The organism is Blastococcus sp. SYSU D00669 (assembly GCF_054050715.1).
The window spans coordinates 53,406-96,703 of record NZ_JBJGZV010000021.1 but is presented as its reverse complement, the minus strand read 5'-3'; the positions used below and the strand labels follow the sequence as shown (position 1 = coordinate 96,703).

Here is a 43,298-nt window from a genome sequence, read left to right as displayed (position 1 = left end):
CCCCCCCCCCCCCCCCCCCCCCCCCCCCCCCCCCCGCCCCCCCCCCCCCCCCCCCCCCCCCCCCCCCCCCCCCCCCCGCCCCCCCCCCCCCCCCCGCGGAGGTGGTGCGTCTAGCGGCCGTCGACGGCGACGTAGTCGCGCTCGGTCGCGCCGGTGTAGACCTGCCGCGGCCGGCCGATCTTCGTCGCCGGGTCGTTGATCATCTCCCGCCACTGGGCGATCCAGCCGGGCAGCCGGCCGAGCGCGAACAGGACGGTGAACATCCGGGTGGGGAAGCCCATCGCCCGGTAGATCAGCCCGGTGTAGAAGTCGACGTTCGGGTAGAGCTTGCGCTGGACGAAGTAGTCGTCGTTGAGGGCGACCTCCTCCAGCTGCCGGGCCAGGTCGAGCAGCTCGTTGTTGCCGCCCAGCTTGTCCAGCACCGAGTCGGCGGTCTTCTTCACGATCGCCGCGCGCGGGTCGTAGTTCTTGTAGACCCGGTGGCCGAAGCCCATGAGCTTGACGCCGGGCTCCTTGTTCTTCACCCGCTCGACGAAGCGCGGGATGTTGCCGCCGTCCTTCTGGATCGCCTCGAGCATCTCCAGCACCGACTGGTTGGCCCCGCCGTGCAGCGGGCCGAACAGCGCGTTGATGCCGGCGGAGATGGAGGCGAACAGGTTGGCCTGCGAGGAGCCCACCAGCCGCACCGTCGAGGTGGAGCAGTTCTGCTCGTGGTCGGCGTGCAGGACGAAGAGCATGTCCAGCGCCTTGACCAGCTCCGGGTCCTGCTCGTACGGCTCGGCGGGGAAACCGAACGTCATGCGCAGGAAGTTCTCGACGAGCCCGCAGGAGTTGTCGGGGTACAGGAACGGCTGCCCCACCGACTTCTTGTACGCGTAGGCGGCGATCGTGGGCAGCTTCGCCAGCAGCCGGATCGTCGACAGCTCGACCTGCTCGGCGTTGAACGGGTCGTGCGAGTCCTGGTAGAAGGTCGACAGCGCGCTGACCGCCGAGGAGAGGACCGGCATCGGGTGCGCGTCGCGCGGGAACCCGTTGAAGAACATCTTCAGGTCCTCGTGCAGCAGCGTGTGCCGCCGGATCCGCTGGTCGAACGCCGCGAGCTGGTCGGCCGTGGGCAGCTCGCCGTAGATCAGCAGGTAGCTGACCTCGAGGAAGTTCGACTTCTCCGCGAGCTGGTCGATCGGGTAGCCGCGGTAGCGCAGGATGCCGGCGTCACCGTCGATGTAGGTGATCGCCGACGTGCACGACGCCGTGTTGACGAAGCCGATGTCGAGCGCGACCTGGCCGGTCGTCGACAGCAGCTTGCTCGTGTCGATGCCGTCCGAGCCCTCGGTGGAGGGCACGACGGGCAGGGGCAGTTCTCCACCGGGGTAGCGCAGGGCTACATCTGTCTCGCTCATCAGGGCGCACGCTACTGCGCGCAGGGCCGTCGCGCGGCCCCGCCCTCCCGCTCGCCGGAAGCGGCGAGGTCGGGCGCCCCTGCTCCGGTCGGCGCGGCCCGGGTGGCCCTGGCGTCAGGCGGGGACGGCGTCGAAGAGGTGGACAGCGGTCGCGCGGCCGTCGTGCCACGTGGCGCCGCGCGGCGCGACGGCCAGCCACGAGCCCGGGACGAGCCCGGCCGGGTCGTCGGTCGGGAACAGCTCCACGTCGATGTCCGGTCCCTCGGCGAGGGCTGCCTCGATCAGCGGGACCGCCCGCTCGACGAGCGCCGGAGGGACCGCGAGGAGGAGCTTCTCCGCACCGTCGCGCGCCAGCACGTCCCGGAGGGCCCGCACCGTCGCGCCGATCTCGGCCGCGTCCACGGCGGGTGCGGCGAGGGCGAACGGCAGCGGCGCGGTCCGGGGGGCCGGACGCGGGGCGGGGATCGCCGCCAGCAGCCCGGCGGCGCTGCCACCGGCCGCGCGCGCCGGCAGCGGGCTCGCGCCGTCGGCCGGACCCCCCGCCGCGAGCTCGGCCAGCGCCGTCACCGACAGGTTCAGGGATTCGACGACGCGGCCGGCCGCCGCCGTGGGCTCCACCTGGTTGGCCAGCGCGGCCGTGTTCAGCAAGGCCTTGCCGTGCGCGCGCCAGCGCTGCGCCGGGTCGGCCAGGTAGCCCGAGCGGGCACCCCAGTCCACCAGCCGGGGCCAGTCGCAGGCGCTGCGGACCGCGATGTCGCCCTCCCACGTGCTCTGCCCCGGATGGACGCGGAACTGGCTGAGCACGCTCGGGGTGTAGAACGCCGGCCCCCGGCGGAGCAGCCCGAGCCACAGCGCCAGGTCCCCGAGCGCCTCGAGGCGGGTGCCGTCCACCTGCCACAGCTGGTCGACGTCGACGTCCGCCCGGCGGAACAGCACCGTCGTGAGTTCCCCGATGGCGTTGGTGCAGGTCGCCAGCATCGCGTCGCCGAGCTCCCGGCCGTCGACCGTGCCCGGCCGGTCGAGCAGAGGCGCGAACTCGTGGCCCGGGAGCGGCCGGCCGTCGGCGTCGATCAGGGCACGGCGGGAGAAGGCGAGGGAGACCTCCGGGAAGGTCTGCATGCCCCAGAGCAGCTCCTCGACGCAGTCCTCGGCCAGCACGTCGTCGTGCAGCAGGAACTTGACGTACTCGCCGCGTGCCTCGCCGAGGAGCGCGGCGGGGTTGCCGAAGCCACCCAGGTTCGTCTCGTGCCGGATCACCCGCACGCGGGCGTCCGAGGCGGCGACCTCGGCGAGGATCGCGGGTGTGCTGTCGGTCGAGGCGTCGTCCCCGACCACCAGTTCGATGTCCTCGTACGACTGCGCCAGCGCGGAGTGCAGCGCGGCGCGCAGGAAGCGCTCGCCGTTGTAGGTCGGGAGCAGGATGCTGACGAGGGGTGCGCTCATGGCCGGAAGGACCTCACTGCGTCGATCACGTGGTCTTGGTCGGAGTCCCGCAGCGACGGGCCCATCGGCAGGCTGAGCACCTCGCGGGCGAGCAGGTCGGCGCCGGGCAGGTGCGCCGCGGCCAACGGGGTCCCGGCGAACGCCGGCTGGCGGTGCGGCGGGATCGGGTAGTGGATGAGGGTCTGCACGCCGTGCGCGCTCAGGTGGTCGCGCAGCGCGTCGCGGTGGGGTGAGCGCACGACGTAGAGGTGCCAGACCGGCTCCGTCCGGTCGGCGGTGCGGGGCAGCACCAGCCCGGTGCCGGCGAGGCCCTCGGCGTAGCGCCGCGCGATGCGCCGCCGCCGCTCGTTGTGCTCCTCCAGGTGGGGCAGCTTGGCCGACAGCAGGGCGGCCTGCAGCTCGTCGAGACGGCTGTTGACCCCGATCTCCTCGTGCAGGTACTTGACGGTCGACCCGTAGTTGCGCAGCGACCGCAGCCGGCGGGCCACCTCCGGGTCCGACGTGGTCACGGCCCCGCCGTCACCGAGGGCACCGAGGTTCTTGCCCGGGTAGAAGCTCCAGGCCGTGGCGTCGGCCAGCGCGCCGACGGGCCGTCCGCGGTAGCGGGCGCCGTGCGCCTGGGCGGCGTCGTCGAGCACCCTGAGCCCGTGCCGCCCGGCCAGCTCCACCAGCGGGACGAGGTCGACCGGGTGCCCGTAGAGGTGCACGGGCAGCAGCGCGCGGGTGCGACCGGTGAGCGCCGCCTCGACGGCGTCGACGTCCCACTCGCCCGTGTCGACCGAGACGTCGACGGGCACGGGGACGGCACCGACGGCGAGCACGCCGAGCCAGGTGGCGACGAACGTGTGCGAGGGGACGACGACCTCGTCGCCCGGACCGACGCCGAGGGCGCGCAGCCCCAGGGACAGGGCGTCCAGACCGTTGCCCACGCCGACGGCGAACCCGGCGCCGACCGTGCTCGCCCAGTTCTCCTCGAAGGCCGCCAGCTCCGGGCCCATCAGGACCTGGCTGCTGTGCAGGACGCGCAGCGCAGCGGCATCGAGCTCGTCCTGCAGTTCCTCGTGCAGGGCGCGCAGGTCGAGGAAGGGCACGCGCACCGGCGCCGCCACCCCGCTCACCGGGCGTCCCGGTCGGCCCGGGCCCGGGCGGCGAGGAACTCGTCGTAGTCCCGGAAGTAGTCCGCCTCCTCGTACCGGCGCGAGGCGAGCACGAGGCAGACGCTGCCCGACGAGAAGTTGCCGAGCTCGCGCCAGGTCAGGCGGGGGAGGTGGAGCCCGTAGTACGAGCGGTTGAGGTGGAAGCGCGCGGTCTCGGTCCCGTTGTCGACGATGACGTCGAAGCTGCCGGCCGCGGCGATGATGAGCTGCTCCAGCTGCCGGTGCGCGTGCCCACCACGGGACTCGCCGCCGGGGACGTCGTAGAGGTAGTACACCCGCGCCACGTCGAACGGGATCTGCTGGCCACCCTCGATGAACGTCAGGTTGCCCCGGGGGTCGGTCACCCGGGGGAGGTCGACGATCCGGCAGCCGGCTCCACGTCCCTCGGGCAGCGGGTTCCAGTCCGTCGCCCGCCGCCCCGGGAGGTTCGACCGCCGATCACGCACGGGCAGGTCCGGTGGGTCCAGCTGGGTGGTCACCCGCTCTCCATCGGCAGGGGAGAGGATCGGATTGACCGGAGTCGGGACGCGGGAGGGGTCGATGGCGGAGCAGCTGCTGGGCGGGGGTCTGCTCTTCTGCGACGCCCGCTTCCACGATCTCAACGGGGTGCCCGCGCAGGCGCGGTGGCGCCACGAGCACCGGCGCGACGGCCGGCTGATCGGCGCCCTCGACGGTGTGGTCACCGACGGCGTCCTGCTCAGCGGGCACAGCGCTCCGTACGGTGGTCCTGACCTGGTCCGGGCCGACCCCACCGTGGACGAGCTGTTCGACCTCGTCGCCGGCGCGGTGTCGGCGCTGCGGGCGGACGGCATCCGCAGCGTGCGGATCCGGGCCCGCCCGCCGGTCTACTCCGCCGCCGAGCCGCTGCTGGAGTACGTGCTGCTCAACAGCGGGTTCGCGGTGGACCACTGCGACCTCAACCAGCACGTCGACCTCGATCCCCTGCACGCGGGGGCCGACCCGCTGGCACTGGTGCGCAAGAACAAGCGGTCGCTCGTGCGCGCCGCGCTCGCCGAGGCGCACGAGCTGGTCGACGTGGACGGCGGCGAGGACCTGACGACGCTGCACCGCATCCTCGCCGCCAACCGGGCCGCGCACGGCCGACCGGCCGGCCTGCCGAGGGACTACCTGCTGCAGGCGCGGGAGAGCTTCGGCGAGCGGGTCCGGCTCCACCTGCTGCGCGTGGACGGGCAGGCGGTGGCCGCCGCCGTGGTCTACCGGGTGCTGGACGACGTCGACCTGCTGGTGGCGTGGGGGGACGCCGAGCACGACCTGCGGCGCTCGCCGATGGACCTGCTGGCGCACCTGCTGGTCACCGGCTCGGTGGCGCGGGGTGCGCGGCTGCTCGACCTCGGGCCGTCCAGCGAGAAGGACGGCACACCCAACGTCGGGCTGGTCAACTTCAAGCGCAGCGTGGGCGGGGTTCCCGGGACCCGCAAGGTGTTCTCCCGGGAGGTGGGCTGACGTGCTCAGCGGAACTCGGCGGGCACCTTGAACGAGTCGAAGGGGTCGCCACCGGTGGCCTTGGCGGGGCTGCCCACGTAGACCCCGCGCGGCGGGAGCTCCTTGACCACGACGGCGCCGGCGCCGACGACGCTGTCCGCGCCGATGCTGATGCCGTCACCGACGGAGGCGTTGACGCCCATGAAGGTCGAGCTGCCGATCCGGCAGAAGCCGGAGATGACGACGTGCGAGGCGATGAAGACGTGGTCCTCGATGACCGTCTGGTGCCCGACGTGGTTGCCGCTCCAGAGGACCGTGTTGTCCCCGACCTGCACGCCGTGCTGCAGCACGTTGTTCTCGAAGACGAAGGCGTTCTCGCCGATCGTGGCCGTCCGCCAGACGAAGGCGTGCGGGCTGACGAAGGAGGCGCAGGTGTAGCCCTGCTGCTTGACCGCGTGGAACAGCCGGGTCCGGGCCCGGTTCAGCCAGGTGGAGGACAGTGCCACGAAGGTGTCGACCTGCGTCGGCGGATGGGTCTCCTGGAGGTCCTCGAACGCCACGAAGGGCAGCCCGGACGGGTGGTCGCCGTCCTCGGGCAGGTACGACCGCTCCACGGACAGGGCGACGACCTCCCGATCGGAGTCGGCGGTGAAGTACTCCAGAGCGATGTCGGCGGTCTCGCCGGCTCCGACGACGACGATCGGCTTCTTCTCGGCCATGCGGGCTCCCGGGTCAGGGCAGTAGGGGCAGCGGTCGGCGCAGTGCGGCGATCCCGAAGCCGTCCCGTCCGTAGCCGTTGCCGTTGTAGAGCAGGAACGTACCGGCGGGAGTCGTGACCACGGCCGGGTACGCGACCATCTCGGAGTCCCACCCCGAGGCGCTGACGTCGAGTCCGAGCAGGCCGTCGCGCCGCCGCCAGGTCCGGCCGTCGGCCGAGTCGGCGAAGGTGAGGCGGTAGGTCGTCGCCTCGGTGCCGGCGCCGAAGTACATGCGGTAGCCGGCGTCCTGCCGCACGACGTAGGGACGGCCGACGCGGTGCTCCTCCGGCGACCCCAGCGGCACGGCGACCTCGCCCGCGTCCGGGAAGTCGAGTCCGTCGACGGAGTCCATCTGCCGGATGTCGTAGACGGGGAGCAGCTTGGTGCGGCCCTGTCGGAACTCGTGCCCCGCGCCGTACCAGCACCGCCAGCCGCCCGAGGCCACCGGCACGATCGAGTGGACGACCCGGAAGAGCCGCTCGTCGGCACTCGTGCGCAGCAGCGGGGTGTCCCGCAGCCGGCTGAACCCGTCGAGCGCCGCGAGCGGTGCCGTGGCGACGCCCGAGAACACCCGGAAGCGCTCACCGGGTCCCCCCGGTGGCTGGTAGCCGGCGTAGTAGAGGCGGACCGCGTCCCCGACGACCGCGACCGCGCACGGCACGACGCCCGCGGCGTCGAACGTGCCGGCCGGACCGGCGGACAGCGCGGGCGTCCTCGCCTCGGCGAGGACCCGGGTGGGATCGGCGAGGTCGAGATCGACCCACCACACGGCGCTGGCGCCGTCGGCGTCCCGGCACCCGGTGAACACCCGGATGCGGTCGTCGAGCACCAAGGGGGTCGGCTGCAGCGCGCCGGTGCGCCCGCTGTGGGCGGGAGCGGTCCAGACCAGCCCGAGCTTCTCCCACTCCATCGGGCCCGGCGCGCCCGGCTCGCTCACGCGGTCAGGGGTGGGTCATCGAGAGGACGTCGAGGGCCTCGTCGAGCTGCTGCTCGCTGAGCTTGCCCTGCTCGACGTAGCCGCGCTCGAGCACGACCTGGCGGATCGTCTTGCGCTCGGCCAGCGACTGCTTGGCGACCTTGGCCGCCTCCTCGTAGCCGATGTACTTGTTCAGCGGCGTGACGATCGACGGGGAGGACTCGGCCAGCTCGCGGCAGCGCTCCACGTTGGCCGTGATGCCGTCGACGCAGCGGTCGGCCAGCAGCCGGCTGACGTTGGCCAGCAGCCGGATCGACTCCAGCACGTTGCGGGCCATCAGCGGCAGCGTCACGTTGAGCTCGAAGTTGCCGGTCGTGCCGGCGAAGGCGACGGCGGCGTCGTTGCCGATCACCTGGGCGGCGACCTGGATCGTCGCCTCGGGGATCACCGGGTTCACCTTGCCCGGCATGATCGAGCTGCCCGGCTGCAGGTCGGGCAGGAAGATCTCGCCCAGGCCGGTGCGCGGGCCCGAGCCCATCCACCGCAGGTCGTTGGCGATCTTGGTCAGCCCGACGGCGATGGTCCGCAGCTGGCCGGAGGCCTCCACCAGCCCGTCGCGCGAGCTCTGCGCCTCGAAGTGGTCGCGCGCCTCGGTCAGCGGCAGGTCGAGGTCGGCGGCCAGCGAGTCGATGATCGCCGCGGCGAACCCGGGCGGGGTGTTGATCCCGGTGCCGACGGCGGTCCCGCCCAGCGGCAGCTCGCCGATGCGGGGCAGCGAGGCCTCCAGCCGCTCGACGCCGTAGCGGACCGCCGCCGCGTAGCCGCCGAACTCCTGGCCCAGCGTCACCGGGGTGGCGTCCATGAGGTGGGTGCGGCCGCTCTTGACCACCTCGGCGAAGTCGGTGGCCTTGCGCGACAGCGAGGCCTCCAGGTGCCGCAGCGCCGGCACCAGGTCGCGCACGATGGCGCGCGTGGTGGCGACGTGTATCGCCGAAGGGAAGACGTCGTTGGACGACTGCGAGGCGTTGACGTGGTCGTTCGGGTGCACCGACCGGCCCAGCGCCTCGGTCGCCAGCGTGGCGATGACCTCGTTGGTGTTCATGTTGCTCGACGTCCCCGAGCCGGTCTGGAAGACGTCGATGGGGAAGTGGTCGTCCCAGCTCCCGCTCGCCACCTCGGCCGCCGCGTCGCGGATGGCCCCGGCGACGTCCTTGTCGAGGACCCCGAGCTCGGCGTTGACGGTGGCCGCGGCGCCCTTGATGGCGGCCAGCGCACCGATCAGCTCGCGCTCGATACGGGTGCCCGAGATCGGGAAGTTCTCGACGGCCCGCTGGGTCTGCGCCCGCCACTTGGCCCAGACCGGGACCCGGACCTCGCCCATGGAGTCGTGCTCGATGCGGTACTCCGTGCCGTCCTGCTCTGCGGACACGCTCGCTCCCGGATGGTGTCGGTGGGGACTGTGCTCCGGAGCGACCCTAGATCCCCGTTCGGTCTCGCTCCGGCCCGGCTCCGCCCGGCCGCAGCGGGCGAGCGCCTACCCTCCGCCGGACCGCCCGCCCCCGGAGGAGCCATGTCCCAGCCGCCGTACCCGCCGCAGCCGGGACCCTGGCCGCCGCCGTCGTCCTCCTACGGCTACGGGCCGCCCCCGTGGGACCCCTGGTCCGGCGGGGTGCCGGGCCCGCCGCCGCGGCGCAGCCGCGGGACCGTCGTGTGGGTGGTCGTCGGCTCGGTGCTCGCGGTCGCCGTCCTCGTCGCCGTGGTGGTGGGCGCCCGCCGGCTCGGTGCCGCGCAGGGCGACGAGCTCTTCTCCCCGGGCGCGGTGGCGACCGGGGAGCCGGCGGCACCGACCGGCCTGGGCGACGACCCGTACCTCGACGAGCGGGCGCAGGCCTGCCACGACGGGACCATGGACGCCTGCGACGAGCTCTACGCGCTCTCGCCGTCGGGATCGGCCTACGAGCAGTACGGGCTCACCTGCGGTGGCCGGGTGAAGGCCTACGAGGTGTACGCGTGCTCCGACCTGGGCGGGACGGCGGTGCCGACGTCCCCGCCGTCCTCCCCGGCGGGGCTGGGCGACGACCCCGGGCTCGACGGGTACGCGCAGCGCTGCCACGACGGCCTGCTCGACGCGTGCGACGACCTGTACCAGCTGTCCGACCCGATGTCGGACTACGAGCGGTACGGGATCACCTGCGGCGGGCGGGTGGCGCCCTACGCCGTGCCGTACTGCACGCAGCTCGAGGACGACTGACGCCTGGGGCCGGTGGGGTGCGAGCGGCCCCGCGGTCGGCGGTGACGTCCGGGTCCGGCCGGGTCGTGCGGCGCTGCCGGGTTCCGGCGCCCCGCGGACCTACGCTCCGCCGGACCCAGCCCGCACGAGAGGCCCCGATGTCCGACCCGCAGCACCCGCAGCCCGCCTGGGACGTCGTCGACCCGGGCCTGGGGACGACGCCGGCGTGGGCCCCGCCGGGCACGCCGTACTGGACGGCGCAGCCGTCCTGGACCCCGCCGGCCGGAGCGCCGGTGCTCCCGCCGGCCACGCCGCACCGCTGGAAGCCCACCCCGGTGCTGCTCGGCGTCGGGTACGCCGTCGCCGGGGCGGTGGGCGCCGCGGTCCTCGTCAGCTCCGTCTTCCTCTCCGCCGCCGAGGAGATCGGCCGCGAGATGGCCCAGGGCCTCGGCGAGGAGATCGGGGAGTCCGTCGGCGAGGGCATGACGCGCTCGCTGGACGAGTGGGCGTTCGGCGGGTTGCCGATGGAGGACGACGACGCCGTCGGCCCGGTCGAGCAGTCCCCCCCGGTCGCGCCGGAGCCGGGCCCCGACCCGGTGCTGAACGCCTACGCGGCGGACTGCTTCGCCGGGGAGCTGCAGGCCTGCGACGACCTGTACTACGAATCGCCGCCCCTGTCGGACTACGAGTCGTACGCCACCACCTGCGGGGGACGGGTGAAGGAGTACACCGTCGTCTCCTGCACGGAACTGGACTGAGGCGCGGCTACGCTCAGCCCCGCCACCACCGCAACTCGAGGAGCGAAAGACCATGTCACAGCCGCCGTACCCGCCGCCGGGCGGCAACGACCCCTCGGGTCAGCAGCCGGGGCAGCAGGGCTGGGGCGGGTCGTCGCCCCAGGACGAGCCGACCCAGCAGTTCGGGTCCACCGGCGCCGGCCAGACGCCCGGTGGTCAGCGCGACGAGACCACGCAGTTCCCGCCGGCCGGGCAGTACCCGCCGCCGGGCCAGCCCGGCCAGCAGGGCTACGGGCAGCAGCCGCAGTACGGGCAGCCGGGCCAGCAGTACGGCCAGCAGCCGCAGTACGGGCAGCAGCCCGAGTACGGCCAGCAGCAGCCCTACGGCCAGCAGGGCTACGGCCAGCAGCAGCCGTACGGCCAGCAGGGCTACGGGCAGCAGCCCCAGTACGGGCAGCAGCCGTACGGCCAGCCCGGCTACGGCCAGCAGCCGCAGAAGGGCAAGGGCGGCCTCATCGCCCTCATCGTGGCCGGCGTCCTCGTGGTCGCCGGCATCGTGGTGGCGCTGGTCCTCTTCCTCGGTGGGGACGACGACGACCCGAGCACGACGGCGAGCTCCAGCACCGCCACGACCACGAGCTCGTCGAGCGAGGACGCCACCCCGACGACGTCCTCCAGCGAGGAGAGCAGCGAGGAGTCCTCGACGAGCGAGGAGAGCACGAGCTCGCAGCCGCCGGGCGGCGGCATCCCGCCGGCCACGCAGGAGCCGACCGGGCTGGGCACCGACCCGGCGTGGAACGCGCTGGCCGAGGAGTGCTACGGCGGCAGCATGGAGTCCTGCGACCTCCTCTACGTCAGCACGGTGAGCGACCCCGCCCTGGAGGCCTACACGGTCTACGCCGACACGTGCGCCGGCCGTCAGCCGGAGGGCACCGGAGCCCTCTGCACCGACACGTTCCCCGGCTGACCGCCCCCGCGCCCGTCCGACGGCCCGGTTCCTCACCCGAGGGGCCGGGCCGTCGGTCGTCCGGACGGTCCGTCGTCACGCGCAGCAGGCGGCGGGTCGCTCCGCGTCGGAACGGGCGGGGTGCGGTGCGCGAGCCGCTGGTCCGCCCGTCGCGGCGTGCCTAGACTCCGCGCCGACCGCACCGGGTGACGGCTCCGCGGAGCGCCCGCCGGCGGCACGTTGGGGGTCGCCCGTGGACAGCGAACAGTTCGGCGTCTACCGCCTCGAAGCCCTGCTGGGCCGGGGCGGCATGGGCGAGGTCTACCGCGCCTACGACACCGAGCACGACCGCGTCGTCGCCCTCAAGGTCCTCTCCCGCGCGCTGGCCGCCGACCGCGGCTACCGGGAGCGGTTCCGCCGCGAGGCCCACCTCGCCGCGCGCCTCAACGAGCCGCACATCGTGCCCATCCACCGCTACGGCGAGATCGACGGCCGGCTGTTCCTCGACATGCGCCTGGTGCCGGGGCGCGACGTGCAGGAGGTGCTCACGCGGGAGGGCCCGATGCCGGCCCACCGGGCCGTGCGGATCATCAGCCAGGTCGCGCACGCCCTCGACGCCGCGCACGCCGACGGCCTGGTGCACCGCGACGTGAAGCCGTCGAACATCCTCCTGACCGAGGAGGGCGAGGACGACTTCGTCTACCTGGTCGACTTCGGCATCGCCCGCGCCCTCGACGACAGCGCCGGGCCCCGGCTGACCACGGCGGGCGCCGCCCTGGGCTCGCTGGAGTACATGGCGCCGGAGCGGTTCCTCGAGCAGCCGATCGACGCCCGCATCGACGTCTACTCGCTGGCCTGCGTGCTCTTCGAGTGCCTCACCGGCCGGGTCCCCATGGTCGGCGACGGCCTGGCCACCCTCATGTACGCCCACCTCTACACCGAGCCGCCGGCGCCGTCGTCGCTGCGCCCGGGGGTGCCGCGCGCCCTGGACGACGTCGTGCGGCGGGGGCTGGCGAAGGACCCGGAGCAGCGCTGGGAGTCCGCCGGCCAGCTCGCGAGCGCGGCGCGCAAGGCGCTCGGGTCGCGGCCGCAGCCGGTCGTGCCGCAGGCGCCGCCGACGTCGATCCAGCCCCGCCCCGTCGTGGGCCGGACGCTCGGCTTCTCCGACCCCGGCCCGCCGGACGAGCCGCCGACGTCGGCGCTGCCGCAGCAGCGCCCCCCGGCCGCCCGGACACCGGCGCCCCCGGCCGCGCGGACGCCCGCGCCGCCGGCCGCGCGCGACGCTCCCCGGGGGTCGAGGATCGACTTCTCCGCGCCGCCGCCCCGGTCCCCGTCGGCACCGCCGCTGGGCCCGGTCAGCAGGCCCGACGCCCGGGCGGTGTCCGCGCCGGGCCCGGTCGGGACGCGGGCCGCCGAGCCGCACCCGAGCGGGCCCCTGCCGGTCGGGCTCCCGCCGCCGCCCCCGGCCCGCGGGCAGGCGTCCGCCCCGGCGCCGCGCACGCGCAGCCGGGCGCCGGTGCTGCTGCTCGTGCTGGTGCTCGTGCTCCTCGCCGCGGCCGCGGTGGTCGTGTTCGCGGTGCTGTGAGGGGTCAGTCCTCCGACGGCGTCGCGTCGAACTGCACCGCCGAGTAGGCGCGCAGCTTCGCCAGCGAGTGCAGGCTGTCGATCTGCCGGATGGTGCCCGACCGCGAGCGCATGACCAGCGACTGCGTGGTGCACCCGCCGGCCCGGTACTGCACGCCGCGCAGCAGCTCGCCGTCGGTGATGCCGGTGGCCACGAAGAAGACGTCGCCGCGGACCAGGTCGTCGATGTGCAGCACGCGGTCGAGGTCGTGGCCGGCGTCGAGGGCCTTCTGCCGCTCGTCGTCGTCCTTGGGCCAGAGCTTGCCCTGCAGCGAGCCGCCCATGCACTTGAGCGCGCAGGCGGCGATGATCCCCTCCGGGGTGCCGCCGATGCCCATGAGCAGGTCGACGCCGGTGCCCTCGCGGGCGGCGGCGATCGCCCCGGCGACGTCGCCGTCGGTGATGAACTTGATGCGGGCGCCGGCCTCGCGGACCTCCTGCACGAGCTTCTCGTGGCGGGGGCGATCGAGGATGCAGACGGTGACGTCGCCGGTGGAGCAGTGCTTGGCCTTGGCGACGCGGCGGATGTTCTCGGCGACCGGCACGGTGATGTCGACGACGTCGGCGGCCTGGGGACCGGTGGCGATCTTCTCCATGTAGAAGACCGCCGACGGGTCGTACATCGCGCCCCGCTCGGCCACGGCCATGACGGCGATGGCGTTGGGCATGCCCTTGGCCATGAGCGTGGTGCCGTCGATCGGGTCGACCGCGACGTCGCACTCCGGGCCCTGGCCGTCGCCGACCTGCTCGCCGTTGTAGAGCATGGGCGCCTGGTCCTTCTCGCCCTCGCCGATCACCACGGTGCCGTTCATGCTCACCGTGCCGATCAGCGCCCGCATCGCGTCGACCGCGGCGCCGTCCCCGCCGTTCTTGTCGCCCCGGCCGACCCACCGGCCGGCGGCCATCGCGGCCGCCTCGGTGACGCGGACCAGCTCGAGGGCCAGGTTGCGGTCGGGCGCGGGGCGGTCGGTGCGGAAGCCCGCTCCGGCGCGCGGCGTCAGTGAGTCGGGCAGCGACACGGGACCTCCAGGGATCGACCACCGGGTGCTGCGATCCTAGGTGCATGCCTGCAGGCCCGACCGACCAGCGATCCGCCGACGAGCTGCCCGCGGCGCCCGACCCGCGGCTGGAGCGCGCGCGGCGGCAGTCGTTCGCCAACATGCTCCGCTCGCTGGCGCCGCTGGTGGTGATCGTGCTGGCGCTCGTCGCCTGGCAGTCGTTCCGGCAGGGCCCCGACGAGAACCCGGTCAAGCCGATCGACCCGTCGAGCACGATCGCCCTGGCGGCCGACCGGGCCGGCTACCCGCTGGTCGTGCCCACCGGGCTGCCCGAGGAGTACCGGCCCACCAGCGCGCGCACCGACGCCGGGGAGGCGGGGGAGGGCGACGCGGTCACCCTGGAGCTCGGCTACGTGACCCCGTCCGACGAGTTCGCCGGGTTCGTGGTGAGCGACGACCCGCGCGCCGACGCGCTGACCGCCGTGCTCGCCGACGCCGAGGAGCAGGGCAGCGTGCAGATCGGCGGCGAGACCTGGACCCGGTCGACGCGGCCGCAGAACCGCGACGTCGAGACCGTGCTCAGCCGCCAGGCCGACGGGGTGACCGTGGTGGTCACCGGCTCGGCGTCGGAGGAGGAGCTGGAGACGGTGGCCGCGGCGGTGGCGCCCTACTCCGATTGAGCCTCTTCCGGCTGCGCCGCGGCCAGCCGCTCGCGGGCGCGGTCCAGCCAGTGCCGGCACAGCTCGGCCAGCGCCTCGCCGCGCTCCCAGAGCGCGAGCGACTCCTCCAGCGTGAGCCCGCCGGCCTCCAGCTTGCGCACGACCTCGGCGAGCTCCTCGCGGGCCTGCTCGTAGGTCTGGGTCGGCTCGGGGGTGCTCACGCCGGTTCCTCCTGATCCGTGCTGCGGTCCACGCGCACCGGCAGCCGACCGCCGGCCACCCGCACGCTGAGCAGTTCGCCGTCCGCCACCGCACCGGGCTCGCGCACGAGGGCGCCGTCGGCGCGCTGCACGACGGCGTAGCCGCGCTGCAGCGTGGCGGCGGGGGAGAGGGCGGCCACCCGGGCGCGGGCGTGCTCGAGGTCGCGCTCGGCGCCCTCGACCCGGTGGGTGACGGTGCGCAGGGCGCGGCCGCGCAGCGCGGCGACGTCGTCGGCCCGGCCGTGCAGCAGCCGCTCGGGCGCGGCCAGCACCGGGCGGCTGCGCACCGACTCCAGCCAGCGCTCCTGCTGCTCGAGGCGGGTCGAGAGCAGGTGCCGGGCGCGGGCGCGCAGGCCGTCCACCAGGCGCCGCTGCTCGCCGATCTCGGGCACGATCCGGTGCGCGGCGTCGGTGGGGGTCGCGGCGCGGACGTCGGCGACGTGGTCGACCAGCGTCGTGTCGGTCTCGTGCCCGACGGCGGTGACCACCGGGGTGCGGCAGGCGGCGATCGCCCGCACCAGCCCCTCGTCGGAGAACGGCAGCAGGTCCTCGACCGAGCCGCCGCCGCGGGCGATGACGATGACCTCGACCTCGGGATCGCGGTCGAGGCGCTGCAGGCCGTCGATGACCGACGCCGCGGCCATGGGTCCCTGCACGAGGCAGTGCTCGACGGCGAACCGGACCGCCGGCCACCGGCGCCGGGCGGTCACGAGGACGTCGCGCTCGGCGGCGCTCTCCCGGCCGGTGACCATCCCGACGACCGCCGGCGCGAACGGCAGCGGCCGCTTGCGGGCGGCGTCGAAGAGCCCCTCGGCGGCCAGCAGCCCGCGGATGCGCTCGATGCGGGCGAGGAGCTCGCCGAGGCCGACCGCGCGGATCTCGGTGGCGCGCAGCGAGAACGAGCCGCGGGCGATGTAGTAGTCGGGCCGAGCGCGGACGATCACCCGCGCGCCCTCGGTCAGCTCCAGGCCGGGGCGGTCGGCGACGTCCCGGCCGCAGGTGACCGGGATGGACAGGTCGGCGGCCGGGTCGCGCAGCGTGAGGAAGACCGTGCTCGACATGCCCCGCCGCGACAGCTGCGCCACCTGGCCCTCGACCCACACCTCACCGAGCCGGCCGATCCACTCGGCGACCTTGCGCGCGACGGTCCGGACCGGCCACGGCGCCTCGGGGGAGGAAGGGGCGGTCACGCTCCCGAGACTGCCAGGCGCCGCCGACACGGCCGCCGCCCGGGGCGGCTAGGCAGAGGCGGTCGGCGACTTCTCCAGCCGGTTGCGCAGCATCCGCAGGTACGGCGCGCGGTTGCGGGTCGCCTCCTCGTAGTCGAGGAGCTGCTGCACCGTCGAGGGCGCGTAGCCGCGCAGCCGGCCGCGCAGCTGGGCGATCGACCAGCCGTCGTAGCCCTCGATGGGCGCGGTCCCGGCGGCCTGCGCGCCGGCGGTGCCCTCGTCGTCGGCCGGGCCGGTGCCCTCCGGCACCTCGGTGCTCACGCCGGTCGCCGCGGCCACGGGGGTGCCGCCCTCGTCGGTGGCCTCCGCCGGCGCGGCGACGCCCTCGTCGGTCACGGTGGCCTCGACGGTGGCGATCCCGCCGTCGGGGGTGAGGACGTCGACCTGCTCGGACACCGTGTCCGGGGCCCCGCCCGGCTCGCCGGCGGTGCCGGCGGCGTCGGCCTCGAGCAGCGCGTTCTCGACGGCCGTGGCGTCCTCGGTGGCGGCGTCGCCGGGCCCTGGCCCGGCCGGGAGGTCGGCCTCGCGGACCTGCTCGGTGATGTCCTGGACGGCGGCGACGACCTCCGCGGGCGCCGGCTCGGCGGGCAGGCCGGCGAGCTCGTCGTCCACCAGCTCCTCGATGGCCAGCTCCTCGAGGGTGTCCTCCGCCGAGAGACCCGGGGCCGGGACGTCCCCGGCGACAGCGGCGTCGGCGGCACCGGCCGCGGACGCGTCGGGCAGCGCGACGTCGTCCTCGGGCAGCCCGGAGAGGAGGTCCTCCTCGGCGACGGGCTCCTCGACCCGGTCGAAGGCCGAGTCGCGGAAGCCGGCCGGGGCCGGCGCCTCGGCGGCCGGCAGGTCCTCGTCGAACGTGGCCAGACCCGGCTCGTCCTCGCCGCGGATGCCCGTGAACACCTCGTCGCCGCGGGCCACGAGGCCGGTGTACTGCTGCTGCAGCCACATCGCGGTCTGCATGGTCAGGCCGACGACCCGCACCGGGAGGCCGGGGAGGGTCTCGGGCAGCTTGCGCGCCTCGTCCAGCACGGTGGCGGCCAGTCCGGCGGCGGCGCGGACGACCTGGGGGATCTCACGGGACATGCGCACAGCCTGCCCCAGAACCCCGCGGACGACACACCCGGTCAACGCAGATGCACCCGACGGTGGTGCTCCTCTCAGTCCCGGGCGCGCGGCCGCCGCCCACGTACCCTGGGAGACATGGCTGATCAGCGCGGACGCGTCCTGCTGGCCGACCCGCGCGGGTACTGCGCCGGGGTGGACCGGGCGGTCGTCGCCGTGGAGAAGGCGCTGGAGCTGCACGGCGCACCGGTGTACGTGCGCAAGCAGATCGTCCACAACAAGCACGTCGTCGCCACCCTCGAGCGGCGCGGCGCGGTCTTCGTCGACGAGACCGACGAGGTGCCCGAGGGGTCGGTCGTCGTCTTCAGCGCGCACGGCGTCTCCCCGGCGGTGCACGCCGAGGCCGCGGCGCGGTCGCTGCGGACCATCGACGCCACCTGCCCGCTGGTCACCAAGGTGCACTCCGAGGCCAAGCGGTTCGCCAAGGACGACTACGACATCCTGCTCATCGGCCACCGCGGCCACGAGGAGGTCGAGGGCACCTCCGGCGAGGCGCCCGAGCGCATCCAGCTCGTCGACGGCGACCACGACGTCGCCAACGTCCAGGTGCGCGACCCCGACAAGGTCGTGTGGCTGTCGCAGACCACGCTGTCGGTCGACGAGACGCTCTCGACGGTCGACAAGCTGCGCGAGCGGTTCCCCACGCTCCAGTCCCCGCCGAGCGACGACATCTGCTACGCCACGCAGAACCGGCAGCAGGCCGTCAAGCAGATGGCCGCCGAGTGCGACCTGGTGATCGTCGTCGGGTCCACCAACTCGTCGAACTCCGTGCGGCTGGTCGAGGTGGCGCTGGAGGCCGGCGCGCGGGACGCGCACCTGGTCGACTTCGCCTCCGAGATCGATCCCGCCTGGCTCGACGGCGTCGGCACCGTCGGCCTGACCAGCGGCGCCTCCGTGCCGGAGGTGCTGGTCAGCGAGGTCCTCGACTGGCTGGCCGAGCGCGGCTACCCCGATGTCGAGACGGTCAAGGCCGCCGAGGAGCGGCTCGTCTTCGCCCTGCCGCCGGAGCTCCGCCCCCGCCGCACCGCCGGCTGACCGCGGTGCCGCACCTCGCCCAGGTGAACGTGGCGAAGATGCGGGCTCCGCTGGACGCACCGCAGATGCTGGAGTTCGCCGCCGGCTTCGACCCGGTCAACCGGCTCGCCGACCGAGCTCCCGGGTTCGTGTGGCGGCTGCAGACCGGCGGCCACGCGCCGCTGGTGGAGGACGACACCGGCCTGTGGGTGGTCAACGTGTCGCTCTGGACCTCCTACGAGGCCCTGCACGACTTCGCCTACCGCAGCCCGCACGCGGCGTTCCTGCGCCGCCGGTCGCGCTGGTTCGAGCCGGCGCCCCCGCCGATGGCGGCGCTGTGGTGGGTCGCCGAGGACGAGCGGCCCGACGTCCCCGCCGCCCGGGCGCGGCTGACCCACCTGCGCCGCTACGGCCCGACGCCGCGGGCGTTCTCGACCCAGCGGCGGTTCGACGAGCGCGGCGTGCCGGTGCGCGGGGTGCCGGCGCGGGCCCGCTGAGCTCCCCGCTGCTCGCCGATCGCCGGCGCTCAGCGGCCGGCGGCCAGCCGGATGAGCGCGACCACGATGCCGGCGATGGTCGCCGCGATCATCGCGGGGAAGTTCTGCACCAGCTGGGTGCCCATGACCAGCACGAACGCCTTGACGCCGGACAGCTGCACCGAGGAGGCCGCGAGCAGGTTGACGGCCACGACGGCGGCGAACACCAGCGGCGGGCTGACCACCACGGTGAGCAGGTCGCGCCGGCGGACGAGGAAGGCACCGGCCGCGGTGGCGACGACCAGCCCCGTGGCCGTGATCAGCCCCAGCCCGGTCCAGAGCAGGGACTCGGCGGCGGCGACGGCCACGGTGACCAGGAAGACGGCGAGGACGGCGACGATGCCGCGGGTCCGGCGCCCGGTCTCCGGTGCGGGGCGGCGCGTGGGTCGCCCACGCACGGGGCCGCGGTCGGCTTCGGCCGGCCGGCGCTGCGGGCGGGCGTACTCCGGATCGTCGTAGGCGTAGCGGTCGGCCACGGCGGCGCGGTCGGCGCCCACCGGACGCGAGCGCCGGTCGGCGCGGGCGTCGCCCTGTCGCCAGGCGTCGGCCGCCATCGCGCCTCCCGTGGGTCCGCGGGCCGCCGTCGCGGCCGCCCGTCGTCGCCCGCAACGGTAGCCAGGAAGCCGGGCCGGTGGTGGCACCTCGGGGTCGCGTCGGCCCGTCGGCGGGGGCGGACCCGTCCCGGTGGACGGTTCAGCCGTGCGTGCCGTCGCGGGCCTCGCCGGGACCGGCGAGGGGCTCGGGACCGGGGTCGGCGGGGCGCAGCGTGCGGATCGTGGCCTCGAGCTGCTCGGGCTGCGGCACCGGCTGCTCGCCGACACCGAGGGCGTCGAAGCGCCGTGCGGCCGTGAGCACCGACGTCTCGTAGGAGCCGACCGTCTCGTTGTAGCGGCTCATCGTGGCGCCCAGCGCCGAGCCGAGCCGGGTGAGGTGGCCCGACAGCGTGGTCAGCCGGGCGTGCAGCCGGCGGCCGACCTCGAGCACCTGGTCGGCGTCGCGGGCCAGCCGCTCCTGCCGCCACGAGTACGCGACGGTGCGCAGCAGGGCGAGCAGCGTGCTCGGCGTGGCCAGTACGACGTCGCGGCCGAACCCGTACTCGAGCAGGCCGGGCTCGGCCTCGAGCGCCGTGGTGAGGAAGCCGTCGGAGGGGACGAACAGGACCGTGAACGGGGCGGCCGGCCGGAAGGCGGTGGGGTAGCGGCGGGCGGCCAGCGCGTCGACGTGCGCGCGCAGCTGGCGGGCGTGCGCGGCGACCCGCTGCCGGCGGACCGCCTCGTCGGGCGCCTGCACCGCCTCGATGTAGCCGGTGAACGGCACCTTGGCGTCGACGACGACCTGGCGGCCGTCGGCCAGCGTGACCACCAGGTCGGGGCGGACGCCGGCGTCGGCGTCGCTGGTGCCGGCGGGCTGCTCGACGAAGTCGCAGTGCTCGAGCAGCCCGGCGACCTCGACCACCCGGCGCAGCTGCACCTCGCCCCACCGGCCGCGCACGTGCGGCGTGCGCAGCGCGGTGACGAGGGCCTGCGTCTCCTGCTTCAGCTGGGCCGAGGCCTGCCCGACGGTGCCCATCTGCTCGCGCAGCTCGCCGTGGGCGGTCGCCCGGGCCTGCTCCATGCCGGTGAGCAGCCGGTGCATGTGGTCCAGCGACTCGTGCAGCGGCTCGAGCCCGGTGTCCGACGGGCGCCGGCGGGCCAGCAGCGCGACCACGCCGAGGGTGGCCGCGGTGGCGAGCAGGGCACCGAGGAGCAGCCCGAGCAGCAGGGAAGCGGCGTCCATGGTGGGGCAGGGTGCCCGACGCCGCCGACAATTCCCGGCAGGCGGGGCCTACGCGACGGCGGAGGTGGCGGCCGCCTCGTGGTCGAGCAGCCAGCGCTTCACCGGCGTCCCCCACCGGAAGCCGCCGAGCCCGCCGTCGGACCCGAGCACCCGGTGGCAGGGCACGAACAGCGCCGCGGCGTTGCGCGCGCAGGCGTTGGCCGCCGCGCGCACCGCGGCCGGCCGGCCGCAGCGGGCGGCGAACCCGGCGTAGGTGGCCGGCGCACCGGCGGGGATGCGGCGCAGCTCCTCCCACGCCGCCTGCAGGAACGGCCCCGAGCGCTGGCGCACGACGACGTCGTCGATCGCGTGCACGTCGCCGGCGTGGAAGGCTTCCACGGCGTCGAGCACCGGCAGCCGGCCGACCGGCTGCGACGAGACCGGCCGCAGCGTGGCGTGCACGACCGGCAGCAGGTCGCCGACGTCGGCGGTCCAGCCGGCGGCGAGGACGGCGTCGCCGTCGTCGACCACGACGGTGAACGGCCCGGGCGGGGTGGCGACGGTGGCGTGGCGGACGGTCATCAGGCGCTCCGATCCAGGGAGGGGGTGCGGGTGAACAGGGAGGGCACGGCCAGTGCCCAGAGGTGCATCACGGCGTAGGACCGCCACGGCCGCCAGCGGCGGGCGGCGTCGGCGTCGGAACTGCCGAGGGCGGCCAGCGACCGGCGCAGCGCCAGGTCGCCGGGCAGCCAGACGTCGGGGTCGGCCAGGCCGCGCAGGCCGACCAGCGCCGCCGTCCACGGGCCGATCCCGGGGACGGCGACCAGCGCGCGGGCGGCCTCCTCGCGGTCGGCACCGGGGCCGAGCGGGATCGAGCCGTCGGCCAGCGCCGCGGCCAGGGCGTGCACGGCCCGGCGCCGGGCGCCGGTCAGCCCGGCGGACCCCAGGTCGGCGTCGGCCAGCGCCTCCGGCCGCGGGAACGCGTGCGTCAGCGTGCCCACCGGCTCGGGCAGCGGCGTGCCGGCGGCCCGCAGCACCCGCGCGGTGAGGGTGCGGGCGCCGGCGACCGACACCTGCTGACCGAGCACGGCGCGCACCGCCAGTTCCGCGGCGTCGGGCGAGGTGGGCACCCGTCGGCCGGGGGCGGTCGCGACCAGCCCGGCGAGCGCGGGATCGGCGCCGAGCACCTCGTCGACCGCGGCGGGGTCGGCGTCGAGGTCGAGCATCCGGCGGCAGCGGCTGACCGCCGCGCCCAGGTCGCGCAGCGACGTCAGCCGCAGCCGCGCGGTCACCGACCCGTCGCGGGCGGGGGAGAGGCGCACCACCGCCGGCCCGTGCGGCAGGTCCAGCACGCGGGCGAACGTCGTCCCGTCCCACTCCTCCAGCCCGGGGACGGCGTGCGCGCCCAGGAAGAGCAGCACCTCGTCGGCGGCGAACGGCGCGCGGGCGGTCAGCCGCAGGGTCAGCTCGCCCGGCGTGCCGGCGGTCGCCCCGCGGCGCCGGGTGCGCAGCGCGGTCGGGGTGCTGGCGAACACCTCGCGGACGGTGTCGTTGAACTGCCGGATGCTGGCGAAGCCGGCGGCGAAGGCGACGTCGGCCATGGGCAGGTCGGTGGTCTCGATGAGCACCCGGGCGGTCTGCGCCCGCCGGGCACGGGCCAGCGCGAGCGGGCCGACGCCCAGCTCGCCGACGAGCAGCCGGTGCAGCTGCCGCTCGGAGTAGCCGAGCCGGGCGGCGAGGCCGGGGACGCCGGAGCGCTCCACCTCGCCGTCGGCGATCAGCCGCATCGCGCGGGCGACGACGTCGGCGCGGACGTCCCACGCCGGCGACCCGGGGGCGGCGTCGGGCCGGCAGCGGCGGCAGGCGCGGAAGCCGGCCGCCTGCGCCGCGGCCGCGGTGGTGAAGAAGGAGACGTTGCGGGCCAACGGCGTGCGGGCGGGGCAGGACGGCCGGCAGTAGATGCCGGTCGTGTGCACCGCGGTGAAGAACCAGCCGTCGAAGCGGGCGTCGCGGCTGGCCACCGCGCGGTAGCAGCGCTCGTGGTCCAGCACATCGGCGGACAGGGCCTCGGTCACGGACCCCAGCGTGCCAGCCGGGAGGGACGGTGACTGGCGGTTTCCGGACACGGCCGTGGAGCGCCGCGGCGTTCCCAGCGGAGGGCCCCGAGCCCTACGCTCCGGCCGGCAGGGGAGGCGCGCCATGGTGCAGCCGGGGCTCGACGTGGGGACCGTGGTCTCCCGCTACCGGGTGGAGGAGCTCGTCGCCCGCGGCGGCATGGGCCTGGTCTACCGCGCCGTCGACCTGCGGCTAGACCGGTCGGTGGCGCTCAAGGTGCTGACGCCGGAGCTGTCGGAGGACGCCCGGTTCCGGGAGCGGTTCGTGCGCGAGTCGCGGCTGGCCGCCGCCGTCGACCACCCGCACGTCATCCCCGTCTACGAGGCCGACGAGTGGCACGGCCTGCTGTACATCGCGATGCGGTTCGTCCGCGGCGCCGACCTGCACACGGTGCTGGCCACGCGCGGGCCGCTCGACCCGGCTCCCGCGCTCCACCTGCTCGACCAGGGCGCCGACGCCCTGGACGCCGCGCACGAAGCGGGGCTGGTCCACCGCGACGTCAAGCCCGGCAACTTCCTGCTGTCCGGCGCCTCCGCCGAGGTGCTGCCGCCGCGGACGCACGTCTACCTGACCGACTTCGGCCTGACCAAGCGCGCCACCAGCGGCAGCGGGCTGACCCGCACCGGTCAGTTCCTGGGGTCGCTGCACTACGTCGCCCCGGAGCAGATCCGGGGCGAGGACGTCGACGCGCGCACCGACGTCTACGCGCTGGCCTGCGTCGCGCACGAGGTGCTCGCCGGCGCGCCGCCGTTCCCGCACGAGGAGCAGGCCGCGCTGCTGTGGGCGCACATGTCGACGGCGCCGCCGCCGGTGACCGACGCGCGGCCGGAGCTGCCCGGCGCCGTCGACGACGTGCTGGCGGCCGGGATGGCCAAGGACCGGCACGACCGGCCGGGCTCGGCCGGGGAGTTCGTGCGGGCGCTGCGGACCGCGCTGGGGGAGGAGGTCCCCGCCGCGCCGGCGCGCACCGCGCGGACGCCGGCCCCGCCCACCGTCCGGCACGCCCGCCACCACACGCCCGTCCAGCCGGAGCCGCCCCCACCCGCCCAGCCGCCGGTCCCCGGGCCGCCGGACCCCGAGCCGGTCTCCCAGCGGCTCCGACGGCCGTGGTGGCCGGTCGCCGTCGCCGCGCTCGCCGCGGTCGCCCTGGTGCTGGCGCTGTGGCGGCCGTGGTCGTCGGGGCCCGATCTGGAGACCCGTGAGCTCGTCGTCGTCCCCTACGCCGCCGATCTGCCGGCCGACTGGGAGATGCACCCCGTGCAGGACGTGACCGACGCGCTCGTGTTCGGCCCGGCGGGCCTGGTCGTCCCGACGGGCGGCAACGGGGAGGAGTTCGCGGACGTCGCCGCCGAGGAGCCCGAGCGGTCGGTCGGCGTGCACGTCTCACCCGGCACGGGCCTCGAGGACGAGGCCCTGGGAGATCTGCCGGGTCAGATCGCGACCGCGTTCCCCGGGGAGATGGACGTGCGGGTGGCGGGTCCGGCGGAGGTCGCCGGGCAGGACGGCTTCCGGCTGGAGGGCACCTACCGGCTGGGAGAGGCGGATCTCGGGATCCACGGCGTCGTCGTCGGCGGCGAGATCCTGCTGATCTGCGCCGCCCCCGAGAGCATCTTCGACGACTGGCGACCGACGTTCGAGGAGATCACGGCGTCGGTCCGGGCCACCTCGTGAGTCAGCGGTCGACGAGCACGCCGATGCCGTCGAGCAGCCGCGCCAGCCCGAACTCGAAGGACCGCTCGGGGTCGTAGGCGCCCAGCTCCTGCCCGGCGACCGGCCCCACCCGCGCCGCCGTCGGGTACCGCGACGCGTCGAACACCTGCGCGACGTAGGGCTCGGTCGCCTCCCACCACTGCAGCTCGGTGATGCCGGTGGCCCGCTCGGCATCGGCCTTCTCGTGCACGCCGGCGACCGAGCCGCGGACGAACCCGTTGACCAGCGTGACCAGCAGGTCCATCTCCACCTCCGAGAGGCCCAGCCCGTCGACCGCGCGCAGCTCGACCTCGTACTTGCGCATCAGGTTCGGCCCCAGCGGCGGGCGGCCGGTGGCCACGTGCAGCGCCCACGGGTGGCGGACGAACAGCGCCCAGTTGACCCGGGCCATCCCCTCCAGCCGCGCGCGCCAGCCGCCGGTCAGCAGCGCGTCGTCCTCGGGGTAGAGCTCGCCGAGCACCGAGTCGAGCATCAGGTCGACGAGCTCGCCCTTGCCCGGGACGTGGGTGTAGAGCGACATGGCGCCGACGCCGAGCTCGCCGGCCAGCCGGCGCATCGAGACCGCGGCCAGGCCCTCCCGGTCGGCGAGCGCGACGGCGGCGGCGACGATCCGGTCGACGTCGATCCCCGGCCGCGGCCCGGGGCGGCTGCCGTCGCGGCCGGGGGTGCGCCACAGCAGCGCCATGCTGCGGGCCGGGTCGCCCGTCCCCGTGAACTCGGTGGCCATGCCGACAGCCTCCCCCACGCACTGGCGCGACGATCTCCGTACGGCGTATGGTGTCACTCCCCTGAATGACATACACCGTACGGAGATGTGATGACAGCGGTGATCGAGGTGACCGGGCTGCGCAAGGCGTTCGGCGGGACGACGGTGCTCGACGGCGTCGACCTGCAGGTGGCCGGCGGGCAGGTGTGCGCGCTGCTCGGGCCGAACGGCGCCGGCAAGACGACAGCGGTCAAGATCCTCACCACGCTGCTCCGGCCGGACGGCGGCCGCGCGGCGATCGCCGGGATCGACGTGGTGGCCGAGCCCCGCGCGGCGCGCCGGCGGTTCGGCCTGGTCGGCCAGTCGCCCGCGGTCGACGAGGTCCTCGGCGGCCGGGAGAACCTGGTGCTCTTCGCCCGGCTGCACCACCTGGACCGCCGGGCGGCCCGCCGCCGGGCCGACGAGCTGCTCGAGCAGGTGGGGCTGGCCGGCACGGGCGGCAAGCCGGTCCGCCAGTTCTCCGGCGGCATGCGGCGCCGCCTCGACATCGCCGCGGCGCTGGTGCTCGCGCCGCAGGCGCTGTTCCTCGACGAGCCGACCACCGGCCTGGACCCCGCCGGTCGGCAGGACGTGTGGGACGCCGTCCGGGCGCTGGTCGCCGGCGGCACGACGGTGCTGCTGACGACCCAGTACCTGGAGGAGGCGGAGCGGCTGGCCGACGACGTGTGCGTGCTCGACGGCGGCCGGGTGGTCGCCCGCGGCACCCCGCGCGAGCTGACCGCCGCGGTCGGCGGTGACCGCCTGGAGCTGGCCCTGGCCGACCCGGCCCGCGCCGACGAGGCGCTCGCCCTGGCCGGGCGGGTCGCCGAGGGGCCGCCCGCGCCGGCCGGCGCCGGGGCGCGGGTCACCGTCCCCGTGCCGCGGCGGCCCGGGGTGGTGGGGGAGGTGGTGCGCGCGCTCGACGAGGCCGGCATCCGGGTGGACGACGTGGTGCTCCGCCCGACGACGCTGGACGAGGCGTACCTCCGGATCACGGGCGCCCGGCAGGAGGTGGCGGCGTGACCGCCGCGCTGCCCCGCGAGGCGGTGCCCGAGGAGACCCTGGCCGACCGGCTGCGCTGGGCGGTCGCCGACGCCGTCACCGTGGCCGGCCGCGACGTCGCCCACTGGCGCCGCCAGCCGGCCGGGCTGCTGGTCAACGCCCTGTTCCCGGTGCTCCTGCTGCTGATGTTCCTGTTCCTGCTCGGCGGCGGGATGGCGGTGCCCGGCGGCGGCAGCTACCGCGAGTTCCTCGTGCCGGGGCTGCTGGCCATCACGATGGCGTTCGGCATCGAGGGCACCATGACCGCCGTCGTCACCGACACCGCGCGGGGGGTCACCGACCGGTTCCGCTCGCTGCCCATGGCGCCGTCGGCGGTGGTGGCCGGGCGCTGCCTGGCCGACATGCTCTCCTCCGCCGTCGGTCTGCTGGTGCTGGTGGTCGCCTCCCTGGCGGTGGGCTGGCGGCCGGCCGACTGGGGCGCGCTGCCGGCCGGGATCGGCCTCCTGCTGCTGCTCCGGCTGGGGTTCCTGTGGGCCGGCATCTGGCTCGGGCTGGTCGCCCGCGACCCGGCGAGCGTGACGGCGGTGCAGATCCTGGTGTGGCCGTTCGTCTTCCTCTCCAACGCCTTCGTCGCCGCGTCGGCGATGCCCGGCTGGCTGGCCACGGTCGCCGAGTGGAACCCGCTGGCCGCGACGGTCACCGCTGGCCGCGATCTGTTCGGGGCGCCGGTCGGCACCGGCGGCGGCTGGGCCACCGAGCACGCGATGCTGCTCGCCGTCGCCTGGCCGGTGGTGCTCACGGCGGTCTTCGCCGTGCTCGCCGTCCGCAGGTACCAGGGGCTGTCGCGGTGACCTGACGGCGGACCAGCGGTTCGGCGGTCCCGGGCGGCGGCCCGCGTCGCGAGGCTTCTCGGCATGACGACGACGCAACCGGCGCCCGGGCCGACCACCCCGGCAGCCGGACCCGAGGCCGCGGTGCACGTGCGCGGCCTGGTCAAGCGCTACGGCGACCGGGCCGTGGTCGACGGCCTCGACCTCGACGTGCGCCGCGGCGAGGTGTTCGCCCTGCTCGGCCCCAACGGCGCGGGCAAGACCACGACCGTCGAGATCCTCGAGGGCATCCGCCGGCGCGATGCCGGTGAGGTGAGCGTCCTCGGCGAGGACCCCGCCGCCGGAGATCGCGCCTGGCGCGACCGGATCGGCGTGGTCGGCCAGACCACGGGCGACGGCAACGCGCTGACCGTGCGGGAGACCGTGGACCACTTCGCGCACTACCACGCACTCCCGGTGCCGGCCGACGAGCTGCTCGCCGCGGTGGGGCTCGCCGAGCAGGCCGGCACCCGGGTGGACAAGCTCTCCGGCGGCCAGCGCCGCCGGCTCGAGGTCGCGCTGGGCCTGCAGGGCCGGCCCGACCTCCTCTTCCTGGACGAGCCGACCACCGGCATGGACCCGGCCGCTCGGCGGCAGTTCTGGACGCTGATCGAGGGGCTGCGCGACGGCGGGACGACGATCCTGCTCACCACCCACTACCTCGACGAGGCCGCGCACCTCGCCGACCGGGTCGGCGTCCTCTCCGGCGGGCGGCTGGCCGAGGTCGCCCCGCCCGCCGAGCTCGGCCGGGAGCTGCGGGGCACCGCCACCGTCCGGTGGACCGAGGGCGGCGCGCCGCGCGAGGTCGTCACCGCCGAGCCCGCCGCGCTGCTTCGCGACCTGCTCGCCGCCTCGCCGCACGGCGAGATCCCCGACCTGACCGTGACCCGCCCGGACCTGGAGGACGTCTACCTCCGGCTGACCGGCACCGCCGAAGGAGCGTCCCGATGACCACCGCTGTCCGCACCGCGCGGCCCGCCCCACCCAGCCCGCTCGCCGTCGGGCGGGCCCGGATCGGCCTGGAGCTGCGGCTCTTCGCCCGTGACCCCGGCCAGGTCGTCTTCTCGTTCGCCTACCCCGTGATCATGCTGGTGATCTTCGGGTCGATCTTCGGTGACCAGGAGGTCAGCCCGGGCGTCAGCTTCCAGCAGTACTTCCTCGCCGGCATCGCCGCGACCGGCGTGATGCTCACCAGCTTCCAGGCGGTGGGCACCGGGATCGCCGAGGAGCGCGACCGCGGCGACCTGGCCCGGCTGCAGACGCTGGGCACGCCCGTGCTCTCCTACGTGATCGGCAAGGCCGGGCAGGTCGTCGTCAGCACGGTGGCACAGCTGGCCCTGCTGCTGGGTGTGGCCGGGTTGCTCTACGACGTGCCGCTGCCCTCCGACGCCGCGCGCTGGGCGACCTTCGCCTGGGTCGTGCTGCTCGGCGTGCTGGCCGGCACCGTGCTCGGCATCGCGGTGTCGTCGGTCGTGGGCAGCGCCCGGGCGGCCGGCGCGGGGATCCCCGCTTTCGCCGTGGTGCTCCAGTTCTTCTCCGGTGTCTTCATCGTCTTCTCCGAGCTGCCGGAGTGGATGCAGAAGGTGGCCTCGCTCTTCCCGCTCAAGTGGATGACACAGGGCATGCGGTCGGTGTTCCTGCCCGACGCGGCCGCTGCCGCCGAACCCGCCGGCAGCTGGCAGCACGGGATGACTGCCCTGGTGCTGGCCGCATGGGTGATCATCGGCGTCGTGGTGTGCGCCCGGACCTTCCGCTGGCGGCGGGGCGGCTGATGCTGCGTTCCCGCCGCTGGGCCGCCGTCCTCCTCCCCCCGAGCGGGGAGGAGGACGGCGCCGCGCCCGTCTCCGAACGCAGCTGGCGGGCGACCGTCGTGGGGATGCACGTCATCTCCGCGGCGGTCTGGACGCTGGCGGTGGTCGCGGCGGTGACCGGCGACGGGCTCGGCGGCGCCGACCGGGCGGTTGTCTTGGCCGTGCTCGGCGTGCTGGCGGTCGCGTACGCGTTCGCCGGCGGGCCGTCGCTCGGCGGCGGGCTTCCGGTGCGCGGCGCGCTGTACCTGGCCACGCTGGTGGTGGCGTTCGCCGTCCTGGGGTTCTTCGACCCCGCGCTGTTCTTCCTCCTCTTCCTCGCCTACCCGCAGGTCTGGTTCGTCGTCGGGGGGACGTCGGCCGGCATCGCCTGGACGGTGCTGGTGGCCGCCGCCAGCGCGCTGGGCCCGCTGAGCCGGGCCGCGTCGGGCGCGGCGACCCGTGAGGTGCTCACGTCGACCGCGATCAGCCTGCTGTTCAGCCTCGCGCTGGGGCTGTGGGTGAGCCGCGTGCTGGACCAGAGCGCGAAGCGGGCCGAGCTGATCGAGCAGCTCGAGCGCACCCGCGCCGAGCTGGCCGTGGCCGAGCACGAGGCCGGGGTGCTGGCCGAGCGGGAGCGCCTGGCGCGGGAGGTGCACGACACCCTGGCGCAGGGCTACACGAGCATCGTCGTCCTCGCGCAGACCGCTGCCGGTCTGGTGGAGCCCGACCCGGACGGCGCCCGCGAGCGGCTGTCGCTGATCGAGGAGGTCGCCCGGGACAACCTGCAGGAGGCGCGTGCCCTGGTGGCCGCGTTCCGCCCGGTCGGCCTGGAGGACGCGACGCTGGTGGAGGCGCTGCACCGGCTGGCCGAGCGGTTCGGCCGGGAGACCGGAGTGGGGGTGCGGGTGGACACCACCGCGCTGGCCGACGGGGTGGCGCTGCGGCGCGACGAGGAGATCGTGCTGCTGCGCGGCGCGCAGGAGGCGCTCACCAACGTGCGCCGGCACGCGTCGGCGGGCGCGGTGGTGATCCGGCTGACGACGGTGGGCGAGGGGGCGGCGCGGCAGGTGTCGGTGCACGTGGAGGACGACGGCGTCGGCTTCGACCCGGCCGGGCGCGCCGGCGCCGGGCTGGACGGGTTGCGGTCGCGGGCCGCGCAGGTGGGCGGGTCGGTGGACGTCGTGTCGGCGCCGGGGGAGGGCACGCGGGTGACGGTGCGGGTGCCGGTCGAGTGATCAGGATCCTCGTGGTCGACGACCACCCGGTGGTGCGCGGCGGGCTGGTCGGCTGGCTGGACGCCCAGCCCGACCTCGCGGTGGTGGGGGAGGCCGGCGACGGGCTGGAGGCCCTGGCCCGGGTGGCCGAGACGACGCCGGACGTCGTCCTCATGGACCTGCGGATGCCGCGGATGGACGGCGTCACGGCGATCGAGCGGCTGGCCGCGGCGCACCCCGCCGTCCGGGTGCTGGTGCTGACCACCTACGACACGGACGCCGACATCGTGCGGGCGGTCGAGGCCGGGGCGACCGGCTACCTGCTCAAGGACGCGCCGCTGCCGCAGCTCGCCGACGCCGTGCGCGCCGCGGCCCGCGGCGAGACCGTGCTGGCGCCGCCGGTGGCCGCGCGGCTGGTCTCGCGGCTGCGGGCGCCGGCGGTGGAGGCGCCGACGCCGCGCGAGCTCGAGGTGCTGCGCGGGGTGGCGCGCGGGCTGACCAACGCCGAGATCGGGCGGGAGCTGTTCATCGGCGAGGCGACGGTGAAGACCCACCTGCTGCGGGTGTTCGCCAAGCTCGGCGTCGACGACCGCACGCGCGCGGTGATGGTCGCCGTTGAGCGCGGCCTGCTGCCCCGCCCCGGCGCGTAGGGCGCCGCCACCCCGGCGTGTCGACACGCCGGGCCGGCGGCGAGGCGCACGCAGACGTCTGGGCAGCGCGCCGTCCGGGTGGGTGGATGCCTCCGCACCGGGGGCGTCGAGCCAGACGGGGCTCCCGGCACGTGCCCGAGCATCGGGGGACGCTCATGGCGACCGGATCCGCGCACCGCTCCCGCCTCCTCGCGGTCCTGGCCGGGGCCCTGCTCGTCGGAGGGCTGGCCGCGCCGCCCGCCCTCGCGGCGCCCGCCCCGGACGAACCGCCGCCGACCGTCGACGTCGGGATCGAGGGCGCGCAGGCGGCGCTGGTGCGCATCGAGGTCACCGCGGTCACCAACATCGCGCACATCAACCACAGCACCGGGGACCTGGTCATCCACCAGGACTCCTACCCGGTGCGGCAGGGGCAGGCCACCGGCGTGCTGGTCAGCGCCGACGGCATCGTCGCCACGCTCGGGCGCGAGCTCGCCGTGGACCTCGACCGGATCACGGTGCCGGCGGCGAACCAGCTCTTCGTGGAGCACATCGGCGCGCAGCTCGTGGCCGGCAACGGCTCCTCGTCACCCACCTCCGCGACCGATCCGGACCTCGACCAGCACCTGCACCACTGCTACCAGCGGGTCGACCACTGCATCGTCACCGCGGACCTGCAGTACGACGTCGTGCTGCTCACCGAGGAGCCGCAGCGGGTGCGGGCCGTGCCGGTCTTCGGCGAGGGCGGCGGGCCCACCGACGTCGTGCTGCTCCGCGTCGGCGGTTCGGCGACGCCCACCGCGGCGCTGTCCACGGGCGAGGTGCCGGCCGAGGCGACGCTGGCCGGCTTCGACACCGGGGTGCCGGAGGACCCGGCCGGCTGGGCGCCGGCGACCGTGCCGGTGCAGGTGGCCGGCGGGACCGTGACGGCGGCCGCGGACCAGGGCCTGCGCGACCGGCTCGGCGCGGGCCTCACCGGCGGGCCGCTGCTCGACCCGGAGAGCGGCGAGGTCCTCGGTCTCGTCGACTGGGACCGCTCCGGCGACGGCGGCACGGTGGTGGGGGCGGCGGCGATCAGCGACGCCCTGGCCGAGGCGGGCATCGGGACCGACCGGTCGCCGTTCGACGTCGCCTTCACCCGCGGCCTGGAGCTGTTCAACGACGGCCGCTACGGCGCCGCGGCGCAGCGGCTGGAGGCGGCCGGCGAGTACTTCGAGTCGGCGCTGGCCGACCGGCACCGGCAGACCGCCACCGACCTGGCCGCCGGCGAGGAGCCGGCGGCGGCCGAGCCCGCCGACGGGGAGCGGGGGACGCCGTGGTGGCTGTGGGCCGCCGTCGCCGGGGGCGCGCTGGTGCTCCTGCTGCTGCTCTGGTGGCTGGTCGCGCGGCGGCGCTCGCGCCGGTCGGGACCACCCGCCGCCCCGGGCCCGCCCGCCCCGGGCGCTCCCGTCCCGGGCGCTCCCGTCCCGGGCGCTCGGCACGACGCGGAGCCCGCGCCGGTGCTGCTCGGGCCGTCGTCGATGCCGCCCCCGCCGTGGCCGAGCCCGCCGTCGCCGGTCCCGCCGGCCGGTGTCCCGGCGCCGCGACCCGCGGGCCCGCCGGCCGCGGGTGCGCCGGTGGCGGTCGCGCCGGTGCCCGTGCGGGCGGGGGAGCCGTCGTGGCCCCCGGTGCCGCCCGGCGCGGCGGCCGCGGGCCCGCCGTCGGGCCGCCGGCCGGCCTTCTGCGTCAACTGCGGTGAAGGTGTGCCGGCGCAGGGCCGCTACTGCGGTGCCTGCGGCAGCCCGGTGCCCGGCTGATGCAGCCGCTGCTGCAGCAGGGCGTCGAGGTCTCGCGCTACCGGGTGGAGGACCTCGTCGCCCGCGGCGGCATGGGCCTGGTCTACCGCGCGCGGGACGTGCGCCTGGACCGCCCGGTGGCGCTCAAGGTGCTCTCGCCCGACCTGTCCGACGACGCGCGCTTCCGCGAGCGGTTCGTGCGCGAGTCGCGGCTGGCCGCGGCCGTCGAGCACCCGCACATCATCCCGATCTACGAGGCCGACGAGTGGCAGGGGCTGCTGTACCTCGCGATGCGGTTCATCCACGGGGCCGACCTGCACACCGTGCTGGCCACCCGTGGTCCGCTCGACGTCGCCACGACCCTGTTCGTGCTGCAGCAGGCGGCGTCGGCGCTCGACGCGGCCCACTCCGCGGGGCTGGTGCACCGCGACGTGAAGCCGGCGAACCTGGTGATGTCGGGGGCGACGGCCGAGCGGGTGCCGCCCGACGTGCACGTCTACCTGACCGACTTCGGGCTGACCAAGAAGACGTCGTCGGTCTCGGGCATCACCACGACCGGCCAGTTCCTCGGGACGCTCAACTACGTGGCGCCGGAGCAGATCCGCGGCGACGACGTCGACTCCCGGGCCGACGTCTACGCCCTCGCCTGCGTGACCACGGAGATGCTCACGGGGGAGCCGCCGTTCGTCCGCGACACCGACGCCGCGCTGCTCTGGGCGCACATCAACGCGCCGCCGCCGTCGCTGGCCGCGCGCCGGGCCGACCTGCCGCCGACCGTGGACGGGGTCATCGCCCACGGGATGGCGAAGGAGCGCGTCGACCGGCCGGAGAGCTGCAGTGCCTTCGTGGCGCTGCTCCGCGCGGCCACGCAGACACCGACGGGCCCGGTGTCCTCCCCGCCGGACGACGCCCCCGTGGTCCTCCGGGGACCGCTGCCGGACCCCCGGCCCGGGCACCCGAGCTTCCCGAGCGGCGCCCGGTCGGTGCCGGTCCCCGTGCCCCCGGGTCCGCCGGTGGCGCCCGATCCGCGGGCACCGAGCACCGTCCGCCACGACCCGGCGCTCGGCCCGCCGGTCGACGAGGCGGCCGGGCCGCGGGGTCCGATGCCCCCGGCGCCGGCCCGCCGCCGCAGCGGACGCGCGTGGTGGTGGGTGGCGGCCGCGCTGCTGCTGGCGGTGGTCGCCGTCCTCGCGCTGGTGTGGCGGCCCTGGGCGGCCGACCCGCCGCTCGAGCGGCAGCTGGTGGACGGCTTCACGGCCCGGGTGCCGGCGGACTGGCAGCGGTTCGCGGAGCCGGACAGCGCCGACGACGTCGTCCTCTCGACCCGCGACTGGCGCCCGCTGTTCGTGGAGGACGACAGCGCGGCCGCGGCGACCGCGGCGCACGACGACCCGGACTCGGTCGTGGGGGTGTACGCCGACACCGACGACCGGCTCAACAGCGACTCCCCCTCGCAGCAGGTGGAACTCGTGGAGGCCGCGCTGCCGGGGGCGTCGCTGGCGAGCGACGGCGCGACCGAGGTGGCGGGGGAGGAGTTCGCGTCGTTCAGCGGCACGATGGCGCTCGGGGACGACGAGGAGCTGCACGTGCGCGGCGTGGTGGCGCTGGCGGAGCCGCGGCTGCTGCTGGTGTTCTTCGCCCCCCACTCGGTCGCCGACGAGTGGCGGCCGACGTTCCAGCAGGTGCTCGACTCGGTGCGCGCGAAGGGTTGACGCCGTCCGCTAGGTTGTCGGTATGGATTTCAAACCGACTACGGCGTTCGTGACGGGGGCCAACCGCGGCTTCGGGCGGGCGCTGGCCGCCGAGCTGCTCGGCCGGGGCGCGAGGGTCTACGCCGGCGTGCGGGACCTCGGCTCGATCGACCTGCCGGGCGTGCAGCCGGTGCTGCTGGACGTCACCGACCCGGCGTCGGTGGCCGCGGCGGCGGAGGCGACCGGGGACGTGACGCTGCTGGTCAACAACGCCGGCGTCGACACCCGGACCAACCTGCTGACCGGCTCGCCCGAGGCCGTGCAGGCCGAGCTCGACGTGAACTTCCTCGGACCCCTGGCGGTGACCCGGGCGTTCCTCCCGCAGCTGGAGCGGGCGGGTGGCTCGGTGGTCAACGTGCTCTCGGTGCTGTCGTGGGTGTCGTTCCCGGGCACCGGGGCGTACTGCGCGGCGAAGTCGGCGGCGTGGTCGATGACCAACGCGCTGCGGGCCGAGCTGGCGCCGCGGGGGGTGCGGGTGGCCGGGCTGCACGTCGGCTACATGGACACCGGCATGACGGTCGGGGTCGAGGCACCGAAGTCGGATCCCGCCGAGATCGCGCGGCTTACGGTCGACGCGATCGAGGTGGGCAGCTACGAGATCGTGGCCGACGACGTCAGCCGTCGGGTCCGAGCCGGTCTGTCGGACGGCGTGGCCGCGCTGTACGCGGGGCTGCCGGCATGACGGCCGTGGCGGCGCCGCTGCGGATCGGGCCCAGCTGGCGGTCGTTCGCCGGGATCCAGGGCGGCGTGGTGGTCGGGCAGCTGCTGGCCGCGGCGGCCCGGTCGTCCGGCCGGGCGCCGCGGGCGGTGACGGCGCACCTGCTGCGGTCGGTGGCGGCGGACGCCGACGTGGACGTGTCCGCCGTCCCCGACCGGACCGGGACGACGGGCAGCGTGCGGGCGGAGCTGCGGCAGGGCGGTGCGCTCGCCGCCGTCGGCCAGGTGCTGACGCTGGACCGTCCGCCGTCGCCCGTGGTCGAGGTGCCGCCGGGCCCGCTGCCGGCGGTCGAGGACGGCGAGCCGTTCCGGCTGCCGCGGGAGCTGGTGCCGATCGCCGACCACACGGAGATCCGGGCGCTGGGGACGTCGCGGCCGCTGGCCGGGGGGCCGGAGCCGCGCCTGCACGCGTGGGTGCGCATCCACGGCGAGCCCGACCCGCTGGTGCGGCTGGGCGTGCTGATGGACGCACTGCCGCCGTCGCTGTTCGCCGTCTGGACCGCGCCGGTGCCGGTGCCGACGGTCGAGCTGACCGCGCACCTGACCGGCGCGCTCCCGGATGCCGACGAGTGGGTGCGCATCGACCAGCGGACCACCTGGCACGACGCCGACGTGGCGGTGGACGACGCGGAGCTGCGCGACGTCGCCGGCCGGCTGGTGGCGCGGGTGCGGCAGACGCGGCGGCTGATCGGCGCCGGCTCGCGACCATGACGTCCCCTCGGGCAATACCGAGGGATGACGGGCCTCAGCCGGCGCGGGCGAGGTGGGGGTCGTCGGCGGGTGGCCGGATGGCGTGGATCTCGGTGCCGTCGGGTCGGTAGGTGTGCCACCGCCCCGCGTCGTCGCGGTGGATGCGGAAGCCGTGGTGGGCCTGGGTGTGGTGCCGCTCGCAGAGCAGCCCGCTGTTGTCCAGGCTGGTCTCGCCACCCAGTGCCCAGTGGACGACGTGGTGCACTTCTGACCACCAGTGCGGGGCGTCGCAGCCGGCGAATGGAAGGACCCCGCTGCCCCCCACGCCTCGCCCGCTCGGCGCGGGCCCCTGCAGCGGGGCCGACGGCGCAGGTCGAGCGGTTCCCCGTTCGGGCCGAGGACGATCCGGGTGAGGTCGGCGTCGCAGGCCGCCCACCGGGCACGGGCGGCGGAGAGGACCGCGCCGAAGCCGGTGCGGGCGGCGCCCCGGCCGGTCGTGGGGTCGAGCAGGTCCGCCAGGTCGACGGTGACCGCGACCTGCGGTTTGACGGTGCGCAGCAGCGGCAGGGTGCCGCAGCCGAGGTGGAGGTCGGCCAGCTGGACGGCGGCGTCGGCCTGCCGCTGCGCCAGGCTGCGCGCGTCCCCGGCGGGGCGGTGGGCCTGGTCGAGCGCGGTGATCGCGGCCTGGAACCTCTCCCCGCCGACGGCGTCGAGCTCGCCGCGGAAGAACAGCCGGCCGTCGGCCCGCCGGGTGAAGGCCAGCGACCGCCGCTCGGTCGGGTCGGGCTCGGGCCCGTCGGCGTCGAGCCGCTCGAGGAAGGCGTGCACCAGGTCGTCGAGCTCGGCGTGCCCGTGGCCGACCGCGAAGGTCACCAGCTCGCCGGCGATGCCGGCCAGGTCGCCGTCGGCCGCGGCGATCAGCCGCAGGTGACGCGGCTCGGTGAGCTGCCCGAGCACCGCCACCTGGTCACCGGTCAGCGCTCCGGCCGCGTGCGCCGCCGCGACCGCGGGCAGCAGCTCCAGGGCGCGGCCGTTGCGCACCACCTGCGAGGCGGCGGCCTTGGCCAGCCGGCCGTGCCCGCGCAGCCACGCCTGCGCCGACGTGTGCCCGTCGCGCTCGAAGGCCTGCTGGTTCTCCGCGGCCCGCACCCGACGGGCGATCTCGGCGTCCAGCCGGTTCCGGACCGCGAGCAGCTCGCGGGTGTCGTCGAGCAGCGCCGGCCCGCGGCCGTGCAGATCCTCGGCGGCCAGCCCATCGAGCGCCGTCGTCAGCTCGTCCACGCACACCTCCCCCGGCTACTCGATCAGGCGTTCGAAAGTCTACCGCCGATCGAGCCCGCGCGCCTCCCGAATCCCCAGGTCAGAAGCCGTTTCCACCAATCCGCCCGTGCCCTGGCGTGGCGGTGTCGCGGGCGCTGAGAGCGAGGCCCGCCCGCGAACCAACGCGTTCCCAGCACGGCCGGACGTCCGCACCTGCCGCCCACGTAGGCTGGACTCCCGTGAGTCTCACCATCGGGATCGTCGGCCTGCCCAACGTCGGCAAGTCGACGCTGTTCAACGCGCTGACCAAGAACGACGTGCTGGCGGCGAACTACCCGTTCGCGACCATCGAGCCGAACGTCGGTGTGGTCGGCGTGCCCGACCCGCGGCTCGCGAAGCTGGCCGAGATCTTCAGCAGCCAGAAGGTCATCCCGGCGACGGTGTCCTTCGTCGACATCGCCGGCATCGTGCGCGGCGCCAGCGAGGGCCAGGGGCTGGGCAACAAGTTCCTGGCCAACATCCGCGAGAGCGACGCGATCTGCCAGGTGATCCGGGTGTTCTCCGACCCCGACGTCGTCCACGTCGAGGGCAAGGTGAGCCCGAAGGACGACATCGAGACGATCAACACCGAGCTGGTCCTCGCCGACCTGCAGACGCTGGAGAAGGCGGTCCCGCGGCTGGAGAAGGAGTCGCGCAAGGACAAGGAGCGGGCGGCGCTGCACAAGGCCGCCGTCGAGGCGCAGGAGATCCTGAACGAGGGGCGGACGCTGTTCTCCGCCGGCATCGACCTGGCCCCGCTCAAGGAGCTGTCGCTGCTGACGACGAAGCCCTTCCTCTACGTGTTCAACGTGGACGAGGAGGAGCTGGCCGACGAGGCGCAGATCGCCGCCCTGCGCGAGCTCGTGGCGCCGGCCGAGGCGATCCTGCTCGACGCCAAGATCGAGGCCGAGCTCGCCGAGCTGCCCGAGGAGGAGGCCGCCGAGCTGCTGGCCGCCGTCGGGCAGGACGAGCCGGGCCTGCACCAGCTGGCGCGGGTGGGCTTCGCGACCCTCGGCCTGCAGACCTACCTGACCGCCGGGCCCAAGGAGTCGCGGGCCTGGACGATCCCGATCGGCGCGACCGCGCCGCAGGCGGCCGGCGTGATCCACACCGACTTCCAGCGCGGCTTCATCAAGGCCGAGATCGTCTCCTTCGACCAGCTCGTCGAGGCCGGCTCCATGGCCGACGCCCGCGCCAAGGGCTGGGTGCGCATGGAGGGCAAGGACTACGTCATGCAGGACGGTGACGTCGTGGAGTTCCGCTTCAACGTGTGATCTACGTCACAGGAATCAAGAGTTGAAGGGGGAACTGCACTCCATGCACCGATGGACGGGGCGAGTCTACGCGCTGCCTAACGTCGACCGCTTGTCAGATGAAGATTGCCATGGGAAGTATCTGCACGGCGGGCGCTTTGATGATCGGGTCTTCGACCTTCAAGTCGAAGCCTTCGGCGCTATTCACTTTCTCCATCAGCTCGCCGACGACCTTTTCTCCGGCGACGCCCAGCACAGTCCGCCGGGTGAGGTTGATTGCCTCTTCCTCGCCAAGAACCCGGGTCACTTTGCCTAGAGCGGTGAATCGTCCCGCCCTTAGGTATTCACTAGTCGTATCGCTATAGAAGTCGGACGATACGGTCAGCACGACTCTTAGCTGCTCACTGACGCGAATGACCACATCGTGCACCGGAGCGGAACGCATGTCGTCAGCCATTCGAACCATGACGCGCAAGCCCTGTTTCTGCGCCTTAGTCTGTGCTGCCTAGACCTCACGCATGGCGGCCTGCACTAGTTGCTGCGCAATTTCATCCCCATCCGGCATCCTTGGGGATGTCCGAGGTCCCCCCTTGTGCTTACCGCGAGGTGGAGTCCTTGCGGGGCTATTCGCCGTCGCGGATTCTGCCTCTTCCTCTTCCTCCATGTACGGAAGGATCTGCTGGAGCATGCCAAGAACGGCGGCGAGCGGATTGCCTAGATACTCGCCTGTGACTTCCACCAGCTGTCCGGCCCTGATCTGCGTCAACTGACTCGCCTCTGTCAGAGTGACAACCTGATCGTCTTCGTGCAAGTACTGATACAGCGCGTTGAAGAGGCTAGCGACGGTATGGTGGCGAGCGACTGTGCTTTCGATGGAAGCATCTCGGTTCGTGCTACCAGAAGCTTCCGCAGCCAGGTCCATGCCGAACAATGAGGCGAGGAGGGGAAACTTGAAGCTGCCGGAGACTTTTCCTGATGCTTGGTTGACTTCCGCTGACCGCCGGGTTTCCTCCTCGCTCCAACTCACGCCACCCTGCAGGTAGGCCAGAAAGCTCACCATCATTGGAATGTCGAGATACAAAGGGTGTGCGAGCGTGTATCCGGCATCAGGGTCTATAGGCAAGAGCTAATCTCCCCTGCGCCCAGCGCGGTCGAGTTGCTGGACAGCCGAGGCGCTGGGCGCTGCAGCCTCTGTCGGAGCCATCCGATCGCCACCTTAGATCAACCGGGGTCCGTGGGCATCCGCACGCAAGCCCCGCTGCCTTACGGTGACTCATGCATGGTCGTCCGTTAGACGGGTCACGGCCTTCGCTTCTAGCTACGGCAACTTATGGCAACGCGTGAACAACTTTCTAGCGTCAAAGTTGAGTGCGCGGGGCTGGTTACCGAGACAGGACTCAGGTGCTGTATGGCGTCAGCGATAGTGCGCCCATGGGTGTACATCAACCGAACGTTTGCTGTATGCTCGTCTCATGGCTCCCGCCCTCGTCCACACCCCTCCCCGCGCTCTTGGGTACTGCCGCGTTAGCACCGGTGACCAGGTGAACAGCGGAGCCGGCCTTGACGCTCAGCGTGCTGCGCTCGAAGCGGAGGCCGCTCGGCGAGGCTGGCAGCTAGAGCTGGTGATCGAAGAGGGGATGAGCGCCAAGGACCTCAACCGTCCTGCTCTCACAGCCGCTCTGAGCCGTCTGGACGGGGGCGAGGCTGACGTGCTGATGGTCAGCAAGCTGGACCGACTTTCACGCTCCGTCAAGGACTTCGGCGCGGTGCTTGACCGGGCGTCCAAGGCCGAGTGGTCCGTCCTGTGCTTGGACCTGGGTGTCGACACAACCACACCCGTTGGCGAGTTCACTGCGAACGTCGTTGTCTCGGCCAGCCAGTATGAGCGCCGCCTAATTGGCCAGCGGACCCGTGATGCTCTCGCTGCCAAGAAGGCCGCCGGTGTCCGGCTGGGCCGTCCGCGTCAGCTTCCTGCTGAGGTCGTGGAGCGGATCGTTCGATCTAAGGCATCCGGGGGGTCCCTGGCGGGGATTGCTCGGGAACTCACTGAGGAGGGGGTAGCGACCGCACAGGGCGGGTTGCGCTGGTATGCCTCGACGGTCGCAGCTGTCCTCCGGAGCGCCGACCTGGACGGCAAGACGCCCTAGAGGCGGCTTCAGGGACAGGAGCAGAGTTGCCCGCCTGTGACCGCTGTCCGGGCCCGCTGACCATCCGCTCCATCCCGGCCCGATCCCGGCCATACTGAGCGCCGTGAACGCTGTGGCGCAGACCTTTGCGATCATCGCAGCTCTTTGCGGTGTCATGGCGTTCGTATTGGAAAGCTTCCTGTTCGGCCGGCAGAGCGTGCAGGTCTTCCTTCTCGGAAAGCCTGAACCGGCGGCAGGCGTCCGAATGTGGGCCTTCAACCAGGGCTTCTACAACCTGTTCCTCGCAATTGGTCCGGCTGCCGGGGTCGTCGTGTATCACCTCGGACAGCAGAGCGCAGGCCGCGCACTCGTGATTTACGGCTGCGCATTCATGGTCGGGTGCGGTGTTGTCCTGTTTGTCTCCGATCGACGGCTGTGGCGCGGCATGATCGGTCAGAGCGGCCCGCCACTGGTCGCGCTCATTGCGGCGCTCATGTAGCCGGAACGACGTGGGATGTGCCTCATAGTGGGCCGCTATGGGACACCAGGCCGGGCGGCCCTGATGCCTGGCCGGGGCTGGGTTAGGGCAACAGGCTCACCACTCGGCATCCCAGTCCAGGTCCTCAGCAGCGGGCCGTGTGCGCCCCATCTCACCCCTACCCCTGCCAGAGAAGGGGTGTCCTTCGTCGTAGTGTCGAACAGGAACTCAACAGATTCTTGGAAGTTAGGTCCGATAGGAGAAGAGCCAGAGCGGCGCGCAGCGCCGACATCGAAAGGATTACCCTTATCCTCTGGATCAATTCTAATCAAAGACAGCTCGGAACGAGCGTCAGCGAGGTCCGAGCCAGACGGAGCGCGAAGCGCGCAGTCTGTTGTATTATCTAGTGAACTATCCTTTGTAGTATTACTTGTAGTATTGGCCCCTGCTACAAGAGGGGTGTTTTCTGCTACAGGAGGGGTATTCGCTGCCAACGCAGGGGTATTCATCCCTTCAATGGGAGGGGTGTGCTTGATGTGGACCTCGAACAACGGCAGAGCCATGATGGCCGGGACGTTGAGGGTGTATGTGTTCTTGCGGCCTCGCTTCTCCTTGGTCACCAGGCCTGGTAGGTAGGCGTCAACGCCTTTGAAGTTCTTTTCGTGCTTGATGCCGCGGACTTGGCATAGTCGCTGTACGGACGGCCAGCTGTACCAGTTATCATCGCTCCGGATGATCAACTCGACCAGTAGCGCCTTGTCGTCCGCCTTTAGTGTGGTGCGCACGACGTGACTCATCACGTCAAACTTATTGATCTTTCTGTTCATTGCTTTACTCTCCTATAATCAAATGACAAAGCCCCCGATGGTCACGACACCGGGGGCCTTGCCGAATGAATCACTCTATGGTGAGTAAGGCAATGTAATGTAGAACTCCTAACGTCGTGACCGTCGTGTTCCTGTGCTCAATTATACGCGCCGAGGGATTCAGAAGCAAATCCGGGGGACCATTCAGGCAGCCCGGCGAGACGGCTTGGCAACTACGCTAGGGCGCCCACCAGTCTCCCGTCAATGGCGCAAGCCTAGAGAATCAAATGTGCAGGTCAGCGACGGCGTGTCGCTAACTATTGGAGGAATTGCCCGTCGTTGGCCGATTGGGTCCTATTGGTCACCTCTTGTCACTCTGGTCCGGCTGTTGGTCGGTGTTGGCCACCCTTGTCCCGCTCTTGGTCGACTGGGACCTCTTGCTCGCCAGAGGTGGAGAAATCCGCTGGGGTATGCGGGGCACCCCAGGGGATTTCTAGCCGCTCAGAAGGCTCTGTAGCGGGCTAGCCGAAGGCTCTCGCCACGGCTGCCTCCACGTCACTGGCTGTCGTATGGACGTAGAAGCGCAGACTGACCGACACGTCGTGATGCCGCATCTGCCGTCGGAGTACCTCGGGGGAGCACCCGGCGTTGACCAGATTGGTGGCGAAGGCGTGTCGGAGCTTGTGGGGCGTCAATTCGGGGAGGCCGGCCTTCTTACCCGCCCGGCGAATCCCTACGTAGACCGTGTTGGCGGCACGGGTGAAGTCATGCTGTCGGTACTCGTCGGCGAACCAGCCGGGCACCCTCACTGGCCCGGCTGTCTTGGGTGTGCTGATCGAGCCGTCCGGAAGGCGTTGCCTGTCGACGCTGATGACACTGCCGTTGATGGGCTGGTTCGTGCAGGCCTCTCCTAACCGCAGACCAGCGAAGAGCATCGCGTATCCCCAGAGGCGATACGTAGAGCCGTCCAGGGCCGCCCGTAGTTCGGCTAGGGAGGGAACCTCGTAGTCCTTCCGTGCAGGCTTAGGGCAGGGGAGAGGCAAGCCCAGGCAGGCCCGGAGATTGATTGCATGCTTCCGCCGAGTGTTGGGGCTGAGGACGCGCTGCAACCTCGTGGTCAGCATGGCAACTGTGACGGAATGAAACGGAACGTCCTCCAAGCCCAAAGCTCTGAGGGTCCCCAGGTACTCCCTGTGAGTCGTCTCCTTGATGGGCCTGGCACTGAGGCGTTGCAGGGCCGTTTCAAGGCATGTCGGGTGCGCTATGGGCAAGGACGAGTCCACCACGGAGTGGTGTAGTTGCACGGCGAACTCCTGAGCCGGGTGACATGCAGGACGGTGACGTCGTGGAGTTCCGCTTCAACGTGTGACCGGCACCCGTCCGCCGCGCGCCCCTGGCGGCCCGACAAGCGGGACCTCGAGTCGCCGGCCACCCACCGCGCGATCGCGGCCTGCCGGCGCTGCCCGCTGCCGTCGCCGTCGGCGACCGACCGGACGCGGTTGCGTCACCTCTCGGCCCGGTGCCGGAGCGGGTCGCGGTGGGGGGCTCCGGCGGCAGCCGGTCACCGTCGAGCGCTCGATGGGGTGAACCGGTGCGCGGTCCGCAGCAGGCGGACGCCCCTACGGCGATGCTCGTCCGACGGGCACGACCGACGCACGACCCAGGAAGGCGTACTCCATGAGCGAGGCGAAGCGCAGGGCGCAGGACGCGTTGTTCACCGCGATCGCGGACCAGGCGGAGACGAACATGAAGGCTGCCCTGCGGCCGGGCGAGAAGGCCGCGCTCCTGCACGAGCTGGCCGAGGCGTACCGCTTGACGGCCGGCACCAGCTCCGTGCCCAACATGTGGACCGCACGCAGTGGTCAGCCTGCGAGCGACGCAGAGCGCTAGGCAGCGGCCGTGGCGGGGCCGGCCTACGACGACGCCGGCAGGCCCGGCCCGAACAGCCGGGGCAGGAGCGCGGAACCCCAGCGGGGCCGTCGGTGCCGAGGCCCTGCGGTCGGCGGCGCGCCGCCCACCTCGGGCGCCCGGTCGGCGCGCGAGGCGGTCAGCGGCGGCTTGGGGAGCGCCACGTCGAGCGCGATCGTGTCCGGGACCCCGCCGTCG

The 43,298-nt window shown here is 73.9% G+C and carries 42 protein-coding genes and 2 pseudogenes (1 of these 44 only partly in view); 23 read left to right on the top strand and 21 right to left on the bottom strand.

Features of this window, described 5'->3' with window-relative positions; translation table 11 throughout:
- Positions 1–110 precede the first annotated feature (110 nt).
- From ACI8AF_RS16130 to ACI8AF_RS16115, 4 genes are all read right to left on the bottom strand, one after another.
- The gene (locus ACI8AF_RS16130; RefSeq protein ID WP_456540742.1) at positions 111–1,400 is read right to left on the bottom strand and encodes a citrate synthase; all 1,290 of its coding nucleotides are present in this window, start codon (positions 1,398–1,400) and stop codon (positions 111–113) included.
- A gap of 114 nt (positions 1,401–1,514) precedes the next feature.
- Positions 1,515–2,843, bottom strand: coding sequence for a glycosyltransferase family 2 protein (locus ACI8AF_RS16125; RefSeq protein WP_456540741.1), 1,329 nt, complete (start codon positions 2,841–2,843; stop codon positions 1,515–1,517).
- Entirely contained in the window at positions 2,840–3,961 is a 1,122-nt protein-coding gene (locus tag ACI8AF_RS16120; RefSeq protein ID WP_456540740.1) for a DegT/DnrJ/EryC1/StrS family aminotransferase, read from the bottom strand. The genes ACI8AF_RS16125 and ACI8AF_RS16120 overlap by 4 nt, the downstream gene beginning before the upstream one ends.
- The gene (locus ACI8AF_RS16115) at positions 3,958–4,479 is read right to left on the bottom strand and encodes a sugar 3,4-ketoisomerase (protein ID WP_456540739.1); all 522 of its coding nucleotides are present in this window, start codon (positions 4,477–4,479) and stop codon (positions 3,958–3,960) included. Before ACI8AF_RS16115 ends, ACI8AF_RS16120 begins: the two co-directional genes overlap by 4 nt.
- A gap of 61 nt (positions 4,480–4,540) precedes the next feature.
- Here ACI8AF_RS16115 and ACI8AF_RS16110 point away from each other — a divergent pair, with 61 nt between their 5' ends.
- On the top strand, positions 4,541–5,464 hold the full coding sequence (locus ACI8AF_RS16110) for a GNAT family N-acetyltransferase (RefSeq protein WP_456540738.1): 924 nt from the start codon (positions 4,541–4,543) through the stop codon (positions 5,462–5,464).
- A 5-nt stretch (positions 5,465–5,469) separates the two neighbouring features.
- Here ACI8AF_RS16110 and ACI8AF_RS16105 read toward each other — a convergent pair whose 3' ends face one another.
- The 3 genes from ACI8AF_RS16105 to ACI8AF_RS16095 are packed head-to-tail and all read right to left on the bottom strand — an operon-like array spanning position 5,470 to position 8,546.
- A complete protein-coding gene (locus ACI8AF_RS16105; RefSeq protein WP_456540737.1) occupies positions 5,470–6,162 on the bottom strand; it encodes an acetyltransferase in 693 nt (230 codons plus the stop codon).
- A gap of 13 nt (positions 6,163–6,175) precedes the next feature.
- Complete coding sequence (locus ACI8AF_RS16100) at positions 6,176–7,138, bottom strand: hypothetical protein (RefSeq protein WP_456540736.1); 963 nt, start codon at positions 7,136–7,138, stop codon at positions 6,176–6,178.
- A 4-nt stretch (positions 7,139–7,142) separates the two neighbouring features.
- Positions 7,143–8,546 carry a class II fumarate hydratase gene (locus tag ACI8AF_RS16095; protein WP_456540735.1) on the bottom strand — a complete coding sequence of 468 codons (1,404 nt, stop codon included), beginning with the start codon at positions 8,544–8,546 and terminating at the stop codon, positions 7,143–7,145.
- Between the two features lie 141 nt (positions 8,547–8,687).
- Between ACI8AF_RS16095 and ACI8AF_RS16090 the strand changes: the two genes are divergently transcribed.
- The 4 genes from ACI8AF_RS16090 (at position 8,688) to ACI8AF_RS16075 (ending at position 12,615) form a co-directional block, all read left to right on the top strand.
- Positions 8,688–9,368, top strand: coding sequence for a hypothetical protein (locus tag ACI8AF_RS16090; protein ID WP_456540734.1), 681 nt, complete (start codon positions 8,688–8,690; stop codon positions 9,366–9,368).
- A gap of 137 nt (positions 9,369–9,505) precedes the next feature.
- Entirely contained in the window at positions 9,506–10,105 is a 600-nt protein-coding gene (locus tag ACI8AF_RS16085) for a hypothetical protein (protein ID WP_456540733.1), read from the top strand.
- Between the two features lie 52 nt (positions 10,106–10,157).
- A complete protein-coding gene (locus tag ACI8AF_RS16080) occupies positions 10,158–11,051 on the top strand; it encodes a hypothetical protein (RefSeq protein WP_456540732.1) in 894 nt (297 codons plus the stop codon).
- 232 nt (positions 11,052–11,283) lie between these two features.
- Positions 11,284–12,615 carry a serine/threonine-protein kinase gene (locus tag ACI8AF_RS16075; RefSeq protein ID WP_456540731.1) on the top strand — a complete coding sequence of 444 codons (1,332 nt, stop codon included), beginning with the start codon at positions 11,284–11,286 and terminating at the stop codon, positions 12,613–12,615.
- Positions 12,616–12,619: 4 nt separating this feature from the next.
- On the opposite strand, the gene glpX is transcribed toward ACI8AF_RS16075, so the two are convergent.
- On the bottom strand, positions 12,620–13,672 hold the full coding sequence (gene glpX, locus ACI8AF_RS16070; RefSeq protein WP_456540730.1) for a class II fructose-bisphosphatase: 1,053 nt from the start codon (positions 13,670–13,672) through the stop codon (positions 12,620–12,622).
- A 44-nt stretch (positions 13,673–13,716) separates the two neighbouring features.
- Here glpX and ACI8AF_RS16065 point away from each other — a divergent pair, with 44 nt between their 5' ends.
- Positions 13,717–14,331 carry a DUF4245 domain-containing protein gene (locus tag ACI8AF_RS16065; RefSeq protein WP_456540729.1) on the top strand — a complete coding sequence of 205 codons (615 nt, stop codon included), beginning with the start codon at positions 13,717–13,719 and terminating at the stop codon, positions 14,329–14,331.
- On the opposite strand, the gene ACI8AF_RS16060 is transcribed toward ACI8AF_RS16065, so the two are convergent.
- The 3 genes from ACI8AF_RS16060 to ACI8AF_RS16050 are packed head-to-tail and all read right to left on the bottom strand — an operon-like array spanning position 14,319 to position 16,879.
- Entirely contained in the window at positions 14,319–14,531 is a 213-nt protein-coding gene (locus ACI8AF_RS16060) for an exodeoxyribonuclease VII small subunit (RefSeq protein ID WP_456540728.1), read from the bottom strand. The genes ACI8AF_RS16065 and ACI8AF_RS16060 overlap by 13 nt on opposite strands.
- On the bottom strand, positions 14,528–15,760 hold the full coding sequence (gene xseA, locus ACI8AF_RS16055; RefSeq protein ID WP_456540727.1) for an exodeoxyribonuclease VII large subunit: 1,233 nt from the start codon (positions 15,758–15,760) through the stop codon (positions 14,528–14,530). The genes ACI8AF_RS16060 and xseA overlap by 4 nt, the downstream gene beginning before the upstream one ends.
- A gap of 48 nt (positions 15,761–15,808) precedes the next feature.
- On the bottom strand, positions 15,809–16,879 hold the full coding sequence (locus tag ACI8AF_RS16050) for a lipid droplet-associated protein (protein WP_456540726.1): 1,071 nt from the start codon (positions 16,877–16,879) through the stop codon (positions 15,809–15,811).
- 117 nt (positions 16,880–16,996) lie between these two features.
- On the opposite strand from ACI8AF_RS16050, the gene ACI8AF_RS16045 reads away from it, so the two are divergent.
- Positions 16,997–17,953, top strand: coding sequence for a 4-hydroxy-3-methylbut-2-enyl diphosphate reductase (locus tag ACI8AF_RS16045; protein ID WP_456540725.1), 957 nt, complete (start codon positions 16,997–16,999; stop codon positions 17,951–17,953).
- A 5-nt stretch (positions 17,954–17,958) separates the two neighbouring features.
- Entirely contained in the window at positions 17,959–18,429 is a 471-nt protein-coding gene (locus tag ACI8AF_RS16040; protein ID WP_456540724.1) for a DUF3291 domain-containing protein, read from the top strand.
- Between the two features lie 29 nt (positions 18,430–18,458).
- On the opposite strand, the gene ACI8AF_RS16035 is transcribed toward ACI8AF_RS16040, so the two are convergent.
- The 4 genes from ACI8AF_RS16035 to ACI8AF_RS16020 all read right to left on the bottom strand — a co-directional run bounded on the left by ACI8AF_RS16035 (position 18,459) and on the right by ACI8AF_RS16020 (position 22,298).
- Positions 18,459–19,022, bottom strand: a complete 564-nt coding sequence (locus ACI8AF_RS16035; protein WP_456540723.1) for a DUF6542 domain-containing protein — start codon at positions 19,020–19,022, stop codon at positions 18,459–18,461.
- A gap of 139 nt (positions 19,023–19,161) precedes the next feature.
- Positions 19,162–20,244, bottom strand: coding sequence for a DNA recombination protein RmuC (locus ACI8AF_RS16030; RefSeq protein WP_456540722.1), 1,083 nt, complete (start codon positions 20,242–20,244; stop codon positions 19,162–19,164).
- A 48-nt stretch (positions 20,245–20,292) separates the two neighbouring features.
- Positions 20,293–20,805 carry a methylated-DNA--[protein]-cysteine S-methyltransferase gene (locus ACI8AF_RS16025; protein WP_456540721.1) on the bottom strand — a complete coding sequence of 171 codons (513 nt, stop codon included), beginning with the start codon at positions 20,803–20,805 and terminating at the stop codon, positions 20,293–20,295.
- The gene (locus ACI8AF_RS16020) at positions 20,805–22,298 is read right to left on the bottom strand and encodes an AlkA N-terminal domain-containing protein (RefSeq protein ID WP_456540720.1); all 1,494 of its coding nucleotides are present in this window, start codon (positions 22,296–22,298) and stop codon (positions 20,805–20,807) included. The genes ACI8AF_RS16025 and ACI8AF_RS16020 overlap by 1 nt, the downstream gene beginning before the upstream one ends.
- Before the next feature lie 124 nt (positions 22,299–22,422).
- On the opposite strand from ACI8AF_RS16020, the gene ACI8AF_RS16015 reads away from it, so the two are divergent.
- Positions 22,423–24,009 (top strand): serine/threonine-protein kinase, encoded by a 1,587-nt coding sequence (locus ACI8AF_RS16015; protein ID WP_456540719.1) that lies wholly within the window; start codon positions 22,423–22,425, stop codon positions 24,007–24,009.
- A 1-nt stretch (position 24,010) separates the two neighbouring features.
- Here the strand turns inward: ACI8AF_RS16015 and ACI8AF_RS16010 are convergent, their stop codons facing one another.
- A complete protein-coding gene (locus ACI8AF_RS16010) occupies positions 24,011–24,775 on the bottom strand; it encodes a TetR/AcrR family transcriptional regulator (protein WP_456540718.1) in 765 nt (254 codons plus the stop codon).
- Between the two features lie 90 nt (positions 24,776–24,865).
- Between ACI8AF_RS16010 and ACI8AF_RS16005 the strand changes: the two genes are divergently transcribed.
- The 10 genes from ACI8AF_RS16005 to ACI8AF_RS15960 all read left to right on the top strand — a co-directional run bounded on the left by ACI8AF_RS16005 (position 24,866) and on the right by ACI8AF_RS15960 (position 35,251).
- A complete protein-coding gene (locus ACI8AF_RS16005; RefSeq protein ID WP_456540717.1) occupies positions 24,866–25,816 on the top strand; it encodes an ABC transporter ATP-binding protein in 951 nt (316 codons plus the stop codon).
- On the top strand, positions 25,813–26,646 hold the full coding sequence (locus ACI8AF_RS16000; protein ID WP_456540716.1) for an ABC transporter permease: 834 nt from the start codon (positions 25,813–25,815) through the stop codon (positions 26,644–26,646). Before ACI8AF_RS16005 ends, ACI8AF_RS16000 begins: the two co-directional genes overlap by 4 nt.
- A 63-nt stretch (positions 26,647–26,709) precedes the next feature.
- Positions 26,710–27,615: an ABC transporter ATP-binding protein gene (locus tag ACI8AF_RS15995; protein WP_456540715.1), complete on the top strand. Its 906-nt coding sequence runs from the start codon at positions 26,710–26,712 to the stop codon at positions 27,613–27,615.
- The gene (locus tag ACI8AF_RS15990; RefSeq protein WP_456540714.1) at positions 27,612–28,436 is read left to right on the top strand and encodes an ABC transporter permease; all 825 of its coding nucleotides are present in this window, start codon (positions 27,612–27,614) and stop codon (positions 28,434–28,436) included. The genes ACI8AF_RS15995 and ACI8AF_RS15990 overlap by 4 nt, the downstream gene beginning before the upstream one ends.
- Positions 28,436–29,689 carry a sensor histidine kinase gene (locus ACI8AF_RS15985; RefSeq protein WP_456540713.1) on the top strand — a complete coding sequence of 418 codons (1,254 nt, stop codon included), beginning with the start codon at positions 28,436–28,438 and terminating at the stop codon, positions 29,687–29,689. Before ACI8AF_RS15990 ends, ACI8AF_RS15985 begins: the two co-directional genes overlap by 1 nt.
- Entirely contained in the window at positions 29,686–30,318 is a 633-nt protein-coding gene (locus ACI8AF_RS15980) for a response regulator (RefSeq protein ID WP_456540712.1), read from the top strand. Before ACI8AF_RS15985 ends, ACI8AF_RS15980 begins: the two co-directional genes overlap by 4 nt.
- A 155-nt stretch (positions 30,319–30,473) precedes the next feature.
- Positions 30,474–32,093 (top strand): hypothetical protein, encoded by a 1,620-nt coding sequence (locus ACI8AF_RS15975; RefSeq protein WP_456540711.1) that lies wholly within the window; start codon positions 30,474–30,476, stop codon positions 32,091–32,093.
- A complete protein-coding gene (locus tag ACI8AF_RS15970) occupies positions 32,093–33,784 on the top strand; it encodes a serine/threonine-protein kinase (protein ID WP_456540710.1) in 1,692 nt (563 codons plus the stop codon). The genes ACI8AF_RS15975 and ACI8AF_RS15970 overlap by 1 nt, the downstream gene beginning before the upstream one ends.
- 22 nt (positions 33,785–33,806) lie before the next feature.
- Complete coding sequence (locus ACI8AF_RS15965) at positions 33,807–34,505, top strand: SDR family oxidoreductase (RefSeq protein WP_456540709.1); 699 nt, start codon at positions 33,807–33,809, stop codon at positions 34,503–34,505.
- On the top strand, positions 34,502–35,251 hold the full coding sequence (locus tag ACI8AF_RS15960; protein WP_456540708.1) for a thioesterase family protein: 750 nt from the start codon (positions 34,502–34,504) through the stop codon (positions 35,249–35,251). Before ACI8AF_RS15965 ends, ACI8AF_RS15960 begins: the two co-directional genes overlap by 4 nt.
- Before the next feature lie 34 nt (positions 35,252–35,285).
- Here ACI8AF_RS15960 and ACI8AF_RS15955 read toward each other — a convergent pair whose 3' ends face one another.
- The gene (locus ACI8AF_RS15955; protein WP_456540707.1) at positions 35,286–35,555 is read right to left on the bottom strand and encodes an HNH endonuclease; all 270 of its coding nucleotides are present in this window, start codon (positions 35,553–35,555) and stop codon (positions 35,286–35,288) included.
- Between the two features lie 89 nt (positions 35,556–35,644).
- A pseudogene (locus ACI8AF_RS15950) lies at positions 35,645–36,379 on the bottom strand (DUF222 domain-containing protein); the annotation flags it as partial.
- Between the two features lie 350 nt (positions 36,380–36,729).
- Between ACI8AF_RS15950 and ychF the strand changes: the two are divergent.
- Positions 36,730–37,803 carry a redox-regulated ATPase YchF gene (gene ychF / locus ACI8AF_RS15945; RefSeq protein WP_456540706.1) on the top strand — a complete coding sequence of 358 codons (1,074 nt, stop codon included), beginning with the start codon at positions 36,730–36,732 and terminating at the stop codon, positions 37,801–37,803.
- Between the two features lie 94 nt (positions 37,804–37,897).
- Here ychF and ACI8AF_RS15940 read toward each other — a convergent pair.
- Positions 37,898–38,863, bottom strand: a pseudogene (locus ACI8AF_RS15940) (DUF6414 family protein).
- A 391-nt stretch (positions 38,864–39,254) separates the two neighbouring features.
- On the opposite strand from ACI8AF_RS15940, the gene ACI8AF_RS15935 reads away from it, so the two are divergent.
- Positions 39,255–39,929, top strand: coding sequence for a recombinase family protein (locus ACI8AF_RS15935; protein ID WP_456540705.1), 675 nt, complete (start codon positions 39,255–39,257; stop codon positions 39,927–39,929).
- A gap of 103 nt (positions 39,930–40,032) precedes the next feature.
- Positions 40,033–40,407 carry a DUF1304 domain-containing protein gene (locus tag ACI8AF_RS15930; protein WP_456540704.1) on the top strand — a complete coding sequence of 125 codons (375 nt, stop codon included), beginning with the start codon at positions 40,033–40,035 and terminating at the stop codon, positions 40,405–40,407.
- 1,306 nt (positions 40,408–41,713) lie between these two features.
- On the opposite strand, the gene ACI8AF_RS15925 is transcribed toward ACI8AF_RS15930, so the two are convergent.
- Positions 41,714–42,127 carry a tyrosine-type recombinase/integrase gene (locus ACI8AF_RS15925; RefSeq protein WP_456540703.1) on the bottom strand — a complete coding sequence of 138 codons (414 nt, stop codon included), beginning with the start codon at positions 42,125–42,127 and terminating at the stop codon, positions 41,714–41,716.
- A 742-nt stretch (positions 42,128–42,869) separates the two neighbouring features.
- On the opposite strand from ACI8AF_RS15925, the gene ACI8AF_RS15920 reads away from it, so the two are divergent.
- On the top strand, positions 42,870–43,082 hold the full coding sequence (locus ACI8AF_RS15920) for a hypothetical protein (RefSeq protein ID WP_456540702.1): 213 nt from the start codon (positions 42,870–42,872) through the stop codon (positions 43,080–43,082).
- A gap of 23 nt (positions 43,083–43,105) precedes the next feature.
- Here the strand turns inward: ACI8AF_RS15920 and ACI8AF_RS15915 are convergent, their stop codons facing one another.
- A protein-coding gene (locus tag ACI8AF_RS15915; protein ID WP_456540701.1) for a hypothetical protein crosses the window boundary here: on the bottom strand, positions 43,106–43,298 show its 3' portion. 119 nt of this gene lie beyond the right edge of the window; only the last 193 of its 312 coding nucleotides appear in the window; its start codon lies off the right edge, out of view; the stop codon is at positions 43,106–43,108.

Bases quoted from the DNA above. Each gene is read 5' to 3' on its own strand.
- ACI8AF_RS16130 (WP_456540742.1), bottom strand. From the start codon at position 1,400: ATGAGCGAGACAGATGTAGCCCTGCGCTACCCCGGTGGAGAACTGCCC.
- ACI8AF_RS16125 (WP_456540741.1), bottom strand. From the start codon at position 2,843: ATGAGCGCACCCCTCGTCAGCATCCTGCTCCCGACCTACAACGGCGAG.
- ACI8AF_RS16110 (WP_456540738.1), top strand. From the start codon at position 4,541: ATGGCGGAGCAGCTGCTGGGCGGGGGTCTGCTCTTCTGCGACGCCCGC.
- ACI8AF_RS16105 (WP_456540737.1), bottom strand. From the start codon at position 6,162: ATGGCCGAGAAGAAGCCGATCGTCGTCGTCGGAGCCGGCGAGACCGCC.
- ACI8AF_RS16090 (WP_456540734.1), top strand. From the start codon at position 8,688: ATGTCCCAGCCGCCGTACCCGCCGCAGCCGGGACCCTGGCCGCCGCCG.
- ACI8AF_RS16085 (WP_456540733.1), top strand. From the start codon at position 9,506: ATGTCCGACCCGCAGCACCCGCAGCCCGCCTGGGACGTCGTCGACCCG.
- ACI8AF_RS16080 (WP_456540732.1), top strand. From the start codon at position 10,158: ATGTCACAGCCGCCGTACCCGCCGCCGGGCGGCAACGACCCCTCGGGT.
- ACI8AF_RS16065 (WP_456540729.1), top strand. From the start codon at position 13,717: ATGCCTGCAGGCCCGACCGACCAGCGATCCGCCGACGAGCTGCCCGCG.
- ACI8AF_RS16050 (WP_456540726.1), bottom strand. From the start codon at position 16,879: ATGTCCCGTGAGATCCCCCAGGTCGTCCGCGCCGCCGCCGGACTGGCC.
- ACI8AF_RS16045 (WP_456540725.1), top strand. From the start codon at position 16,997: ATGGCTGATCAGCGCGGACGCGTCCTGCTGGCCGACCCGCGCGGGTAC.
- ACI8AF_RS16035 (WP_456540723.1), bottom strand. From the start codon at position 19,022: ATGGCGGCCGACGCCTGGCGACAGGGCGACGCCCGCGCCGACCGGCGC.
- ACI8AF_RS16030 (WP_456540722.1), bottom strand. From the start codon at position 20,244: ATGGACGCCGCTTCCCTGCTGCTCGGGCTGCTCCTCGGTGCCCTGCTC.
- ACI8AF_RS16025 (WP_456540721.1), bottom strand. From the start codon at position 20,805: ATGACCGTCCGCCACGCCACCGTCGCCACCCCGCCCGGGCCGTTCACC.
- ACI8AF_RS16015 (WP_456540719.1), top strand. From the start codon at position 22,423: ATGGTGCAGCCGGGGCTCGACGTGGGGACCGTGGTCTCCCGCTACCGG.
- ACI8AF_RS16010 (WP_456540718.1), bottom strand. From the start codon at position 24,775: ATGGCCACCGAGTTCACGGGGACGGGCGACCCGGCCCGCAGCATGGCG.
- ACI8AF_RS16005 (WP_456540717.1), top strand. From the start codon at position 24,866: ATGACAGCGGTGATCGAGGTGACCGGGCTGCGCAAGGCGTTCGGCGGG.
- ACI8AF_RS15995 (WP_456540715.1), top strand. From the start codon at position 26,710: ATGACGACGACGCAACCGGCGCCCGGGCCGACCACCCCGGCAGCCGGA.
- ACI8AF_RS15990 (WP_456540714.1), top strand. From the start codon at position 27,612: ATGACCACCGCTGTCCGCACCGCGCGGCCCGCCCCACCCAGCCCGCTC.
- ACI8AF_RS15985 (WP_456540713.1), top strand. From the start codon at position 28,436: ATGCTGCGTTCCCGCCGCTGGGCCGCCGTCCTCCTCCCCCCGAGCGGG.
- ACI8AF_RS15975 (WP_456540711.1), top strand. From the start codon at position 30,474: ATGGCGACCGGATCCGCGCACCGCTCCCGCCTCCTCGCGGTCCTGGCC.
- ACI8AF_RS15970 (WP_456540710.1), top strand. From the start codon at position 32,093: ATGCAGCCGCTGCTGCAGCAGGGCGTCGAGGTCTCGCGCTACCGGGTG.
- ACI8AF_RS15965 (WP_456540709.1), top strand. From the start codon at position 33,807: ATGGATTTCAAACCGACTACGGCGTTCGTGACGGGGGCCAACCGCGGC.
- ACI8AF_RS15960 (WP_456540708.1), top strand. From the start codon at position 34,502: ATGACGGCCGTGGCGGCGCCGCTGCGGATCGGGCCCAGCTGGCGGTCG.
- ACI8AF_RS15935 (WP_456540705.1), top strand. From the start codon at position 39,255: ATGGCTCCCGCCCTCGTCCACACCCCTCCCCGCGCTCTTGGGTACTGC.
- ACI8AF_RS15925 (WP_456540703.1), bottom strand. From the start codon at position 42,127: ATGCTCTTCGCTGGTCTGCGGTTAGGAGAGGCCTGCACGAACCAGCCC.
- ACI8AF_RS15920 (WP_456540702.1), top strand. From the start codon at position 42,870: ATGAGCGAGGCGAAGCGCAGGGCGCAGGACGCGTTGTTCACCGCGATC.